The sequence below is a fragment of the Enterobacter sp. HSTU-ASh6 genome, assembly GCF_026319105.1.
Classification (GTDB): Bacteria; Pseudomonadota; Gammaproteobacteria; order Enterobacterales; family Enterobacteriaceae; genus Enterobacter; species Enterobacter sichuanensis.
The window spans coordinates 1-56,759 of the sequence record NZ_WSPD01000014.1 but is presented as its reverse complement, the minus strand read 5'-3'; the positions used below and the strand labels follow the sequence as shown (position 1 = coordinate 56,759).

54 protein-coding genes, 5 tRNA genes and 1 rRNA gene (1 of these 60 running past the window's edge) are annotated in these 56,759 nt (G+C 55.7%); 25 read left to right on the top strand and 35 right to left on the bottom strand.

What is annotated here, in order from left to right; genetic code table 11:
- The 3 genes in view from ulaC to ulaA are tightly spaced (at most 12 nt apart) and all read right to left on the bottom strand, a layout consistent with a single transcriptional unit that may run on beyond the window.
- A protein-coding gene (ulaC, locus tag GM298_RS16875; RefSeq protein WP_003856024.1) for a PTS ascorbate transporter subunit IIA crosses the window boundary here: on the bottom strand, positions 1–329 show its 5' portion. Its footprint begins 139 nt before the window's first position; only the first 329 of its 468 coding nucleotides appear in the window; it begins with the start codon at positions 327–329; its stop codon lies beyond the left edge, outside the window.
- A 9-nt stretch (positions 330–338) separates the two neighbouring features.
- Complete coding sequence (gene ulaB / locus GM298_RS16870; RefSeq protein ID WP_025758276.1) at positions 339–644, bottom strand: PTS ascorbate transporter subunit IIB; 306 nt, start codon at positions 642–644, stop codon at positions 339–341.
- A 12-nt stretch (positions 645–656) separates the two neighbouring features.
- Positions 657–2,057 (bottom strand): PTS ascorbate transporter subunit IIC, encoded by a 1,401-nt coding sequence (gene ulaA, locus GM298_RS16865; protein ID WP_025758275.1) that lies wholly within the window; start codon positions 2,055–2,057, stop codon positions 657–659.
- Between the two features lie 358 nt (positions 2,058–2,415).
- On the opposite strand from ulaA, the gene ulaG reads away from it, so the two are divergent.
- Positions 2,416–3,480 (top strand): L-ascorbate 6-phosphate lactonase, encoded by a 1,065-nt coding sequence (gene ulaG / locus GM298_RS16860; protein WP_047957597.1) that lies wholly within the window; start codon positions 2,416–2,418, stop codon positions 3,478–3,480.
- A gap of 110 nt (positions 3,481–3,590) precedes the next feature.
- A complete protein-coding gene (gene ulaR / locus GM298_RS16855) occupies positions 3,591–4,346 on the top strand; it encodes an HTH-type transcriptional regulator UlaR (RefSeq protein WP_045284422.1) in 756 nt (251 codons plus the stop codon).
- On the opposite strand, the gene yjfP is transcribed toward ulaR, so the two are convergent.
- On the bottom strand, positions 4,343–5,065 hold the full coding sequence (yjfP, locus tag GM298_RS16850) for an esterase (RefSeq protein ID WP_266154642.1): 723 nt from the start codon (positions 5,063–5,065) through the stop codon (positions 4,343–4,345). The genes ulaR and yjfP overlap by 4 nt on opposite strands.
- A 138-nt stretch (positions 5,066–5,203) precedes the next feature.
- Here yjfP and bsmA point away from each other — a divergent pair, with 138 nt between their 5' ends.
- The 3 genes from bsmA to GM298_RS16835 all read left to right on the top strand — a co-directional run bounded on the left by bsmA (position 5,204) and on the right by GM298_RS16835 (position 8,060).
- Positions 5,204–5,533 (top strand): biofilm peroxide resistance protein BsmA, encoded by a 330-nt coding sequence (gene bsmA / locus GM298_RS16845; protein WP_025758271.1) that lies wholly within the window; start codon positions 5,204–5,206, stop codon positions 5,531–5,533.
- A gap of 136 nt (positions 5,534–5,669) precedes the next feature.
- Positions 5,670–5,957 (top strand): DUF1471 family protease activator YjfN, encoded by a 288-nt coding sequence (gene yjfN, locus GM298_RS16840; protein ID WP_021240708.1) that lies wholly within the window; start codon positions 5,670–5,672, stop codon positions 5,955–5,957.
- A gap of 171 nt (positions 5,958–6,128) precedes the next feature.
- Positions 6,129–8,060 (top strand): methyl-accepting chemotaxis protein, encoded by a 1,932-nt coding sequence (locus GM298_RS16835; RefSeq protein ID WP_266154640.1) that lies wholly within the window; start codon positions 6,129–6,131, stop codon positions 8,058–8,060.
- On the opposite strand, the gene GM298_RS16830 is transcribed toward GM298_RS16835, so the two are convergent.
- Positions 8,057–9,679, bottom strand: a complete 1,623-nt coding sequence (locus GM298_RS16830) for an isovaleryl-CoA dehydrogenase (RefSeq protein ID WP_208282955.1) — start codon at positions 9,677–9,679, stop codon at positions 8,057–8,059. The genes GM298_RS16835 and GM298_RS16830 overlap by 4 nt on opposite strands.
- A 194-nt stretch (positions 9,680–9,873) precedes the next feature.
- Here GM298_RS16830 and GM298_RS16825 point away from each other — a divergent pair, with 194 nt between their 5' ends.
- Entirely contained in the window at positions 9,874–11,148 is a 1,275-nt protein-coding gene (locus GM298_RS16825; RefSeq protein ID WP_025758268.1) for an MFS transporter, read from the top strand.
- Between the two features lie 82 nt (positions 11,149–11,230).
- Here GM298_RS16825 and rlmB read toward each other — a convergent pair whose 3' ends face one another.
- From rlmB to nnr, 14 genes are all read right to left on the bottom strand, one after another.
- Positions 11,231–11,962 carry a 23S rRNA (guanosine(2251)-2'-O)-methyltransferase RlmB gene (gene rlmB, locus GM298_RS16820; protein WP_025758266.1) on the bottom strand — a complete coding sequence of 244 codons (732 nt, stop codon included), beginning with the start codon at positions 11,960–11,962 and terminating at the stop codon, positions 11,231–11,233.
- Between the two features lie 68 nt (positions 11,963–12,030).
- Positions 12,031–14,472, bottom strand: coding sequence for a ribonuclease R (rnr, locus tag GM298_RS16815; protein WP_045284416.1), 2,442 nt, complete (start codon positions 14,470–14,472; stop codon positions 12,031–12,033).
- Positions 14,473–14,510: 38 nt separating this feature from the next.
- Positions 14,511–14,936: a nitric oxide-sensing transcriptional repressor NsrR gene (gene nsrR, locus GM298_RS16810; protein ID WP_025758264.1), complete on the bottom strand. Its 426-nt coding sequence runs from the start codon at positions 14,934–14,936 to the stop codon at positions 14,511–14,513.
- A gap of 192 nt (positions 14,937–15,128) precedes the next feature.
- On the bottom strand, positions 15,129–16,427 hold the full coding sequence (locus tag GM298_RS16805) for an adenylosuccinate synthase (RefSeq protein WP_045284473.1): 1,299 nt from the start codon (positions 16,425–16,427) through the stop codon (positions 15,129–15,131).
- Between the two features lie 104 nt (positions 16,428–16,531).
- Positions 16,532–16,729, bottom strand: a complete 198-nt coding sequence (locus tag GM298_RS16800; protein WP_003855996.1) for a DUF2065 domain-containing protein — start codon at positions 16,727–16,729, stop codon at positions 16,532–16,534.
- Between the two features lie 71 nt (positions 16,730–16,800).
- Positions 16,801–17,805, bottom strand: a complete 1,005-nt coding sequence (hflC, locus tag GM298_RS16795; protein WP_025758262.1) for a protease modulator HflC — start codon at positions 17,803–17,805, stop codon at positions 16,801–16,803.
- A 2-nt stretch (positions 17,806–17,807) separates the two neighbouring features.
- On the bottom strand, positions 17,808–19,070 hold the full coding sequence (gene hflK / locus GM298_RS16790; protein ID WP_266154635.1) for an FtsH protease activity modulator HflK: 1,263 nt from the start codon (positions 19,068–19,070) through the stop codon (positions 17,808–17,810).
- 56 nt (positions 19,071–19,126) lie between these two features.
- Positions 19,127–20,407 carry a ribosome rescue GTPase HflX gene (gene hflX / locus GM298_RS16785; RefSeq protein WP_045284415.1) on the bottom strand — a complete coding sequence of 427 codons (1,281 nt, stop codon included), beginning with the start codon at positions 20,405–20,407 and terminating at the stop codon, positions 19,127–19,129.
- 74 nt (positions 20,408–20,481) lie between these two features.
- The gene (gene hfq, locus GM298_RS16780) at positions 20,482–20,793 is read right to left on the bottom strand and encodes an RNA chaperone Hfq (RefSeq protein WP_266154633.1); all 312 of its coding nucleotides are present in this window, start codon (positions 20,791–20,793) and stop codon (positions 20,482–20,484) included.
- A gap of 85 nt (positions 20,794–20,878) precedes the next feature.
- The gene (gene miaA, locus GM298_RS16775) at positions 20,879–21,829 is read right to left on the bottom strand and encodes a tRNA (adenosine(37)-N6)-dimethylallyltransferase MiaA (RefSeq protein ID WP_025758256.1); all 951 of its coding nucleotides are present in this window, start codon (positions 21,827–21,829) and stop codon (positions 20,879–20,881) included.
- Positions 21,822–23,666, bottom strand: coding sequence for a DNA mismatch repair endonuclease MutL (gene mutL / locus GM298_RS16770; protein ID WP_266154632.1), 1,845 nt, complete (start codon positions 23,664–23,666; stop codon positions 21,822–21,824). The genes miaA and mutL overlap by 8 nt, the downstream gene beginning before the upstream one ends.
- Before the next feature lie 9 nt (positions 23,667–23,675).
- Positions 23,676–25,010, bottom strand: a complete 1,335-nt coding sequence (amiB, locus tag GM298_RS16765) for an N-acetylmuramoyl-L-alanine amidase AmiB (RefSeq protein WP_266154631.1) — start codon at positions 25,008–25,010, stop codon at positions 23,676–23,678.
- 16 nt (positions 25,011–25,026) lie between these two features.
- Positions 25,027–25,488 carry a tRNA (adenosine(37)-N6)-threonylcarbamoyltransferase complex ATPase subunit type 1 TsaE gene (gene tsaE / locus GM298_RS16760; RefSeq protein ID WP_008502923.1) on the bottom strand — a complete coding sequence of 154 codons (462 nt, stop codon included), beginning with the start codon at positions 25,486–25,488 and terminating at the stop codon, positions 25,027–25,029.
- Positions 25,481–27,004, bottom strand: coding sequence for a bifunctional ADP-dependent NAD(P)H-hydrate dehydratase/NAD(P)H-hydrate epimerase (nnr, locus tag GM298_RS16755; protein ID WP_266154629.1), 1,524 nt, complete (start codon positions 27,002–27,004; stop codon positions 25,481–25,483). The genes tsaE and nnr overlap by 8 nt, the downstream gene beginning before the upstream one ends.
- Here nnr and queG point away from each other — a divergent pair.
- Positions 27,003–28,142 (top strand): tRNA epoxyqueuosine(34) reductase QueG, encoded by a 1,140-nt coding sequence (gene queG / locus GM298_RS16750; protein WP_045284410.1) that lies wholly within the window; start codon positions 27,003–27,005, stop codon positions 28,140–28,142. The genes nnr and queG overlap by 2 nt on opposite strands.
- A gap of 270 nt (positions 28,143–28,412) precedes the next feature.
- On the opposite strand, the gene GM298_RS16745 is transcribed toward queG, so the two are convergent.
- The 5 genes from GM298_RS16745 to orn form a co-directional block, all read right to left on the bottom strand.
- Positions 28,413–28,488, bottom strand: a tRNA-Gly gene (locus tag GM298_RS16745).
- A 36-nt stretch (positions 28,489–28,524) separates the two neighbouring features.
- Positions 28,525–28,600: transfer RNA gene (locus tag GM298_RS16740), tRNA-Gly, on the bottom strand.
- A 36-nt stretch (positions 28,601–28,636) separates the two neighbouring features.
- Positions 28,637–28,712, bottom strand: a tRNA-Gly gene (locus tag GM298_RS16735).
- 36 nt (positions 28,713–28,748) lie between these two features.
- Positions 28,749–28,824, bottom strand: a tRNA-Gly gene (locus tag GM298_RS16730).
- A 196-nt stretch (positions 28,825–29,020) separates the two neighbouring features.
- Complete coding sequence (gene orn / locus GM298_RS16725) at positions 29,021–29,566, bottom strand: oligoribonuclease (RefSeq protein WP_025758248.1); 546 nt, start codon at positions 29,564–29,566, stop codon at positions 29,021–29,023.
- 107 nt (positions 29,567–29,673) lie between these two features.
- Between orn and rsgA the strand changes: the two genes are divergently transcribed.
- From rsgA to mscM, 3 genes are all read left to right on the top strand, one after another.
- Positions 29,674–30,726, top strand: a complete 1,053-nt coding sequence (rsgA, locus tag GM298_RS16720) for a small ribosomal subunit biogenesis GTPase RsgA (protein ID WP_176472200.1) — start codon at positions 29,674–29,676, stop codon at positions 30,724–30,726.
- A gap of 98 nt (positions 30,727–30,824) precedes the next feature.
- Complete coding sequence (asd, locus tag GM298_RS16715) at positions 30,825–31,793, top strand: archaetidylserine decarboxylase (RefSeq protein ID WP_045286605.1); 969 nt, start codon at positions 30,825–30,827, stop codon at positions 31,791–31,793.
- Positions 31,794–31,812: 19 nt separating this feature from the next.
- On the top strand, positions 31,813–35,136 hold the full coding sequence (mscM, locus tag GM298_RS16710; RefSeq protein WP_025758244.1) for a miniconductance mechanosensitive channel MscM: 3,324 nt from the start codon (positions 31,813–31,815) through the stop codon (positions 35,134–35,136).
- A 44-nt stretch (positions 35,137–35,180) separates the two neighbouring features.
- On the opposite strand, the gene epmA is transcribed toward mscM, so the two are convergent.
- Positions 35,181–36,158, bottom strand: coding sequence for an elongation factor P--(R)-beta-lysine ligase (gene epmA / locus GM298_RS16705; RefSeq protein ID WP_025758243.1), 978 nt, complete (start codon positions 36,156–36,158; stop codon positions 35,181–35,183).
- Between the two features lie 310 nt (positions 36,159–36,468).
- Here epmA and frdA point away from each other — a divergent pair, with 310 nt between their 5' ends.
- Genes frdA through frdD form a run of 4 tightly spaced genes read left to right on the top strand, consistent with a single transcriptional unit; the run spans position 36,469 to position 39,762 of the window.
- Positions 36,469–38,259, top strand: coding sequence for a fumarate reductase (quinol) flavoprotein subunit (gene frdA / locus GM298_RS16700; protein WP_266154626.1), 1,791 nt, complete (start codon positions 36,469–36,471; stop codon positions 38,257–38,259).
- The gene (gene frdB, locus GM298_RS16695; protein WP_028016426.1) at positions 38,252–38,986 is read left to right on the top strand and encodes a fumarate reductase iron-sulfur protein; all 735 of its coding nucleotides are present in this window, start codon (positions 38,252–38,254) and stop codon (positions 38,984–38,986) included. Before frdA ends, frdB begins: the two co-directional genes overlap by 8 nt.
- 10 nt (positions 38,987–38,996) lie before the next feature.
- Positions 38,997–39,392 carry a fumarate reductase subunit FrdC gene (gene frdC / locus GM298_RS16690; protein ID WP_025758238.1) on the top strand — a complete coding sequence of 132 codons (396 nt, stop codon included), beginning with the start codon at positions 38,997–38,999 and terminating at the stop codon, positions 39,390–39,392.
- Between the two features lie 10 nt (positions 39,393–39,402).
- Positions 39,403–39,762, top strand: a complete 360-nt coding sequence (gene frdD, locus GM298_RS16685; RefSeq protein ID WP_000609653.1) for a fumarate reductase subunit FrdD — start codon at positions 39,403–39,405, stop codon at positions 39,760–39,762.
- A 29-nt stretch (positions 39,763–39,791) separates the two neighbouring features.
- Here the strand turns inward: frdD and ampR are convergent, their stop codons facing one another.
- Entirely contained in the window at positions 39,792–40,667 is an 876-nt protein-coding gene (gene ampR / locus GM298_RS16680; protein WP_025758237.1) for a LysR family transcriptional regulator AmpR, read from the bottom strand.
- A 132-nt stretch (positions 40,668–40,799) separates the two neighbouring features.
- On the opposite strand from ampR, the gene blaACT reads away from it, so the two are divergent.
- Positions 40,800–41,945: an ACT family cephalosporin-hydrolyzing class C beta-lactamase gene (gene blaACT / locus GM298_RS16675; RefSeq protein ID WP_266154622.1), complete on the top strand. Its 1,146-nt coding sequence runs from the start codon at positions 40,800–40,802 to the stop codon at positions 41,943–41,945.
- A 106-nt stretch (positions 41,946–42,051) separates the two neighbouring features.
- Positions 42,052–42,582, top strand: coding sequence for a lipocalin family protein (locus tag GM298_RS16670; protein ID WP_025758235.1), 531 nt, complete (start codon positions 42,052–42,054; stop codon positions 42,580–42,582).
- On the opposite strand, the gene sugE is transcribed toward GM298_RS16670, so the two are convergent.
- Entirely contained in the window at positions 42,579–42,896 is a 318-nt protein-coding gene (sugE, locus tag GM298_RS16665) for a quaternary ammonium compound efflux SMR transporter SugE (protein ID WP_006178944.1), read from the bottom strand. The two genes, GM298_RS16670 and sugE, sit on opposite strands and share 4 nt — an antisense overlap.
- Positions 42,897–43,157: 261 nt before the next feature.
- Here sugE and GM298_RS16660 point away from each other — a divergent pair, with 261 nt between their 5' ends.
- On the top strand, positions 43,158–43,757 hold the full coding sequence (locus GM298_RS16660) for a helix-turn-helix transcriptional regulator (RefSeq protein ID WP_095450406.1): 600 nt from the start codon (positions 43,158–43,160) through the stop codon (positions 43,755–43,757).
- Positions 43,758–43,794: 37 nt separating this feature from the next.
- On the opposite strand, the gene ecnB is transcribed toward GM298_RS16660, so the two are convergent.
- The 3 genes from ecnB to efp form a co-directional block, all read right to left on the bottom strand.
- On the bottom strand, positions 43,795–43,941 hold the full coding sequence (ecnB, locus tag GM298_RS16655; RefSeq protein ID WP_003025482.1) for a lipoprotein toxin entericidin B: 147 nt from the start codon (positions 43,939–43,941) through the stop codon (positions 43,795–43,797).
- A gap of 108 nt (positions 43,942–44,049) precedes the next feature.
- Positions 44,050–44,181, bottom strand: coding sequence for an entericidin A/B family lipoprotein (locus tag GM298_RS16650; protein ID WP_045286609.1), 132 nt, complete (start codon positions 44,179–44,181; stop codon positions 44,050–44,052).
- Between the two features lie 48 nt (positions 44,182–44,229).
- Positions 44,230–44,796, bottom strand: coding sequence for an elongation factor P (efp, locus tag GM298_RS16645; protein WP_025758229.1), 567 nt, complete (start codon positions 44,794–44,796; stop codon positions 44,230–44,232).
- A gap of 40 nt (positions 44,797–44,836) precedes the next feature.
- Here efp and epmB point away from each other — a divergent pair, with 40 nt between their 5' ends.
- Entirely contained in the window at positions 44,837–45,865 is a 1,029-nt protein-coding gene (epmB, locus tag GM298_RS16640) for an EF-P beta-lysylation protein EpmB (protein WP_025758227.1), read from the top strand.
- Positions 45,866–45,926: 61 nt separating this feature from the next.
- Here the strand turns inward: epmB and GM298_RS16635 are convergent, their stop codons facing one another.
- The 3 genes from GM298_RS16635 to GM298_RS16625 all read right to left on the bottom strand — a co-directional run bounded on the left by GM298_RS16635 (position 45,927) and on the right by GM298_RS16625 (position 48,383).
- Positions 45,927–46,280, bottom strand: a complete 354-nt coding sequence (locus GM298_RS16635; RefSeq protein WP_025758226.1) for a DUF4156 domain-containing protein — start codon at positions 46,278–46,280, stop codon at positions 45,927–45,929.
- A 134-nt stretch (positions 46,281–46,414) separates the two neighbouring features.
- Positions 46,415–48,058, bottom strand: coding sequence for a chaperonin GroEL (gene groL / locus GM298_RS16630; protein ID WP_025758225.1), 1,644 nt, complete (start codon positions 48,056–48,058; stop codon positions 46,415–46,417).
- A gap of 31 nt (positions 48,059–48,089) precedes the next feature.
- Complete coding sequence (locus tag GM298_RS16625) at positions 48,090–48,383, bottom strand: co-chaperone GroES (RefSeq protein ID WP_003855929.1); 294 nt, start codon at positions 48,381–48,383, stop codon at positions 48,090–48,092.
- A gap of 179 nt (positions 48,384–48,562) precedes the next feature.
- Between GM298_RS16625 and yjeH the strand changes: the two genes are divergently transcribed.
- The gene (gene yjeH, locus GM298_RS16620) at positions 48,563–49,783 is read left to right on the top strand and encodes an L-methionine/branched-chain amino acid transporter (protein WP_266154618.1); all 1,221 of its coding nucleotides are present in this window, start codon (positions 48,563–48,565) and stop codon (positions 49,781–49,783) included.
- Between the two features lie 36 nt (positions 49,784–49,819).
- On the opposite strand, the gene GM298_RS16615 is transcribed toward yjeH, so the two are convergent.
- Positions 49,820–50,284, bottom strand: a complete 465-nt coding sequence (locus GM298_RS16615) for an FxsA family protein (RefSeq protein WP_025758222.1) — start codon at positions 50,282–50,284, stop codon at positions 49,820–49,822.
- Between the two features lie 335 nt (positions 50,285–50,619).
- On the opposite strand from GM298_RS16615, the gene aspA reads away from it, so the two are divergent.
- From aspA to GM298_RS16585, 6 genes are all read left to right on the top strand, one after another.
- A complete protein-coding gene (aspA, locus tag GM298_RS16610) occupies positions 50,620–52,056 on the top strand; it encodes an aspartate ammonia-lyase (RefSeq protein WP_003855923.1) in 1,437 nt (478 codons plus the stop codon).
- A gap of 116 nt (positions 52,057–52,172) precedes the next feature.
- The gene (locus tag GM298_RS16605) at positions 52,173–53,474 is read left to right on the top strand and encodes an anaerobic C4-dicarboxylate transporter (protein ID WP_013095257.1); all 1,302 of its coding nucleotides are present in this window, start codon (positions 52,173–52,175) and stop codon (positions 53,472–53,474) included.
- 113 nt (positions 53,475–53,587) lie between these two features.
- Positions 53,588–53,911, top strand: a complete 324-nt coding sequence (gene cutA, locus GM298_RS16600; protein WP_025758221.1) for a divalent cation tolerance protein CutA — start codon at positions 53,588–53,590, stop codon at positions 53,909–53,911.
- The gene (locus GM298_RS16595; RefSeq protein ID WP_266154616.1) at positions 53,887–55,596 is read left to right on the top strand and encodes a protein-disulfide reductase DsbD; all 1,710 of its coding nucleotides are present in this window, start codon (positions 53,887–53,889) and stop codon (positions 55,594–55,596) included. The genes cutA and GM298_RS16595 overlap by 25 nt, the downstream gene beginning before the upstream one ends.
- Before the next feature lie 49 nt (positions 55,597–55,645).
- Positions 55,646–56,221, top strand: coding sequence for a transcriptional regulator (locus GM298_RS16590; RefSeq protein ID WP_025758219.1), 576 nt, complete (start codon positions 55,646–55,648; stop codon positions 56,219–56,221).
- 118 nt (positions 56,222–56,339) lie between these two features.
- Positions 56,340–56,415, top strand: a tRNA-Phe gene (locus GM298_RS16585).
- Positions 56,416–56,644: 229 nt separating this feature from the next.
- Here GM298_RS16585 and rrf read toward each other — a convergent pair.
- Positions 56,645–56,759, bottom strand: a 5S ribosomal RNA gene (gene rrf / locus GM298_RS16580).

Below are 56,759 nucleotides of genomic sequence, written 5' to 3'. Positions count from 1 at the left end.
GCATCCACGGCCGCCATGGTGATCAGAATGTCGACCGGGTCGTTATCTTCATGGTTAAACACCAGCGGCGTTTTCAGCGTCACCAGCGCGAAGCCGGTTTTCTTCACACCCTCTTCCGGACGGCCATGCGGCATGGCCAGGCCTGGCGCAATGACAAAGTAAGGGCCGTGCTGGGCCACGCCATCAAGAATGGCCTGGTAATAACGCGGCTCGACTACATCAGCCTTAACAAGTAAATCCACACTCAGCTTGACCGCTTCCTGCCAGGTGCTGGCCTCAGCCTGTAAAAGGATGGAGTTATTCTCCGCCAGCGAATCACGTAGTTTCATTGGGCGTCCTTACTTCACGTCTTGTGGGAAGTGTTCTTTGATCACGTCCAGCAGCTTGGGGCCGAAATCCGCTGGCGACAGCATGTTGCGGACGCCCACCACATATTTATTGCCTGACACACTAATTTCACCGGCGATATGGGTTGAGGCGATGATGATATCCGCGCCGTTCAGCTCGCTTTTGTATTCGCCCACTGCACAGCTGTTTACCGTGTGGTCAATATTGGACTGGGTTAAAAACTGGTCCACTTTCATCTTCATGATCATGGAGCTACCTTGCCCATTGCCACAGACAGCCAGAATACGTACGGTCATAATCGAAACTCCTTAATGAGCAGAAACTTCTGCTGTTTGTTTTTCCGCATCTTCTTCAGCGCGCAGCGCGCGACCCGCGAAGAACATATAAGCCAGTGCAATCAGGATGATGACGGCCATAAAGACCAGTCCGACGGAGGCGAAGCCCTGCATCATCGGTGGGGCCAGAATTGACCAGTCCGCCATGCCCATCCAGGCGCTCATACCGGTGAGCTTGACCGCCCACACGCATCCGAAGATTTCCACCATGCCCATCACCAGGCAGATCTTGAGCGCTGCGCGCCAGCCGCCAAAGTGGTTCGCAAAGACGCCGATGGTGGCGTTGGAGAAGAACATCGGGATAAAGCCAGGAATAATCAGAATGGACGAGCCGCAGCCCACCAGGATGCCCACCGCAATCAGCTGGCCGATGGTGCCCCACATAAAGCCCCAGACCACCGCGTTCGGCGCGAAGCTGTAGATAGCGGCGCAGTCGATGGCCAGCACCGCGCCGGGAATCAGGCGCTGGGAGATCCCGTTGAAGGCTTCCGAGAGCTCAGCAACGAACATACGGACGCCCTGAGTAATGATGAAAATCGCCACCGCGAAGGAGAAACCGGTCTGCAGGATATAGACCGTCCAGTGGGTTTTCCCCGCCATCGCCTGCACCACGTCAATACCGAAGGAGAGCAGAATGGCCCCGAAGAAAATGGTCATCACAATGGCGGTTGAAACGATGTTGTCGTGGAAGATATTCAGCCAGCCCGGCAGCTTAAGATCTTCAACGCTGTCCTCTTTTTTACCCAGGTACGGAGCAACTTTGTAAGCAATCCAGGAGGCAAACTGCTGCTGATGGCCGATGGAGAAGCCACAGCCGTCAGTGACGTCTTGCGTCGGCTTGTACATCATGTTGGAGGTGATCCCCCAATAGAGCGATACCAGCACGGCCGTGCAGATAATCGTGGTCCACATGGGGTAACCGAAGATAAAGAGAGACACCGCGATCAGCCCTGCCTGCTGGAACATGATGTGCCCCGTCAGCATGATGGTGCGAATACCGGTAATGCGGCGCAGCAGAACGTAAAGGATGTTCAGCGCCAGCGCGAGCAGAACCGCGTAACCCACCCAGCTGTAGGCATCCCCCATGCGATCGATGGTGGCCATCATTGAGGCGTAGGTATCAGAGATCGCGCCGTTGATACCATACACTTCCGACATTTTCGCCACGACCGGCTTAAAGGTGCTGGTCAGGATGCCAGACCCTGCCTGCAACAGCATGAAGCCGATAATGGTCTTAATCGTGCCTTTGATAATCACGCTCACGCTTTTACGCAGCAGGATATAACCCAGGCACGTCACAATCCCCAGCAGCAGCGGGGCGTTAGTCATTACCTGATTAAAGAAAACGGTAAAGACGTTGTAGAGGATCTCCATAACTCTCTCCAGCAATGAGAACACAAGGGGCAATCCCTGTGAGGTTGGTGTCATCACTCTATTAATCACAAATAATCACCACAAGATTGCATTTGATTATTTGTGACGTATCCCGCAAATTATTTCCATGCAGTTAGTGATGGCTTTTTCATTCGCATCGAAAAATCAAATTAACCCATATAATTCAATCGATTAATTTCTATCACGAACTCGTTTAACAAGGTGAAAGCGGCAAAACCGTGAAGTAGAACAGATAAAGTTCCGCATTTTCACCATTGCAAAGTGCGTAAAAGGATGCCAGCATTAATCACAACAAATCACCACATGATTACTTTTGATTAAAGCAGGAGTGAAAACGATGAGTAAAGTGAACACCATCACCCGTGAATCATGGATTCTGAGCACCTTCCCGGAATGGGGTAGCTGGCTGAATGAAGAGATCGAACAGGAAAACGTGGCTCCTGGTACCTTTGCAATGTGGTGGTTGGGTTGCACCGGCATCTGGCTGAAATCAGAGGGTGGCGCGAATATCTGTGTCGATTTCTGGTGCGGCACGGGCAAACAGAGCCACGGCAACCCGCTGATGAAAAAAGGGCATCAGATGCAGCGCATGGCGGGTGTCGAAAAACTACAGCCGAACCTGCGTACGACACCGTTTGTGCTTGATCCCTTTGCGATTCGCCAGATCGATGCCGTGCTCTCCACTCACGATCATAACGATCATATCGACGTCAACGTGGCGGCGGCTGTGATGCAAAACTGCCCTGACAACGTGCCGTTTATCGGGCCGCAGACCTGCGTGGATTTATGGGTCGGCTGGGGAGTGCCAAAAGAGCGTTGCATCGTGATGAAGCCAGGCGACGTGGTGAAAATCAAAGACATTGAAATCCATGCGCTGGATGCCTTTGACCGTACCGCATTGATTACCCTGCCAGCCGATCAAAAGGCCGCGGGCGTTTTGCCAGACGGTATGGATGAGCGTGCAGTCAACTATCTGTTTAAAACCCCTGGCGGTTCCCTCTACCACAGCGGTGACTCTCACTACTCTAATTACTATGCGAAGCACGGTAACGAACATCAGATTGATGTGGCGCTGGGCTCCTACGGCGAGAACCCGCGCGGTATTACTGACAAGATGACCAGCGCCGATATGCTGCGCATGGCGGAAGCACTGAACACCAAAGTGGTGATCCCGTTCCACCATGATATCTGGTCGAATTTCCAGGCCGATCCGCAGGAAATCCGCGTATTGTGGGAGATGAAGAAAGATCGCCTGAAGTATGGCTTTAAGCCGTTCATCTGGCAGGTCGGCGGCAAATTCACCTGGCCGCTGGACAAAGATAATCTCGAATATCACTACCCGCGTGGTTTCGATGATTGCTTCACCATTGAGCCTGACCTGCCATTCAAGTCCTTCCTCTGATTGTGCAGCCGCCTCGCCAGACAGGATGCCTGGCGAGGCCATATTTCTTTTAGTATTTTCAGGCTATTTCAAATATTATCTTTTCAAATCAATTCTTATCGGAATAGCTCATGACGGAAGCGCAACGGCATCAAATTCTCCTGGAACTCCTGGCGCAAACAGGGTTCGTCACCGTCGAGAAAGTGATCGAACGTTTAGGGATCTCCCCGGCAACGGCGCGGCGGGATATCAACAAGCTGGACGAAAGCGGCAAACTGAAAAAGGTCCGCAATGGGGCAGAGGCCATCAGCCAGCAGCGCCCTCGCTGGACCCCGATGAATATCCATCAGGCACAAAATCATGATGAAAAAGTGCGAATTGCCAGAGCCGCGTCACAGCTGGTGAATCCCGGCGAGAGTGTGGTCATCAACTGCGGCTCCACGGCGTTTCTGCTGGGTCGCGAAATGTGCGGCAAGCCGGTGCAAATCATCACTAACTACTTACCGCTCGCTAACTATCTGATCGATCAGGAGCACGAGAGCGTGGTGATCATGGGCGGCCAGTACAACAAGAGTCAGTCCATTACGCTCAGCCCGCAGGACAGCGAAAACAGTCTCTATGCCGGACACTGGATGTTTACCAGCGGCAAAGGCCTGACCGCGGATGGCCTGTATAAAACCGATATGTTGACCGCCATGGCGGAACAAAACATGCTCAACGTCGTGGGCAAGCTCGTGGTGCTGGTCGACAGCAGCAAAGTGGGCGAGCGCGCAGGGATGTTATTCAGCCGCGCCGAGCAGATCGACATGGTGATCACCGGCAAAGGCGCCAACCCGGAAATCCTCCAGAAGCTGGAGGATCAGGGCGTAAAAATCCTGCGCGTTTAAAGGTGCTGGTGGAAAAACGCTACCGTGGCGTCCAGCGCCGTTGGCGTGATGCGGTGGCGGACGCCCGCTTCCCACAGGCACGTCAGATTACCGTCCCGTCCTTCATGCTTTAACGCCTGCTGTAGACGGAAAGTGCCTTCGGGCGGTACCACATCATCCGCATCACCGTGCCACAGCAGCAGCGGGCGATCGGCCAGACGTGGCAATGCCCGGGTCACCTCCCACTCTGCCAGCTTCGCCGTCACTTCCGCGACATCCTGAGGGGGGAAAAGGGTCTTCGCCAGCGACGTAAAATAGCCCGAGCCCATCAGACAGGCGACGGACGTCACGTCAGGATGATGCGTCATAATCCCCAGCGCGGCCATCCCCCCCATCGACGCCCCGGCCACGGCCAGTCGATTGTCGGCCACCAGCCCGGCCGCATAAAGCGCATCACGCAACCCGGCAAACTCGGTCAAACTGCCGTGAAGAATGTGCCAGAACCGCCCAAGCCGCGCCTGTTCATCGCCCGTGAAGCGTGCGCCGTGGTCGGGAGCATCCGGCATCACTACCCGAAACCCCGCCTGCGCCAGCGCCACTGCAAAATAACTGTAAACCAGCTTTGATGACGTAAACCCGTGATAGAAAACGACAACCGGTAGGGGTTTATCACGTTTGCCCGCGGGCGTCGCGTGTAAAATCTCATGGTCGCCGAGGTGGCGTATTTCAATTTCAATCATTGTCGACCCTCTGCGAATGTATGATTCATAATGTTGAGAACTGGGTTACGCTTTCACGTCATTTTCATTCGAAATATACGTCCCAGCTAACACTTCGGGAACATTCCCCCGCAAACTCAATTCACAGACAACTACACTATGGCTATCAGGAAACGAGATATGGTTATGCGCAGGTTTGCTGCTTTATTGCTGGTGTTTCTGCTCAGTGGCTGTAGCGCGCTGCAGGGTACGCCGCAGCCCGCTCCACCGGTCGCCGATCATCCACAGGAGATTCGTCGTAATCAGACGGAAGGATTACAACGAATGGGCACCGTCTCCGCGCTGGTTCGCGGTTCTCCGGATGACGCAGAAGAGGCAATAAAAGCACAAGCCGTCGCCGCCAAAGCAGATTACTACGTCATCATTATGATCGACGAAACCATCATAACGGGACAGTGGTACTCACAGGCAATTTTGTACCGTAAATAATGGTTTTCCTTTGAACGACATTTACACTGCTTTGCGTCCATAGACATTTTCCTGTCCACAATAAACTCCACGACCGCGTCAATGGAAGGGAGTTTATTCGCGAAGGATTGCCCGGCGGATACCGGAGATATGTGAAATGGAGCTGACGATGAAACGAACTCTTGCTTTGACCTCTCTGTTGCTCTCAGCAGGCCTGGTGAGCACAACCGCGCAGTCGGCAGAATTCGCCAGTGCTGATTGTGTGACTGGCCTGAATGAAATTGGCCAGATCTCCGTGAATAATATCTCGGGGAGCCCGCAGGACGTTGAACGTGTCGTGGCATTAAAGGCCGATGAGCAGGGTGCTTCCTGGTATCGCATCATCCAGATGCAGGAAGATAACCATATTGACCACTGGCGGGTACAGGCCATTCTCTACGTATAATCCCTTCCTGATAAAAGCCACTTATTTTTAGTGGCTTTTCGTTTTTGCAAATTTTTTATCTCCGATAAAACCAATTAACAACAATAAAATAACATTTTGTTACACTAATTTAGTAAACGTAATCTCTGCTCTGCCGTTGAAGAACCATACCTTTTCAATAATGAGCAATTTATGATCACTGTTTTTCGCCGTGCAGGCCTGGGGGCGAAGCTATCGCTACTTACAGGCGTCAGTGTCGCCACGCTATTTCTGCTGTTCACTTTTCTGCTCAGCCAAAAAGCCAGCCAGCAGCTTGAAGCCCTTGCGGTAGAGGATCTGCATAATCAGTCCACCGGTATGGTCGACATGGTGCAGATGTTTAACACCAGCCTGAGTGAAGAAGTGGAGAGCTATACCCGGCTGTTTACCACCTTTTTACCGCAGCCTCTGAGCATTGATGCTTCTCAACCCCAGACGATTAATGGGCTCAGCGTTCCACTGCTGAAAGGGGGAGAAACCGGACTGCATGAAAACAACACCCTGTCGGACGATTTCCTGAACCGTACAGGCGCCATTTCCACGCTGTTTGTACGCAGCGGTAATGACTTTGTCCGCGTCGCCACGTCCCTGCGCAAAGAGAATGGCGATCGGGCGATGGGTACCGTTCTGGATGCCTCCAGTCCGGCCTTTGCCGCCGTTAACAAAGGTGAAGTCTACCGCGGCCTGGCCCTGTTATTTGGCAAGCGCTACATCACTCAGTACCAGCCGGTTAAAAATGCCGAAGGGCAGGTCATTGCGATTGTCTTTGTCGGGGTGGACATCTCTCACTCCTGGGGCGTCATGCGCGAGAAAATCCTGAACCGCCGCCTGGGCGAGAGCGGTCATTTCTTTGTGCTGGATCGCAGCAACGGCAAAACCCGCGGGCAATATCTGTTCCACACCACGGAAGAGGGGCAATTGCCCAGGTGGGACGTCGCGACGCAGCAACAGCTGCTGGGTGACAAACCTGGCACGCTGGAACGCACAAGCGACGATGGACGCACGCTGAAAATGGCGTACACCCCGCTGCCAGGCTGGAACTGGACTATCGTGGGTGAAGTGGATAAATCGGTGCTGCTCGCAAGCGTCAACGCCATGCGCGACCGTTTCCTGCTGGCTGGCGTGGTCTTATCCATTCTCTTTGCAGCCCTGTTCGTGGTGCTTATTCGCCGGATGCTGACCCGGCCGCTGCGCAACGTGATCCATCTTGCCCGGCAATATGCCGCGGGCGATCTCCGCTCCAGCCTGCCCGTGACGCGACAGGACGAGGTCGGGCAGTTGATCGATGCCATCAACGGCATCGGCGGCGGCCTGCAAAAAATTGTGCTGCAGGTTCGCGAAGCTGCAGGTGAGATCCATTTGGGCACCAACGCGCTGGCCTCCGATACCGGGGAGATTTCAGAGCAGATCAACAAGCAGGCGAGCAGCGTGGAAGAGACCTCCGCCAGCATGGAGCAACTGGCCGCGACCGTACAGCAAAATGCCGCCAACATGGAGCAAACGCAGCAGCTGGTGGGTGAAACCTCGCTCGCGGTCCATCAGGGGGGGGAAACCGTCGCCCACGCCGTGTCGACCATGGATGACATTCGCGAAGCGTCAAAACGCATTGAAGACATCACCCGCGTGATCGAGTCCATCGCTTTTCAGACCAATATTCTGGCGCTGAATGCGGCAGTGGAAGCGGCCCGCGCTGGCGAGCACGGTAAAGGGTTTGCGGTCGTCGCGCAGGAAGTTCGTGCCCTGGCGGGGCGTAGTGCGAATGCAGTGAAGGAGATTGAACAGCTGATTGGCGATACCCTCAGGAAAGTGAGCGAGGGTCACGCGCTGTCTGAACAGACGCGCCTGGCGATGGATGCCATCATCGTTCATATCGATAACATCAGCCAGCTGGTCACCGAGATTAACCATGCCTCACGCGAGCAATCCGCAGGCATAGGCCAGGTGAATCTCGCCATGACCCATATTGGCGAAGCGTCGCATATCAATGCCGATCGCATCTCACGCAGCGAACAAACCGCACAAACGCTGCGCGAGAAGGGCTCACATCTGACCGAACTGGTGAGTCTGTTCCAGCTTAAAAACTAGCCAACCCTACCCGTGGCGCGCAGCAGCAGGTCACTTTGTACCTGCTCGCTCATCAGCGTACCGCCGCGAGTATCCAGCATCATGCGGCACCACGCCTGCGCCACCGGGGGCGACGCGTGCCGCAGCATTTGGCTACCGGCGCCCAGTAAAAAGAGCTGTTGAGCAATCTCCCTGCCCTGTGCCTCCTGCGGCTTACGCAGTTTTTGCTGAAGCTGTCGCCAGCTGCGGTCGAAGTGTCTGTCCTGCCCTTTTACCTGCGCAAACTCATCGGCAAGCAGGTCGTGTATACCCGGCTGCTTCGCCAGCACCCGCAGCACGTCCAGACACATGATATTGCCTGACCCTTCCCAGATGCTGTTCACGGGCATCTCGCGGTACAGACGGGGAAGTTCACTCTCCTCGCAATATCCGACGCCCCCCAGCACCTCCATCGCTTCCGCCACAAACGGAATGCCCGCTTTACACACGCTAAATTTCGCCGCCGGGGTAAACAGCCGCGCCCAGGCAGCCTCCTGCGGATCGGCTCGTTTATCCCACGCCCGGGCCAGACGGAACAGCAGCGCCGTTTGCCCCTCCAGCATCAGCGCCATTCGGCTTAAGACCTCGCGCATTAATGGCTGGTCGATGAGGTTTTTGCCGAACGTCTGCCGCTGATGGGCGTGATACAGCGCCACCGAGAGCGCCCGACGCATCAGTCCGTGGCTCCCCAGCGCGCAGTCAAAGCGCGTCAGCCCGCCCATTTTCAGTATCTGCCGAACCCCTTCGCCCTCTTCCCCCAGTAGCCAGCCGGAGGCGTCGAGAAACTCTGCCTCGCTGCTGGCATTCGAGCGGTTGCCGAGCTTGTCCTTAAGGCGCTCCAGCCGCACGGCGTTGCGCTGTCCGTCAGGCAAAAAGCGCGGAACAAAAAAGCAGGATAGCCCGCCTTTTGCCTGCGCCAGCACCAGATGGGCATCGCTTTGCGGGACGGAGAAAAACCATTTATGCCCCACCAGCCGGTAGCTGCCGTCGCTACATTTCTCCGCTTTGGTGGTGTTGCTGAGCACGTCTGAGCCGCCCTGTTTTTCCGTCATCCCCATGCCGATCAGCAGCCCGCGTTTTTGCCCCGCCGGAGCGAGATGGGGATCGTAGCGATCGCTCAGTAATGGCGTCAGCCAGTGCCGGAAAGGTTCAGGTAGTGCCTGTTGCAGCAGCGGTGTGGCGGCAAACGTCATGGTGACGGGGCACAGCGTTCCGGCTTCCACCTGCGCATGCAGCACAAACCGCGCGGCCCTGGCGACAAAGGAGCCTTTACGCGCTTCCTCTTCCCATGCGAGGTTATGTACGCGGTTGGCACACAGTCCCTGCATCAGCAAGTGCCACGCCGGGTGAAAGCGGACGTCATCCAGCCGCTCCCCGGTGGGGTCATAGCGCAATAACTCCGGCGGATTCACGTTCGCCAGCCTGCCCAGCTCCAGCGATTCCGCAGTACCTAACTGCTGGCCGATGCTGGCGAGAAGCTCAATATCCCACTCAGCACCTTCGCGGGTCACCGCGTCACGCAGGGCACAATCAGAAAGGAAAAGGTTGCTGTTAGAGAGTGGTGAAGGTTGATTAAAAACGGTATGGGTCTGCCAGTGCATGCTGTTTCCCTCCTTCAGTGGCAATGAAGGTAAGTATGGACAGACCCCGATAACGCTGCATGGGAGTGCGGTCACACAGTAGCGATCCCGCTGATATCATTCGTGAAATAGCTCACAGAACATAAGAATAAACTATTTCACCACCTCTTCTTTGTTGAATAATTTATTCCCCCCCCCTTTCAGTGAGGAAAGTTATGCAACCGGATGCGCACAAGCGAGCATTAATTGCAGGCTCCATTGGTAATTTTATCGAGTGGTATGAGTTTGCGGTCTATGGTTTTCTCGCAACCGTCATTGCGAAGAATTTCTTCCAGCTTGAAGGCGAAGCGGGGTTGACCAGCCTGATCCTCACCTACGCCTCGTTTGCCATCGCTTTCTTCTTCCGTCCGCTGGGGGCGGTGGTGTTTGGTCGCATCGGCGACCGGATTGGCCGAAAGCCGACGCTGATTATTGTGCTGGTGTTGATGACGCTCGCCACCGCCGCCATCGGTATGGTCCCGGTCTATGCCAGCATTGGCATTGCCGCGCCGCTCATTATCACGCTCCTGCGCATCCTGCAGGGGTTGTTCGCGGGCGGTGAGTACGGCGGTGCGGTCTCACTGATGACCGAGTTCGCCCCGCGCGGCAAACGCGGCCTGTACGGCGCGTGGCAGTCCTTCACCGTGGCGCTGGGCTTGTTAGCGGGCGCAGGCATTGTGGCGCTGCTCTCCGCCCTCCTCACGCCGGAAGCCCTGCACGACTGGGGCTGGCGCATTCCATTCTTCCTGGCGTTGCCTATGGGTATCGTGGCGCTGTGGCTACGTGTCAGTATGGAAGAGACGCCAGGCTTTGTGCAGCAGCAGGGAAAACCGGTTGCCCCTCAGGCGGATACCGTCGCCACGCTGAAAGCCATCATGTTGGGAATTGGCCGGGTAATGGTGTGGTCCGCAGCGGGGTACACCTATCTGGTGATTATGCCGACCTATCTGCAGTCAGCCCTGCATACCGGGTTTAACCAGGCGCTGCTGATCGCGGTAATTTCGAATATAGGTTTTGCGCTGACGATTATTCCGTCAGGGATCCTGAGCGACAGAATTGGCCGCCGCACGGTGATGATTATCGCCACTGTTTTGCTGCTGATCCTCGCTCTGCCGCTGCTGAAAATTCTGCAGGCGGAGTCCAGCACCCTGGCGGTGAAGACAGTCGTGGTCCTGATTGCAGGCGGTCTGGTAGGCATGCTGGCAGGGCCGGGGCCGGCAATGCTCTCTGAGATGTTCCCGACGCGCGTGCGCTATACCGGGCTTGGGCTGGCTTACTCCCTGTCGAATGCAATTTTCTCGGGCTGTGCGGGGCTGATTATCACCGGCCTGATTAAAGAAACGGGCAACCTGAATATTCCGGCGTATTACGTGATGGCGACGGCGGTAGTGAGTATTGTCGCGCTGATGACGCTGAGGAAGGATGACCATTTGCGGTCGTTAGAGGAGTGAGGTTGTTTTGCCGGGTGGCGGCTTCGCCTTACCCGGCCTACAAAACCGTAGGCCCGGTAAGCGAAGCGCCACCAGGCGAAAATCAGCTACGCTGACGCACCGCTTCAAACAGACAGATGCCCGTTGCAACAGAAACGTTCAGGGAGGACACGCTGCCCGCCATCGGGATGCTGATCAGCTCGTCACAATGCTCACGGGTCAGACGACGCATACCTTCGCCTTCCGCCCCCATCACCAGCGCCAGACGGCCAGTCATTTTGCTCTGGTACAGGGTATGATCCGCTTCACCTGCAGTACCGACGATCCAGATGTTCTCTTCCTGCAGCATACGCATGGTGCGTGCCAGGTTGGTCACGCGGATAAGCGGAACGTTTTCCGCCGCGCCGCAGGCCACTTTCTTCGCCGTCGCGTTCAGTTGTGCAGAACGGTCTTTCGGCACGATCACCGCGTGCACACCCGCCGCATCCGCGCTGCGCAGACACGCGCCGAGGTTGTGCGGATCGGTTACGCCATCGAGGATCAGGAAGAACGGATTCTCCAGCTCAGCGATCAGATCCGGCAGATCGTTTTCCTGATACTGACGACCCGGCTTCACACGGGCGATGATCCCCTGGTGAACCGCGCCTTCGCTTTTCTCATCCAGGAACTGGCGGTTTGCCAGCTGGATCACCACACCCTGTGCTTCCAGGGCATGGATCAGCGGCATCAGACGTTTGTCCTCACGCCCTTTCAGAATAAAGACTTCCTGAAAACGCTCCGGCGCGCGCTCGAGAAGGGCCTGCACCGCGTGGATGCCGTAAATCATTTCACTCATTGATGGTTCTCATTATGACTGTTCTTTTCCCTCTCCCCTTCGGGGAGAGGGTCAGGGTGAGGGGAATTTTACTCCGCCTGCTTTTTCTTCGCTGCGCGCTTCGCTTTAGTGGCAGCCGCTATTTTCTGCGTCTTCGCGGAAGGCTTTTTCGCTGAGCGAGCTTCTTTCTTCGCCGCCTTCGGCTTCTGCTTTTTCTCGCCGCGGAACGCGCTGTCCGGCTCGAAGTTCACCTTCTTCCCGGCCTGACGGCGCTTGCCGCTCGCTTTACCGTTGCCGCCTTTTTTCGCCCTTTCACGCTCGGTTTTACCGACGTTACGCGGCGCGCGTTCGCTGGAGATCAGGCTGAAGTCGATCTTACGGTCGTCCATATTCACCGCCTCGACCTTCACTTCCACACGGTCGCCCAGACGATAGGTCTGACCGCCCGATTCGCCAATCAGACGCTGGCCGACCTGGTCAAAGCGGTAATAGTCGTTATCCAGGCTGGAGACGTGCACCAGACCGTCGATAAACAGCTCATCCAGACGAACGAAGAAGCCAAAGCCGGTCACGCTGGCAATCACGCCTTTGAAGATGTTACCCACCTGGTCCAGCATAAAGTCACACTTCAGCCAGTCCGCCACGTCACGCGTGGCTTCGTCGGCCCGACGCTCGGTCATGGAGCAGTGCTGACCCAGCTGCAGCATCTCTTCCATCGAATAGTGGTAGCCACCGGTTTCAGTGGTGTTTCCTTTATGGCCTTGCTCCTGCGCCAGCAGATACTTGATAGCACGGTGCAGAGAGAGGTCAGGATAACGACGGATCGGCGACGTAAAGTGGGCGTAAGACTGCAGCGCCAGGCCGAAGTGACCGCGGTTTTCCGGATCGTAAATCGCCTGCTTCATTGAGCGCAACAGCATCGTCTGCAGCATTTCTGCATCCGGACGGTCGCCAATGGACTCGAGCAGCTCAGCGTAATCACGCGGCTCAGGTTTGTTACCACCCGGCAGCTCCAGACCCAGTTCAGCCAGCACGGAGCGGAACGCGGTGATGGCTTCCGTCGACGGCTTATCGTGAATACGGAACAGCGCCGGCTCTTTGGCTTTTTCGACGAAACGTGCCGCCGAGATGTTCGCCAGAATCATACACTCTTCGATCAGCTTGTGCGCGTCGTTACGCTGGGTCTGTTCAATACGCTCAATACGACGTTCGGCGTTGAAGATAAACTTCGCCTCTTCGCTCTCAAAGGAGATCCCGCCGCGCTCCTCGCGCGCCTGATCCAGCGTTTTGTAGAGGTTATGCAGCTCTTCGATGTGTTTGACCAGTGGCGCATACTGTTCGCGCAGATCCTGGTCGCCCTGCAGCATATGCCAGACCTTGGTATAGGTCAGGCGCGCATGCGAGCTCATTACCGCTTCGTAGAACTTGTAGCCGGTTAAGCGCCCTTTGTTGGAGATGGTCATCTCACACACCATACAGAGGCGATCAACCTGCGGGTTCAGGGAGCACAGGCCGTTAGACAGAACCTCCGGCAGCATCGGCACAACCTGAGACGGGAAGTAGACCGAGGTACCACGGCTGCGCGCTTCGTTATCCAGCGGGGTATGCGGACGAACATAGTAGCTTACGTCGGCAATTGCCACCCACAGACGCCAGCCGCCGCCGCGCTTTTTCTCACAGTAGACGGCGTCATCGAAGTCGCGAGCGTCTTCACCGTCGATCGTGACCAGCGGCAGAGAGCGGAGATCCACGCGGCCCACTTTGGACTCTTCCGGGACTTCTTCACGCAGGCTCTCGATCTGCTCTTCAACCGCTTTCGGCCAGATATACGGAATTTCATGGGTACGCAGCGCCATATCAACGGCCATGGTAGTCCCCATGTTGTCACCGAGCACTTCGACGATTTTACCCACCGCTTTGGTACGACGGGTTGGGCGCTGGGTGAGTTCAACGACCACCACGAAGCCCATGCGTGCGCCCATCACCTCTTCAGGTGGGATCAGAATGTCGAAGCTCAAACGGCTGTCGTCCGGCACCACGAAGCCCACGCCCGCGTCGGTAAAATAGCGGCCAACAATCTGGCTGGTTTTTGGCACCAGAACGCGTACGACGCGCGCTTCGCGGCGACCTTTACGGTCGGCGCCCAGCGGCTGCGCCAGGATCTGATCGCCGTGGATGCACATTTTCATCTGTTCAGATGAGAGGTACAGATCGTCTTTACGCCCCTCAACGCGCAGGAAGCCGAAGCCATCGCGGTGACCAATGACGGTCCCTTTCAGCAGATCGAGGCGTTCCGGCAGCGCGTAGCACTGGCGGCGAGTAAAGACCAGTTGCCCGTCGCGCTCCATGGCGCGCAGGCGACGGCGAAGCGCTTCAGTTTGCTCTTCACCTTCAATGTTTAATTCAACGGCAAGTTCTTCACGGTTGGCGGGTTTTTCGCGTTTTGTTAAGTGTTCAATGATGAACTCGCGGCTGGGGATAGGATTCGCGTATTTTTCGGCTTCGCGTTCCTGGAAAGGATCGTGTGACATGTCGGTTCCTCCGTTGTCAGCTCCGGTGGAAATTTTCTTCATTCCACCAGCAATAATTTATAAAGCGGTTGATTCTCTTCAACCAAATCGGCCAGCGTGTAGTTGTCCAGTTCCTTGAGAAAACGTTGCACGGCCTGAGAAAGCGCCTGTTTCAGGCGGCAAGCGGGCGTAATGTGGCAGAACTCACTGCTGCAGTTCACCAGAGAGAGCGGTTCCAGTTCACGTACCACATCGCCAACACGAATGCTCTGTGCCGGTTTACCGAGACGGATCCCACCATTCTTCCCGCGGACGGCAGCAACGTATCCGGCACGACTAAGTTGATTGATTATTTTGACCATATGATTACGGGATACGCCGTAGACCTCTGTGACTTCAGAGATGCTGGTCATTTTCCCATCGGGTAACGACGCCATATAAATCAGCGCACGTAAGCCGTAATCGGTGAAACTTGTTAACTGCACATCAACCTCAGGAAAAAGGGAAATCGCGGACAAACCGCACAGATATTCATTAATGATGATAAACCAGCCAGATAGTTAGGGGCTAATTTATTTGACAGACGGGGCGAAAAAGCGGAGATCCAGGAGCGGTCGCCGGATGGCGCTACGCTTATCCGGCCTACGGGTCTCCCCGCAGGCCAGTATTCACGAAGATTATGCGTCGAACGGGTCGCGCAGGATCATCGTTTCAGTACGATCCGGGCCGGTAGAGATAATGTCAATCGGCACTTCGGTCAGTTCTTCAATGCGCTTGATGTAATTCAGCGCCGCCTGAGGCAGGCCGCTACGCTCTTTCACACCGAAGGTGGTCTCAGACCAGCCCGGCATGGTTTCGTAGATTGGCTCGATGCCTTCCCAGTCGTCAGCAGCCAGCGGAGTGGTGGTCACTTCGCGGCCATCTGGCATACGGTAGCCTACGCAGATTTTCACTTCTTTCAGGCCGTCCAGGACGTCCAGTTTGGTCAGGCAGAAGCCAGACAGGGAGTTGATCTGCACGGCACGACGCACTGCAACCGCATCCAGCCAGCCGGTACGACGACGACGACCGGTGGTCGCGCCAAACTCGTTACCCTGCTTGCACAGGAACTCGCCGGTTTCATCAAACAGTTCGGTCGGGAATGGACCCGCACCCACGCGAGTGGAGTACGCTTTGATGATGCCCAGTACGTAATCGACATAACGTGGACCCAGGCCAGAGCCGGTCGCCACGCCACCTGCGGTGGTGTTAGAGGAGGTAACGTACGGATAGGTACCGTGGTCGATGTCCAGCAGCGTACCCTGCGCACCTTCAAACATGACGAAATCGCCACGCTTGCGCGCCTGGTCCAGCAGATCGGACACATCAACAACCATACCGGTCAGAATGTCTGCAATCGCCATGACGTCATCCAGCACTTTCTGGTAGTCAACAGCGTCAGCTTTGTAGAAGTTCACCAGCTGGAAGTTGTGATATTCCATCACTTCTTTCAGTTTTTCAGCGAAGGTTGCTTTGTCGAAGAGGTCGCCTACGCGCAGACCGCGACGTGCCACTTTATCTTCATACGCCGGGCCGATACCACGACCGGTGGTACCGATCGCTTTCGCGCCGCGCGCTTTTTCACGCGCAACGTCCAGCGCCACGTGATAATCCAGGATCAGCGGGCAGGCTTCGGAGAGCAGCAGGCGCTCGCGAACAGGGATACCACGGTCTTCCAGACCTTTCATCTCTTTCATCAGCGCAGCTGGAGACAGCACAACGCCGTTACCGATGATGCTGGTGACGTTTTCGCGAAGAATGCCTGATGGAATAAGATGGAGGACGGTTTTTTCACCGTTGATTACGAGAGTATGGCCTGCGTTGTGACCGCCCTGGTAGCGTACAACATATTTAGCCCGTTCAGTCAGAAGATCAACAATCTTCCCTTTACCTTCGTCACCCCATTGGGTGCCCAGTACGACGACGTTGTTACCCATTTTTTTCAAAATCACCGTTTGCTTAAAAATGGATTCTACCATCGCTTTTTCAGATATACAGCACTTTTTGACCTCAGAATATCCCAAATCAGACCACTTTTTGATCAGCCAATCGTTTTCCTCAACATGTAGTAGATCACGATGCCAGCAACCACAAGACCGCCGCCAAAACGACGCAAAATATTATCGGGAAGTTGGCTCATCGTCGCGATCATGCGACGCCACGCGCGCGGATAAAGCATCGGGCCAAGGCCTTCCAGCACTAACACCAACGCGAGCGCGAGCCAAATGGTTGAATTCATTTTTATTCCTTATAAAAGAAAACCACCGCTCCATGGGAAGCGGTGGTTTGAATACTCAAACGAGTCTGAGTTTATCGCGTTGCGTTAGTCGGCGTCTTCATATAACGGAAGAAATCGCTGTCCGGGCTGAGCACCATCACATCCTGGTTGCTCTGGAAGCTATTCTCGTAAGCACGCAGGCTACGGATAAAGGCGTAGAAGTCTGGATCCTGGCTGAACGCATCGGCGAACAGCTTCGCGGCTTCCGCATCACCTTCACCGCGCAGAATACGGCCCTGACGCTCAGATTCCGCCAGCGTCTTGGTCACTTCATAGTCCGCTGCCGCACGCAGTTTCTCAGCCTCTTCCTGGCCCTGTGAACGGTGACGACGGGCGACCGCTTCACGCTCAGCGCGCATACGGTTGTAAATCGCCTCCGACACTTCCACAGGCAGGTTGATCTGCTTGATACGCACGTCGACCACTTCGATACCCAGCGCGGCCATACTGTTCGGGTTGATCACCGGCACTTTGCCGTTGGTTTCAGCCTGAACACGTTCTGCCGCTTTAGCGATCGCATCGTCCGCCGCTGGCGTTTCCACTTCGTCTTCCGTGCCCGCTGTACCGGAGTTCAGCGCATCACGCACTTCCAGGGTCAGACGACCGCGGGAGTCGGTCACGATATCCTTCACATCCAGACGACCAATCTCAGAACGCAGACGGTCAGAGAACTTACGTTTCAACAGCACTTCCGCCTGAGAAACGTCGCCGCCGCCTGTCGCCAGGAAGTAACGGCTGAAATCACTGATGCGCCATTTGATATAGGAATCAACGATCAGGTCTTTCTTCTCTTTCGTGACGAAACGGTCGGCCTGGTTATCCATGGTCTGAATACGCGCATCGAGCGTTTTCACCGACTGAATGAACGGCACCTTGAAGTGCAGGCCCGGCTCATAGATCACCGGACGTTTATCACTGTCACGGACGACGCTGCTGAACTGGAACTTAATCCCACGTTCACCCTCTTTCACGACGAAGATAGAGGTATAAAGCACGACCAGTACGATGATGATGATCGCAATAACTGACTTACGCATCCTTATTCCCCCTGACGCTGGTAGTCGTTACGCTGCGCGTTAGCACGGCGTTGGTCCATAATGTCACCATCGTTCGAAGAAGACGTGGTTGTTGCGCTTGTGCTACCGGATGACGCCGGTGGCAGACGCAGCAGGTTGTTGGCACCGTTGGTGTCAGCCTTCGCTGCCGGCGCTGAACCGCCCTTAAGCATCTGATCCAGTGGCAGCACCATCAGGTTTCCGCCTTTGTTGTCATTAACCAGCACTTTACGCGTGTGGCTAAGCACTTTTTCCATGGTCTCGATATAGAGACGCTCACGGGTAATTTCCGGAGCCGCCTTATATTCCGGCAGGATTTTCGCGAAGCGCGCCACTTCACCCTGGGCTTCCAGGATGGTCTGGGTCTTGTACGCACGCGCTTCTTCAAGAATACGCTGCGCCTGACCGTTAGCACGCGGCTGAACTTCGTTGGTGTACGCTTCCGCTTCACGGATGTACTGCTGTTCGTTTTCACGGGCGGCGATGGCGTCATCAAACGCGGCCTTCACCTCTTCCGGCGGACGAGCGGCCTGGAAGTTGACGTCCAGCAGAGTAATACCCATGTTGTACGGACGAATGGTCTCTTCCAGCTCACGCTGGGTATCGCTACGAATAACGGTACGACCTTCAGTCAGAATACGGTCCATGGTGTATTTACCGATCACCCCACGCAGGGCGCTATCGGTCGCCTGGCGCAGACTATCATCGGCGCTGGTCACGCTAAACAGATAACGTTCAGGATCGGTGACGCGGTACTGGACGTTCATCTCAACGCGCACCACGTTCTCATCAGACGTCAGCATCACACCAGACGCCGCCAGTTCACGGACCGATTCCACGTTAACCGCGGTCACGTCGTCAATGAAGGTCGGCTTCCAGTTCAGACCCGGCTCAACCAGATGGCTGAACTTACCAAAACGCGTAACCACGCCGCGTTCCGCTTCTTTAATGGTGTAGAACCCGGTAGCAGCCCAGATGATTACCACGGCAGCGGCAACAATACCCACTACGCGGCCACCCATTTGCGGGCGCGGCCCCTGGGTGGAATTCCCACCTGAGCCAGAACCTTTACCTCCGCCAAGACCACCAAGCTTCTTGCTTAGCTTGCGGAAGATATCATCCAGATCTGGCGGCCCCTGCTCGCGACCACCTTTGTTGCCATTTCCCCCAGAGTTGCCGCCTTGATTATTGCTGCTTCCCCACGGGTCGCGGTCCTGTCCGTTATTACCGGGCTGATTCCACGCCATGTATATGCTCCATATTTGTTATGCAAGGGCGAATTATTCAGGCATCCCCTTTCTGATCAGACGATATAGTCCGCCAGCGCAGGTTCTTGTTTACAGAGGCGACGCCAGTCAACGATCGGCATACGCACCTGCATCCCCACGCTGCCGTCATCCTCCATCCACTCTTTTTCTATCGCCTGAAGCTGATAAAACCGGCTGCGCAGCCTGCCTTCCTGTGGCGGCAATCGCAGCGTGTGCTGGGCTACCTCACCGGAAAGACGTTCTGTCAAAGCCTGGAAAAGCAGTGGCACACCAATACCGGACTGGGCAGAAAGCCAGACCCGAATCGGTTTGTTCTCTTCATCTCGGTCGATACGCGGCTCGAAATCCTCCAGCATATCGATCTTGTTCATCACCAACAGGGTTGGGATCTCGTGGGCGTCGATCTCTTCGAGCACCACGTTTACCGCGTCGATGTTCTCCTGCACGCGGACGTCTGCCGCGTCAATCACGTGCACCAGCAGAGTCGCCTGTCGCGTCTCCTGCAGGGTGGCTTTAAACGCCGCCACCAGGTCATGCGGCAGATGACGGATAAACCCAACGGTATCCGCCAGCACCGTCTCGCCGACGTCGGCTACGTCGATACGACGCAATGTGGGGTCCAGGGTCGCAAACAGCTGGTCTGCGGCATACACCTGGGCCTCGGTAATCTGGTTAAACAGGGTGGACTTACCGGCGTTGGTATACCCCACCAGCGACACCGTCGGGATGTCGGCTTTTGAGCGCGCGCGGCGCCCTTGCTCACGCTGTTTCTCAACGCGTTCCAGACGTGAGAGGATCTGGGTAATACGGCCACGCAGTAAACGACGGTCGGTTTCGAGCTGGGTCTCACCCGGACCGCGCAAACCAATCCCGCCTTTCTGTCTTTCAAGGTGGGTCCAGCCACGCACAAGCCGCGTCGCCAGATGGCGCAACTGCGCCAGCTCAACCTGCAGCTTACCTTCGTGGGTACGTGCACGCTGAGCAAAAATATCTAAAATCAACCCTGTACGATCGATAACACGGCATTCGCAAAGACGTTCCAGGTTACGTTCCTGAGCCGGAGACAACGCATGGTCAAACAGCACGACTGACGCGCCGGTTGCTTTTACGGCATCCGCAATTTCTACTGCTTTACCTTCACCAACAAAATACTTTGGGTGCGGCGCTTTACGGCTACCGGTAATCACCTGCAATGCTTCGACACCGGCGGAAGAGACCAGAGATTCAAACTCCTGGAGGTCTTCCATATCTTTGTCTTGCGTAAAATAGATGTGTACCAGCACCGCCTGCTCACCGGCATCATAACGGTCAAACAAGCGTAAAATCCTCAAAAAAGATCAGCGGGGAACGCAGGATCGCTGGCTCCCCGTGTGGATAACAGCGCGAAACCTTATTCGGTGTCTTCGCTGTCCTGCGCTGGCGCTGCAGAGCCCTGCGCGTTACTGCCATGATGGTAGTTACTGCCCGTGCCGCCGCCCGCGTTATTGCTGTGATGAGAGACCGGACGAGACGGAACAACAGTAGAGATAGCGTGCTTGTAGACCATCTGGCTGACCGTGTTTTTCAACAGGATCACGAACTGATCGAAAGACTCAATCTGACCTTGCAGCTTAATACCATTCACCAAATAAATAGAAACTGGAACACGTTCCCGACGCAATGCGTTCAGGAACGGATCTTGTAAAGATTGCCCCTTAGCCATTCTATCTTTTCCTTATATGCTTGTTTTGTACTTAGAACCTTGCGATTCTGAAAAATTGCGCACGATACGACTCAATTGTACACATTCAGTGAGCGATATCACCAACAACCTCAATCACTTCGTTTAACGCCTGTTGTGGTTTTTCACTGTCTAGCCAGTGAACCCCCTCCCAACCGCGCAACCAGGTGATCTGGCGCTTCGCTAACTGTCTCGTGGCGCAAACACCTCGATAAACCATTTCATCGTATGAAATCTCACCTTCAAGATACGACCACATCTGGCGGTATCCCACACAACGAATGGAAGGCATGTCCGTATGCAAATCTCCACGGGCAAATAACGCCCGCACTTCTGCTTCAAAATCTGAAGCTAACATCTGATGAAAACGCTGCTCAATTCGTTGATGGAGCAGTTCACGGCTCGCCGGGGCGATGGCGAACTGATGCACCTGATACGGCAGAGCGTCTCCTGACGTTTGCGTCAGTTCCGTTAAAGTTTTACCCGAAATGAAAAAAACTTCCAGTGCCCGGGAAAGCCTTTGCGGATCATTTGGATGGATTCGCGCTGCCGCTACCGGGTCAATCTCCGCCAGTTGCTGATGCAAAACGTCCCACCCCTGCTCTGCCGCCTGCTGCTCAATCTTTGCTCGTATTTCCGGGTCCGCTGATGGCAGAGGAGAGAGCCCCTCCAGCAACGCCTTGAAATAGAGCATGGTTCCGCCAACCAACAGCGGTATACGTCCCGCCGCGGTTATCTCGGCCATCTCGGCTAAGGCATCCCGGCGAAAATCCGCTGCGGAGTAGGCCTGAGCCGGATCGAGAATATCCAGCAAACGGTGCGGTGCCGCACGCAGCTCTTCTGCGTCAGGCTTCGCCGTGCCGATATCCATCCCCCGATAGATGAGGGCGGAGTCGACGCTAATCAACTCTACAGGCAAAACTTTACGCAACTCGATGGCGAGCGCCGTTTTGCCGGAGGCCGTTGGGCCCATTAAAAAAATTGCCTTAGGCAGGCTCGCCTTACTGACATCAATCATGTTTCAGGGCGTTCATCGCCGTTTGTAAATCAACAGGTTGTAATAACCCACCCGGCGGCGTTTTCACCAGATGCGGACAGAGGCGTTCAACCTCCGCCAGCACGCTAATGGCCTGTGCCATGCTCCACGGCGCGTGTTCACTGGCCAGATGGCGGGCGATCCACTGCGCGGTGTTAGCGGCATCAAACGATGTTTGCTGCGCCAGGTAGCCTATCAGTTCAGGAATCAAGTTTTGTAAATTTTGTTGGCGTAAGGGTAAAGGCACTGCACGAATTGTCACATGTTGTGGTTCGAGCACGATTTCAATCCCCATCTGCGCCAGTTGCGGCTCTGCACGCTGCAATACCCTTGTTTCTTCGGGGGATATTTTCAGGCGAACCGGGATCAATAACGGCTGCGCACAGGCCGCATTTTCGCCCGGCGTCAGCTGGACCTGTTTGAGCCAGCGTTCAGCGACCGGCAATGCCAGAAGCATCAATTTGCCGTCACGTTCAAGCAGTGCCATATCCGGCGCGATGATCGTCAGCACCCGGCCAAAACTCTGGCTATGGCCGTCCAGAGAAGGCTGAGGAGCCGGAAGGGATTCTTTACGCTCTACAGCCGGCGTTTCCAGCAGTTTGCGATACAACGCCCCCTGCTGCTTTTGATAGCCAGGCTGGGCATGCGGGTAGTTGGCCCCCGTCGGGCGCGGTGCAGTTCCTGCTGAGGAGAAACGCGGGGCTTCCGGTTCCCGTGCAACGGCAGGCTCCGCAAAATGGTTACGGCCCGCAGCAACACGATTTTCCGGGAACGGGCGCGGCGCAGGTTCTGCCTGTTCCAGCGGCAATGTCGGTTCTACCTGCTGCTGCAGCACGCTGAGCACGGCCTGATAGATAAAATCATGCACCAGTCGCGACTGGTGGAACCGCACTTCATGCTTGGCAGGATGCACGTTCACATCCACCTGATGCGGGTCAATCTCCAGATAAAGCACGAAAGCGGGCTGCTGATCGGCCCCGAGCTTGTCTTCGCAGGCCTGGCGAATGGCGTGATTGATGAGACGGTCGCGCATCATGCGGCCGTTCACGTAGCAATACTGGATCTCCGCAAACGCCGCGCTGCTGGCGTTCGGGTCAGCCACCCAACCGCGCAGCGCCAGATCGCCATGCTGCCACTCAATAGCCAGCGCTTGTTCCAGAAATGGTGTACCGCAGATTGCCCCCAGACGGCGCTCTTTCTGCCCCCCCTCTGCCACCGCGCGATACTGGCGCATCACCTTACCGTTATGGCTGAGGTTGATAGTGACATCGAAACGGGCCAGCGCGATACGCCGAATGATCTCGTCGATATGCCCGAACTCGGTTTTTTCGGTACGCATAAACTTGCGGCGGGCAGGCGTGTTGTAGAACAGATCTAATACTTCAAGCGTCGTACCGACAGGGTGCGCCGCGGGTTTGACCGTCACGTCCATATCGCGCCCTTCGGCGTATGCCTGCCAGGCCTCCTGCTGGTCCGCGGTGCGGGAAGTGAGCGTTAAACGCGAAACCGAGCTGATACTGGCCAGCGCTTCGCCGCGAAACCCGAGGCTGATAATCGCTTCCAGGTCATCCAGAGAGGCTATTTTACTGGTAGCGTGACGGGCCAGCGCCAGCGCCAGCTCGTCTTTTTTAATGCCGCAGCCGTTGTCACGAATGCGAATCAGCTTTGCGCCACCGCGTTCGATATCAATATCAATGCGGGTCGCGCCCGCATCGAGGCTGTTTTCCACCAGCTCCTTCACCACCGACGCAGGGCGCTCCACCACCTCACCGGCGGCGATTTGGTTCGCAAGCTGCGGCGGTAGAACCTGAATCGGCATGAATGCTCCTTAGTTTGTCGCGGTCATCTCACCCGGCAGCGCGGCACTTGCCGTCTGGGCAGCTCCGCCCTGCGGCGCGGACTGCAGCGGATGAGCCTCGAAGTATTTACGCAGACCGTTATAAATCGCTTCGGCAAGCTGTTGCTGATAGCTGTCGCTGCCCAGCAAGCGTTCTTCACTGTTATTGCTGATAAAGCCGGTTTCCACGAGGATCGAAGGAATATCCGGCGAACGCAGAACCCCGAGGCTTGCATGCTCCGGACGGCGCTTGTGCAATGCCCCGATGCCCTGCAACTGGTTCAGTACGTTAGTGGCAACATCATACCCGACGCGCTGGGAATGACCGAACTGTAAATCCAGCACGGCCTGGCTGAGATACGGGTCAGACTGGCTGTTAGCCAGCACATCCCCGGCACCGCCTAACAGTTCAGACTGTTTCTCGTGCTCTTCAAGCCAGTTGGCCATTTCACTGTTTGCCCGGCGGTTCGACAGTACCCATACCGATGCGCCCGTCGCGTTACGGTTTGGTGCGGCATCGGCGTGAATGGAGACCAGGAAATTGGCATTCTGCTTACGCGCCACGTCTGAGCGGCCCATCACTGAGATAAAATAGTCGCCGTCACGGGTGAGCACGCCTTTAAACATCGGGTCGTCGTTTAACAGCGCCCTGAGCTTGCGGGCAACCGCGATAGTGACATTTTTTTCCTGCGTACCACCCGGGCCAATCGCGCCAGGATCCTGACCGCCGTGCCCCGCATCAATGGCAATAATCACTTTGTCACCGCTGACCACGCGGCGTGCGCTGGCCGCAGGACGCGTAACAGTATTGCTGCTGGTGACGCTGGTTATGCGGTCGCTGTCTGTTTTGAAGGGATTACGCGCCGGTTCTGAAGGACGCGGGGTATACACCGGCGCTTCCACGCGTTTCGCGACAACCGGCAGCGGTGGAGGCGGCGGCACGTCTGCATTGATGGTAAACACCACCGTATAGTTCGCACCGTTTTGCTGCTTCACCGCCTTCGTTTTGCCCTTTTCGGTCAAATCGACCACCAGACGCAATGACTGACTATCTTTTGGCGTGCCCGAGCGAATACTTTTCACCAGATTGTTACCGCTGAACTGCAGCGGTAATCCCTGGATCACGCCGGTCTGTTTGATATCCAGCGCCACGCTGTGGCTGTCTGGCTGTGAAAATGCATATTCAGGATCGCCCATAAAGCTGAATGTGATCCGGGCCTGGCTTTCGCCGTTCGAGACCTGAATATCGGAGAGGTTTGCCGCCCCGGCCTGCGCGCACAGTAGTACCGTGGCAGCCAGCAACCAATTTTTAACGCGATTTATCATCCCGTCATCCCTACGCTTAACCGGCCAGACGCGCCAGTAAGGAACTGCCTGATGAGGAAACCGCACTGATGCGAGCCTCACGCCCTTGTGCCTGGTAATCTAAGTGAATTTCGACATCCGGGTCAGGCAGGACACCCGCACCTTGTTGCGGCCACTCCACCAGGCAGATGGCATCATTGGCAAAATAATCACGGATCCCCATAAATTCCAGCTCCTCAGGATCCGCAAGGCGGTATAAATCGAAGTGGTACACCATGAGATTTTCAAGGGTGTACGGCTCTACCAGCGTGTAGGTTGGGCTTTTCACATTCCCGTTATGCCCTAACGCCTGCAAGAAACCCCGGCTGAAGGTGGTTTTACCCGCCCCTAAATCACCATACAGATAAATGACGGTTGCCCCCTGACAGGCCTGCGCCACGCGCTTGCCGAGATCTAAAGTGGCTTGTTCATCAGGTAAAGGAATCGCTCGATTAGTCATTTTCTACGTCAATCACATCCGGGTTAACCACACGCCGCAGCGTGCAAAAGAGATCGGTGGCCAGCATACCGCGTGTACCGTAACGCGCAGCCAGTTTATCTGCCGCGGCACCGTGGGCCACGCAGCCCGCGCAGGCTGCATCATAAAGGGGAAGTTTCTGTCCAAGCAATGCGCCAATGATACCGGAAAGCACATCGCCCATGCCGCCGCTCGCCATGCCCGCGTTTCCGGCATCGATAATGCTCTGAGCCTCATCACTGGCGACAACGGTTCCTGCCCCTTTCAAAACGGCAACACCTCCGTAACGTTTTACCAGACGCTGAGCAGAAAGTAAGCGATCGCTTTCAATTTCTGCCACGCTGCAGTTAAGCAGGCGCGCGGCTTCGCCGGGGTGTGGCGTCAGAATGCGATTGTGACGCTTATCCGGATTGATTGCCAGAAGGTTCAGCGCGTCGGCATCCCACAGCATCGGTTTACGAAAATTCTCGACCTTTTGCAGGGCCTGTTTACCCCACGCCTGCTGTCCAAGACCGGGTCCAATGACGACCACATCCGCCCATTCCAGGCTTTCTTCAAGGGTCTGGAGCGTAAGCTCATGGACCATCAGCTCCGGTCGGGCGGTGATTATCGGCGCAATATTCTCAACGCGAGTGAGCACTCGCACTAAACCTGCACCGCTTCGTAATGCCGCTTCACCGGCCATGCGGATAGCGCCCGCCGTACCGTGATCGCCCCCCACTATCACCAGCTTGCCGTGATCGCCTTTATGGGACGTCGGGCGTCGGGGCGGAAGCCACGCAGCAAGGTGAGACGCATCAAAACGCGCGATGCGCATTTCCTGTCCTGCCAGCCAACTCTCCAGCCCCAGCGCATGGTGGTGCAACACGCCGACCACATCCCGTGCTTTGCCGGTCAGCAAACCCGGTTTCAGGGCAATGAAGGTCACCGTGTGCGCAGCCTGAATCACCGCCCCCGGCGTCGCTCCCGTTTGTGCGAGCAGACCCGACGGAATATCCAGCGCGACCACCGGCGCGGCGTGCCGGTTGGCGTGTGTAATGAGCGCAGCAATGTTTTCGCGAGGCGCGCTGCGCAGGCCGGTGCCCAGCAGACCATCAACAATCAGATCAACATCCTCTGGCCAGACGATATCCGGCGCATGAATCACGCCGCCTGCGTTCAGCCATGCCTCCCGCGCCGCGCTGGCCTCTTCCGGCAACGGTTTATCACTTTCGAGTGCCAGCAACGTCACGCGGATCCCCGCAGCCACTGCAAGACGGGCAACCACGTAACCGTCACCGCCGTTATTGCCGTGCCCGCACATTATCAGCCAGTGTGCAGCATGCGGGTACGCGCTGCGGGCAACGTTAAACGCCGCCTCGCCTGCCCGCTGCATCAGTTCATAAAGGGTGATACCGAGACTGTCAGCCGCCTCTTTTTCGGCATGCCGGAGCGCGTCCGCATGCCAGATGGAATGTGGTATACTTGCGGGGTTTTTCTTCACCGTATGGTCCGTCATGTCACAGCCCCTCGATCTCAATCAGTTAGCGCAAAAAATTAAACAGTGGGGTGCTGAGCTCGGCTTCCAGAAGGTAGGTATTACCGATACCGACCTCTCCGCCAGCGAGCCGAAACTGCAGGCCTGGCTGGATAAACAATACCACGGCGAAATGGAATGGATGGCGCGTCATGGCATGATGCGCGCCCGTCCACACGAGCTTTTGCCGGGCACGTTACGGGTCATCAGCGTGCGCATGAACTACCTGCCCGCCAACGCGGCGTTTGCGCGCACGCTCAAAAATCCCTCACTGGGTTACGTCAGCCGGTACGCCCTGGGGCGTGATTACCACAAGCTCTTGCGTAACCGCTTAAAAAAACTCGGGGAGACTATTCAGCAGCACTGTGTTTCGCTGAATTTTAGACCCTTTGTCGATTCTGCGCCCATTCTTGAGCGCCCGATCGCTGAAAAAGCCGGGCTTGGCTGGACAGGTAAGCACTCACTTATCCTTAGCCGCGACGCCGGTTCGTTCTTCTTCCTGGGAGAATTGCTGATTGATTTACCGCTGCCGGTAGACGGTCCGGTCGAGGAAGGCTGTGGGCGCTGCGTGGCCTGTATGACCATCTGCCCGACAGGTGCCATCGTCGAGCCCTACACCGTTGATGCACGCCGCTGTATCTCCTACCTCACCATCGAACTGGAAGGGGCGATCCCGGAAGAATTTCGACCGCTTATCGGGAACCGGATCTACGGCTGTGACGACTGCCAGCTCATTTGCCCGTGGAACCGCTATTCGCAGCTCACGGATGAAGAGGATTTCAGCCCGCGTAAGGCGCTGCATGCCCCGCAGCTCATTGAACTGTTTGCCTGGACCGAAGCCTGGTTCCTGAAAGTGACGGAAGGGTCGGCCATCCGCCGTATCGGCCATCTGCGCTGGCTGCGAAATGTTGCCGTGGCGCTGGGCAATGCCCCGTGGGATGAAGCGAATATCCGGGCGCTGGAAAGCCGTAGAGGTGAGCACCCACTTCTTGATGAACACATAGACTGGGCGATTGCGCAGCAAATTGAGAAGCGTAATGCCTGCGTGGTGGAGGTGCAGCTTCCTCAGAAACAGCGGCTGGTGAGGGTGATCGAAAAAGGGCTTACGCGGGATGCGTGATATATTCACAGCCTGTGAATAAAAATAAAAACTCAAGCGCCATCTGGGCTTGAGAAGAGATCAAGTGATCTCGATAACATTTTGAAATGAAAATTTATCCTTAAAATACAATGCATTAAAAAGATACTATTCACCCTGCTAACTTTTAGACCGGTTCCGCTAAAGCGCAGTTTCTGTGGATAACTCTGTTTACAAGAGTATTTCAGATGCAATAGAAAACGTCCTCAACGAGGTTATTCGCTGTGGATATTTTGGAGACGAAGAAGAATTTGGAGCGGGAAACGAGACTCGAACTCGCGACCCCGACCTTGGCAAGGTCGTGCTCTACCAACTGAGCTATTCCCGCTTGGGTGGTCCGTGCTGTGGAAGCACTTTCAAATTTTGGAGCGGGAAACGAGACTCGAACTCGCGACCCCGACCTTGGCAAGGTCGTGCTCTACCAACTGAGCTATTCCCGCTTGGGTGGTCCGTGCTGTGGAAGCACTTTCAAATTTTGGAGCGGGAAACGAGACTCGAACTCGCGACCCCGACCTTGGCAAGGTCGTGCTCTACCAACTGAGCTATTCCCGCTTGGGTGGTCCGTGCTGTGGAAGCACTTTCAAATTTTGGAGCGGGAAACGAGACTCGAACTCGCGACCCCGACCTTGGCAAGGTCGTGCTCTACCAACTGAGCTATTCCCGCAAATCTGTACTGCTTTTGTTGCTGTCGTAACGCGTAATTCTCTGTCGTTACGGGAGGCGCATTATACGAGAAATCCTTTTAGCTGCAACCCCCCTGAAAGCGATTTTTTTGAAATTCAGTTCAAATGCTTATTTAATCGGCAAGCTGAACAATTTAACGACAAACAGCCGGCCACGCAAGGCGCCGGTTCTCAAAATCACAGCTTAATAAAGTTTTCGCGATAGTAAGCAAGCTCCGCCACGGACTCGCGGATATCGTCCATCGCCTGGTGCGTCCCCTGCTTTTTAAAGCCATCGAGGATTTCAGGTTTCCAGCGACGCGCCAGCTCTTTCAGGGTGCTGACATCCAGATAACGGTAGTGGAAGTACGACTCCAGCTCCGGCATGTACTTAAACAGGAAACGGCGATCCTGGCCGATACTATTACCGCAGATAGGCGATTTACCTGCCGGTACCCACTGTTTCAGAAACGCCAGCGTCGCCAGCTCCGCCTCGCGGTCACCCAGGGTGCTCGCCTTCACGCGTTCTACCAGACCACTGCCGGTATGGGTACGCACGTTCCACTCATCCATCAACGCAAGCTGATCGTCTGACTGATGCACCGCAATGGTTGGCCCTTCCGCCAGGATATTGAGGTTGGCGTCGGTCACCAGGGTTGCTATCTCAATGATGCGATCGCGCTCGGGATCCAGCCCGGTCATTTCAAGGTCGATCCAAATCAGGTTGTTTTCATCCGCGCTCATGTTATTTTCCACCCTTCTCGCATAACCGGCAGTAGCAGGTTAACTAGTATTAATTAGAGTGTATCATAGAGGTTTTGCCCCTTACGGGCGACCAGGAGCCAGTGCGATTGAGTAAAAATAAACTCTCCAAAGGGCAGCAGCGTCGTGTGAATGCCAATCACCAGCGCCGTCTTAAAACCACTTCGGAGAAGGTCGATTACGACGACAACCTGTTTGGCGACCCGACGGAAGGCGTAGTCATCAGCCGTTTCGGTATGCACGCCGACGTGGAATCCGCCGATGGTGAGATCCACCGCTGCAACATCCGCCGGACCATTCGTTCTCTGGTGACCGGCGATCGCGTGGTCTGGCGGCCGGGTAAAGAGGCCGCGGAAGGCGTGACGGTAAAAGGTATTGTTGAAGCGGTTCACGAGCGCACGTCCGTATTAACCCGTCCCGATTTCTACGACGGGGTGAAACCAATTGCCGCCAACATTAACCAGATCGTTATCGTATCGGCGATTTTGCCTGAACTTTCGCTCAATATAATCGACCGTTACCTCGTCGCCTGCGAAACGCTGCAGGTTGAACCGATCATCGTGCTGAACAAAATCGATCTGCTGGACGACGAAGGCATGGCGTTCGTCAACGAACAGATGGATATCTATCGCAAGATTGGCTACCGCGTCCTGATGGTCTCCAGCTATACCAAAGATGGCCTGAAACCGCTGGAAGAGGCGCTTACCGATCGCATCAGCATCTTTGCGGGCCAGTCCGGCGTGGGCAAATCGAGCCTGCTGAACAACCTGCTTGGCCTCCAGCAAGAGATCCTCACCAACGATGTGTCAGACGTCTCGGGCCTGGGCCAGCACACCACCACCGCGTCGCGCCTTTATCACTTCCCGCACGGTGGCGATGTCATCGACTCCCCGGGCGTACGTGAGTTCGGCTTATGGCACCTTGAACCGGAACAAATCTTCAACGGATTTGTCGAATTCCATGATTATTTAGGTGCTTGCAAGTACCGCGACTGTAAACACGATAACGACCCGGGCTGCGCTATCCGTGAAGCGGTTGAGAACGGTGAAATCGCCCAGACTCGCTTCGAGAACTACCACCGTATTCTTGAGAGCATGGATCAGGTAAAAACGCGTAAAAACTTTTCTGATACTGATAACTGACAACTAAGCTAAGCATCGCTAAAATCGTCCCCCTTTTTTCAGGTTCCGGCGGTATAACGCCGGATCAGGAACGACAAAACAATGGCCTGGAGGCTACCTTGTTAAACGCATTTAAACTTTCGCTTCAATACATTCTGCCAAAACTGTGGCTCACTCGCCTGGCGGGCTGGGGCGCAAGCAAACGCGCAGGCTGGCTGACCAAACTGGTCATCGACCTTTTCGTGAAATATTACAAGGTTGATATGAAAGAGGCGCAGAAGCCGGATACCGCCAGCTACCGCACCTTTAACGAGTTTTTCGTGCGCCCGCTGCGTGACGATGTACGCCCGGTAAACACCGACCCTAACGTCCTGGTGATGCCAGCAGACGGCGTGATTAGCCAGCTGGGTGATATCGAAGACGACAAAATTCTGCAGGCGAAGGGCCATAATTACAGCCTGGAAGCGCTGCTGGCGGGTAACTACCTGATGGCGGATCTGTTCCGTAACGGTACGTTTGCCACCACCTACCTGTCACCGCGCGACTACCACCGCGTGCACATGCCGTGTAACGGTATCCTGCGTGAAATGATTTACGTCCCGGGCGACCTGTTCTCTGTAAACCACCTGACCGCGCAAAACGTCCCGAACCTGTTTGCCCGTAACGAGCGCGTCATCTGCCTGTTCGATACTGAATTTGGTCCGATGGCGCAGATTCTGGTGGGTGCGACCATTGTCGGCAGCATCGAAACCGTCTGGGCTGGCACCATTACGCCGCCACGTGAAGGCGTGATCAAACGCTGGACCTGGCCTGCCGGTGAAGAAGAAGGCTCCGTGGCACTGCTGAAAGGCCAGGAGATGGGCCGCTTTAAGCTGGGCTCAACCGTTATCAACCTGTTTGCGCCGGGTAAAGTGAAACTGGCTGAACAGCTCGAAAGCCTGTCGGTCACTAAACTGGGCCAGCCGCTGGCCATCTCTACTGAAACCTTCGTGACGCCGGATGCAGAGCCTGCACCGCTGCCAGAAGCAGAGATCAAGGCCGAACATGACGCCAGCCCGCTGGTTGACGACAAAAAAGACGAAGGCTAACAACAGAAGGATCGCTGACGTGCGCCCGATTATCGTTCTACTGATGGCCTGGTGCCTCAGCATGGGGGCGTACGCAGCGACAGCCCCCGACGCCAAACAGATAACCCAGGAGCTGGAGCAGGCAAAAGCGGCAAAACCCGCTCAGCCTGAGACCGTTGAGTCACTCCAGTCCGCACTGAACGCGCTTGAAGAGCGGAAAGGCTCTCTTGAGCGCGCTCAGCAGTATCAGCAGGTTATCGACAACTTCCCCAAACTCTCGCAGACGCTGCGCACGCAGCTCGCGAACTTGCGTGATGAACCGCGCGATGTACCCGCCGGCATGACCTCCGATGCCCTGAACCAGGAGATCCTGCAGGTCAGCAGCCAGCTTCTGGAGAAGAGCCGCCTTGCCCAGCAGGAACAGGAGAGAGCGCGTGAAATTGCCGACTCCCTCAGCCAGCTTCCGCAACAGCAAACCGACGCCCGCCGCCAGCTTAATGAAGTTGAACGTCGCATTGGTACGCAAAGCGGCAATACGCCACAAGCTCAGGCCCAAAATCTGGGCCTGCAGGCTGAATCGGCTCGTCTGAAGGCCCTTGTCGATGAGCTGGAGCTGGCGCAACTCTCCGCCAATAACCGTCAGGAGCTGTCGCGGATGCGCTCTGAGCTCGCTCAGAAGCAGAGCGAGCAACTGGACGCGTATCTACAGGCCCTGCGCAATCAGCTTAACAGCCAGCGCCAGCGTGAAGCGGAGCGCGCACTGGAGAGCACCGAACTGCTGGCGGAAAACAGCGATAATCTTCCTGCCGGCATCGTTCAACAGTTTAAGGTCAACCGCGAGCTTTCTGCCGCACTGAATCAACAGGCGCAGCGTATGGATCTGGTGGCTTCCCAACAGCGCCAGGCCACCAATCAAACGCTTCAGGTGCGCCAGGCGCTCAACACCCTGCGCGAGCAGTCTCAGTGGCTGGGGTCATCAAATCTGCTGGGCGAGGCGTTACGCGCCCAGGTCGCGCGCCTGCCGGAGATGCCGAAGCCGCAGCAGCTGGATACCGAGATGGCTCAGCTGCGCGTTCAGCGTCTGCATTTTGAAGATCTTCTCAATAAACAGCCGCAAATCCGCCAGATCCGTCAGGCTGATGGACAGCCGCTCACCAGCGAGCAAAACCGCATTCTGGAAGCCCAGCTGCGGACCCAGCGCGAGCTGCTGAACTCCCTGCTGCAGGGTGGGGATACGCTGATTCTGGAACTGACCAAGCTGAAAGTCTCCAACAGTCAGCTGGAAGATGCGCTGAAAGAGGTGAACGAGGCCACCCACCGTTATCTCTTCTGGACCTCTGACGTACGCCCGATGACCTTCTCGTGGCCCATTGAAGTTGTCCAGGATCTGCGCCGTCTGATCTCGCTGGATACCTTCAGCCAGCTTGGAAAAGCCAGCGTGATGATGCTCACCAGCAAAGAGACCATCTTCCCGCTGCTGGGCGCATTAATTCTGGTGGGCTTCAGCATTTACTCGCGCAGGCACTTTACCCGCTTCCTGGAGCGCTCCAGCGCCCGGGTAGGTAAGGTGACCCAGGATCACTTCTGGCTGACGTTGCGCACCGTGTTCTGGTCAATACTCGTCGCCTCACCGCTGCCGGTGCTGTGGATGACGCTCGGATACGGCCTGCGGGAAGCCTGGCCCTACCCGCTCGCGGTCGCGATTGGCGATGGCGTGACCGCCACCGTCCCTCTGCTGTGGGTGGTGATGATTTGCGCCACGTTTGCGCGGCCCAATGGTCTGTTCATCGCTCACTTTGGCTGGCCGCGTAACCGCGTGGCGCGCGCCATGCGCTACTACCTGATGAGCATTGGGCTGATTGTGCCGCTGATTATGGCGCTCATCATGTTCGATAATCTCAACGACCGGGAGTTCTCGGGCTCGCTGGGACGCCTCTGCTTTATGCTGATCTGCGGGGCGCTGGCCATTGTCACGCTCAGTCTGAAACGCGCCGGTATACCGCTTTATCTGGATAAAACCGGCAGCGGCGACAATATGTTCAACCGCATGCTGTGGAACCTGCTCCTTTGCGCGCCTCTGATTGCCATGCTGGCAGCGGCCGTGGGTTACCTGGCGACCTCGCAGGCGCTGCTGGCGCGACTGGAAACCTCGGTCGCCATCTGGTTCCTGCTGCTGGTGGTTTATCACGTGATCCGCCGTGGGATGCTGATCCAGCGCCGCCGCCTGGCATTTGACCGCGCCAAGCACCGCCGGGCAGAGATCCTCGCCCAGCGAGCGCGGGGTGAAGACGAGCCCAACCATGTCAACAGCACCGAAGGCACGATGGATGCGGACGAGGTTGAACTGGATCTGGATGCCATCAGCACCCAGTCTCTTCGTCTGGTGCGCTCCATCCTGATGCTGGTTGCCCTCCTGTCGGTGATCTTCCTGTGGTCGGAGATCCACTCCGCGTTTGGCTTCCTGGAGAACATCTCGCTGTGGGACGTGACCTCTACGGTGCAGGGCGTAGAGAGCCTGGAGCCCATTACCTTAGGGGCGGTGCTGATCGCCATTCTGGTGTTGATCATCACGACCCAGCTGGTACGTAACTTCCCGGCGCTGCTGGAGCTGGCGCTATTGCAGCATCTGGATTTAACCCCGGGCACGGGTTACGCCATTACCACCATCACGAAATACCTGATTCTGCTCTTTGGCGGGATGGTTGGGTTCTCGATGATAGGTATTGAGTGGTCTAAATTGCAATGGCTGGTCGCCGCGCTGACGTTTGGTCTTGGTTTTGGTATGCAGGAGATTTTCGCAAACTTTGTTTCCGGCCTGATCATCCTGTTTGAAAAACCGATTCGTATTGGCGATACGGTCACGATCCGTGACCTGACCGGTAGCGTAACGAAGATCAACACCCGCGCCACGACGATCAGCGACTGGGATCGGAAAGAGATCATCGTGCCAAACAAGGCGTTTATCACCGAGCAGTTTATCAACTGGTCGCTGTCAGATTCCGTCACGCGTGTGGTGCTGACCGTGCCGGCACCGTCGGATGCCAACAGTGAAGAAGTGACCCAGCTTCTTTACACCGCCGCTGAACGCTGCACCCTGGTGCTCGATAACCCGGCACCGGAAGTGTTCCTGGTCGATCTTCAGCAGGGGATCCAGATTTTCGAGCTGCGTATTTACGCCGCCGAAATGGGGCACCGCATGCCGCTGCGCCATGAGATCCACCAGCTGATTCTGGCAGGCTTCCGCGAACACGGTATTGATATGCCGTTCCCACCGTTCCAGATGCGACTGGAAAGCCTGGACGGGCGGAAAACGGGAAGAACCTTAACCTCTGCGGCGCGTAAACGCCCGGCGGGGAGTGTGTAAGATAAGCGGAGCAACCCTCTCCCATAGGAGAGGGTCAAATGCCGTCAGGCGCGATCGACGGTAAACGCAATCACATCGCCAAGCTGCTCCGCACCCAGCGCCAGCATTACCAGACGATCCACACCCAGCGCCACGCCGGAACAATCCGGCAGGCCTGCTTTTAACGCCTCCAGCAGGTGAGTATCGATGGGCTGCTGCGGCAGGCCGCGCGCGGCACGCTTGCGGTTATCCTGCTCGAAACGCTGCTGCTGCTCGCGTGCGTCAGTCAGTTCGTGGAAACCATTCGCCAGCTCAATGCCTTTGTAATAGACCTCAAAACGCTCTGCCACGCGGTGATCTTCGGTGCTGATCTGCGCCAGCGAGGCCTGGCTTGCCGGAAAGTGATAGACAAACGTTGGACGATCTTTGCCAATCTGAGGTTCAACGCCAAAGGTGAACAACAGCTGCAGCAGCGTGTCGCGATCTTCTTCGGTATCTGCCACGTTGCTCAGATCGAGCTTTGCCGCCACTTCGCGCAGCTGAGTTTTGTCCGCCGATAACGGATCGATTTCCAGATAACGCTGGAAAGCCTGCTGATAAGAGAGCGTTTCCGCCTCGGAACAGTCCAGCACCTGCTGCAGCAGATCGTCCACCTCGTTCATCAGGCGGTACATATCATAATGCGGGCGGTACCACTCCAGCATGGTGAATTCCGGATTGTGGTGGCGCCCCATCTCTTCATTACGGAAGCTGCGGCACAGCTGATACACCGGACCACATCCCGCCGCCAGCAGGCGCTTCATGTGATACTCCGGGCTGGTCATCAGATACAAATTCATGCCCTGAGAGTGGCCAGGACCAACAAAACGGGTTTCAAACGGGACCAGATGAATATCCGTTACCGTTGCCTGACTCATGCACGGCGTTTCCACCTCAAGGACTCCACGGTCGGCAAAGAAACGGCGGATCTCCGTCATAATTGCAGCGCGTTTTAGCAGATTAGGGATGGATGCGCTCGGCTGCCAGGTGGCCGTTTCGCTCATGGGTATTTCTCCGATTTCAGACAAGGGCACGAAGTCTACTCGTTAGCAGGGACAGAGACAAATTTTGCGCAGTAAAAAAGCGGATTTCATATACGTGAGCAATTGCGTGACGCAATTCATCAATCTCCGTGATAAATCACCGAAGAGAACAGCAAAAAAATCGAACACGTCAAATTTCCCTGACATCTACACGGTTATACTGTTTTACCCATAAAGGAGCAGTGGAAACGCTTTCGCAATCGTCCATTTGGACAGGTGAACTACCTTTAGTTTGTCGCCTTGCGAAATAACAAAAATCTGGAGGAATGTCGTGCAAACTTTTCAGGCCGATCTTGCCGTAATAGGCGCTGGCGGGGCTGGATTACGTGCTGCGATTGCTGCAGCGCAGGCTAATCCCAACGCTAAAATCGCATTGATTTCTAAAGTCTACCCTATGCGCAGCCACACGGTGGCCGCAGAAGGAGGGTCCGCCGCCGTTGCGCAGGATCATGACAGCTTTGAATACCATTTCCACGACACGGTTGCAGGGGGCGACTGGCTTTGCGAACAGGATGTCGTTGACTACTTTGTCCACCACTGTCCAACGGAGATGACCCAGCTTGAGCAGTGGGGATGTCCGTGGAGCCGCCGTCCGGACGGCAGCGTCAACGTTCGCCGCTTCGGCGGTATGAAAATAGAACGCACCTGGTTCGCCGCCGATAAAACCGGCTTCCACATGTTGCACACCCTGTTCCAGACCTCTCTTCAGTTCCCACAAATTCAGCGCTTTGACGAACATTTCGTCCTCGACATTCTGGTCGACGACGGCCATGCGCGCGGCCTGGTAGCGATGAACATGATGGAAGGCACGCTCGTCCAGATCCGCGCCAATGCGGTGGTGATGGCGACGGGCGGTGCGGGACGCGTCTACCGTTACAATACCAATGGCGGCATCGTCACCGGTGACGGCATGGGCATGGCGCTCAGCCACGGCGTACCGCTGCGCGATATGGAGTTTGTGCAGTATCACCCTACTGGCCTGCCCGGCTCCGGCATTCTGATGACGGAAGGCTGCCGTGGTGAAGGCGGTATTCTGGTCAACAAAAACGGCTACCGCTATCTGCAGGATTACGGTATGGGTCCGGAAACACCCCTCGGTGAGCCGAAGAACAAATACATGGAGCTCGGTCCACGTGACAAAGTCTCCCAGGCCTTCTGGCACGAGTGGCGTAAAGGCAACACCATCTCCACGCCGCGCGGCGATGTGGTCCATCTTGACCTGCGCCACCTCGGCGAGAAGAAACTGCTGGAACGTCTGCCGTTCATCTGTGAGCTGGCGAAAGCTTACGTGGGTGTCGACCCGGTGAAAGAGCCGATTCCGGTCCGCCCAACGGCGCACTACACCATGGGCGGGATCGAAACCGATCAGCAGTGCGAAACCCGCATCAAAGGTCTGTTCGCCGTGGGCGAGTGTTCCTCTGTGGGTCTGCACGGCGCCAACCGCCTTGGCTCTAACTCGCTGGCGGAGCTGGTCGTCTTTGGCCGCATGGCGGGTGAGCGCGCGATGGAGCGAGCGGCTACCGCAGCCGAAGCCAACAGTGCCGCGCTGGACGCGCAGGTCGCCGACGTTGAAAAACGGCTGAAAGACCTGGTGAACCAGGAGGGTAACGAAAACTGGTCTAAAATTCGTGATGAAATGGGTCTGTCGATGGAAGAGGGCTGCGGTATCTACCGTACCCCTGAGCTGATGCAAAAAACCGTCGATAAGCTGGCGGAACTGCAGGAGCGCTTCAAACGCGTTCGCATCACCGATACCTCCAGCGTCTTCAACACCGACCTGCTCTATACCATCGAGTTGGGTCACGGCCTGAACGTGGCGGAATGTATGGCGCACTCTGCGCTGGCGCGTAAAGAGTCACGCGGGGCACACCAGCGTCTCGATGAAGGCTGTACCGAACGTGACGACGTCAATTTCCTGAAACACACGCTCGCCTGGCGCAATGCAGATGGCACCACACGTCTGGACTACAGCGACGTGAAAATCACCACGCTGCCACCGGCAAAACGCGTGTACGGTGCAGAAGCAGAAGCCGCCGAGAAGAAGGAGAAGGCGAATGGCTGAGATGCAAAAACTGAAAGTTGAAGTGGTGCGCTACAACCCGGAGGTGGACACCGCGCCGCATAGCGCTTTCTACGAAGTGCCTTATGACGAGCAAACCTCCCTGCTGGATGCGCTCGGCTATATCAAAGATAACCTGGCACCGGACCTGAGCTACCGCTGGTCCTGCCGCATGGCAATCTGCGGCTCCTGCGGCATGATGGTCAACAAAGTGCCGAAGCTGGCGTGTAAGACCTTCCTGCGTGACTATACCAAAGGCATCAAGGTGGAAGCGCTGGGCAATTTCCCGATTGAGCGCGATCTGGTGGTCGATATGACCCACTTTATCGAAAGTCTGGAAGCCATCAAGCCGTACATTATTGGCAATCCGCGCACGCCGGATCAGGGTCCCAACACCCAGACGCCGGCCCAGATGGCGAAATACCATCAGTTCTCCGGCTGCATCAACTGCGGTCTGTGCTACGCCGCCTGTCCACAGTTTGGCCTGAATCCTGAGTTCATTGGCCCGGCCGCCATTACCCTGGCGCACCGCTATAACGAAGACAGCCGTGACCACGGTAAAAAAGAACGTATGGCGCAGCTTAACAGCCAGAACGGTGTCTGGAGCTGTACATTTGTGGGTTATTGCTCCGAAGTCTGTCCGAAGCATGTCGACCCGGCCGCCGCCATTCAGCAGGGTAAAGTGGAAAGCTCGAAAGACTTTCTTATCGCTACCCTGAAACCACGCTAAGGAGTGCATGATGACGACTAAACGCAAAGCCTATGTGCGGCCAGTGCCGTCCACCTGGTGGAAAAATCTGCCGTTTTATCGCTTCTACATGCTGCGTGAAGGCACGGCAGTACCGGCGGTCTGGTTCAGCCTGGAGCTGATGTATGGGGTATTTGCCCTCAAGCATGGCCCGGAAGCCTGGGCGAATTTTGTTGGCTTCCTGCAAAACCCAATCATTGTCGTGCTGAACCTGATTGTGCTCGCGGCTGCGCTGCTTCATACCAAAACCTGGTTTGAACTGGCGCCAAAAGCGGCGAATATCATCATTAAAGACGAGAAAATGGGGCCAGAACCCGTCATTAAAGGGCTCTGGGCAGTGACAGTTCTCGTCACTGTGGTCATTCTGTTTGTCGCACTGTTCTGGTAAGGAGACTACTGTGATCAATCCAAATCCAAAACGTTCTGACGAGCCGGTTTTCTGGGGTCTGTTTGGCGCAGGCGGCATGTGGAGTGCCATCATCGCTCCTGTCATCATCCTGCTGGTGGGCATTATGCTGCCACTGGGGCTGTTTCCGGGCGATGCGCTGAGCTACGAACGCGTCCTGGCGTTCGCAAGCAGCTTTATCGGTCGCGTGTTCATCTTCCTGATGATCGTCCTGCCGCTGTGGTGTGGACTGCACCGTATTCATCATGCGATGCATGACCTGAAAATCCATGTCCCGAGCGGCAAATGGGTGTTCTACGGTCTGGCGACCATCCTGACCGTGGTGACGCTGATTGCCGTGGTCACGATCTGACTCCTCTGGCCCGCCGTCCGGCGGGCCTGTTATTTCTGCATTTTCCCCACCAGCCACTGGGTAAACTCACACATTGCCGGGGTTTCGGCTCGTGACTGCAGCCTCGTGAGCCAGTAACTGCCGAGGTCAATCTGCGTCGTAAAAGGTTGCACAATGCGCTCGCTGTTCAGCAGATGGGTAAACATATTAACGGGGGCAATAGCAATACCGGTGCCTGCCTGCGCGGCTTCCAGCATGGTCACAGACGAATCAAATACCATCACGCGGTGCGTTGGTGAAGGAGCGTTTTCTCCTGCCGCCTGCATCCATGCGCTCCACTCATCGCGCCGGTAAGAGCGCAGCAGGGTAAACTTCAGGATATCGGCCGGGGTCTGCAACGCGGCAGCGATGTCAGGCGTGCAGAGCGGCGCCAGCGGCGCAGAACAAAGAAACGTCGCTTCCGTACCGTGCCACGCTCCCCCGCCATAACGGATGGTGTAATCAAGCCCTTCGGCTGCCGGATCGACGCGATTGTTGTGAGTCGAAAGTTGAAGATCAATATGTGGATAGCAGCGGCGAAAATCATCCAGCTGCGACAATAACATTCCGGTGGCAAACGTCCCCACCACGCCAATTTTCAGCTTCTCCTGCGCCCGATGGCTGGCAAAACGATCCAGCATACCGGCGATACGGTCGAACGAATCATTCAGTACCGGCAGCAGGTTCTCGCCTTCTGTGGTCAACATCAGCCCGCGCGACACGCGGACAAACAGCTGGCAGTTCAGGTGCTGCTCCAGCGCCTTCACATGCTGGCTGATCGCGGAATGGGTGACATTCAGTTCGATAGCGGCATGCGTAAAACTAAGGTGTCTGGCGGCAGCTTCGAACGCCCGAAGCGAATTGAGGGGAAGATAGCTGCGTGTCATGGTCTCGTCCGTTAGAAAAATTAACAGCTAATGCTAAATTTAACCGTTTGTCAGCCACAGTCAAATCCAACAGACTACAGTGGTCTGACGGGCCCGGACACTCCCTCGAACTGCGATTATGGAAGATAACTGATGATGAAAAAATCCCTAAGTTGTGCCCTGCTGCTCAGCGTTGCCTGCTCTGCCTTCGCCGCCCCCATGTCAGAAAAACAGCTGGCTAAAGTGGTGGAGCGTGCCGTTACGCCGCTGATGAACGCGCAGGCCATTCCGGGTATGGCGGTGGCGGTAATTTATCAGGGTCAGCCGCACTACTTTACCTTTGGTAAAGCGGATGTCGCGGCGAATAAACCTGTTACGCCTCTAACCTTGTTCGAGCTGGGCTCTATAAGTAAAACCTTCACCGGCGTATTGGGTGGCGATGCGATTGCTCGCGGTGAAATCTCACTGGGCGATCCAGTGAAAAGGTACTGGCCTGAACTGACAGGAAAACAGTGGCAGGGCATTCGCATGCTGGATCTGGCAACCTATACCGCAGGGGGGTTGCCGTTACAGGTACCGGATGACGTCACTGACAACGCCTCTCTGCTGCGCTTTTATCAAAACTGGCAGCCGCAGTGGAAGCCGGGCACCACGCGTCTTTATGCCAACGCCAGCATCGGTCTTTTTGGTGCTCTCGCGGTTAAACCTTCCGGCATGAGTTTTGAAGAGGCCATGACGAAGCGGGTCTTTAAGCCGCTCAGGCTCGACCATACGTGGATTAACGTACCAAAAGCGGAAGAGGCGCATTACGCCTGGGGATACCGTGACGGTAAAGCGGTACACGTTTCTCCAGGGATGCTGGACGCTGAAGCCTATGGCATAAAAACCAACGTGAAAGATATGGCGAGCTGGGTGATGGCAAACATGGCCCCCGATGCCCTTCAGGATAGCTCTCTCAAACAAGGGATAGCCCTGGCACAGTCCCGCTACTGGCGCGTGGGTGCCATGTATCAGGGGTTAGGCTGGGAAATGCTGAACTGGCCGGTCGATGCCAAAACCGTGATCGGGGGCAGCGACAATAAGGTGGCGCTGGCGCCGTTGCCTGCCAGAGAAGTCAATCCCCCGGTACCGCCGGTTAAGGCCTCTTGGGTACACAAAACGGGTTCAACCGGTGGGTTTGGGAGCTACGTGGCATTTATTCCTGAAAAACAGCTCGGCATTGTGATGCTGGCGAATAAAAGCTATCCGAATCCGGCACGCGTTGAGACGGCATACCGTATCCTCGACGCGCTGCAGTAAAACAGTGCCGGGTGGCGACTTCGCCGCCCGGTGAAACACACCGCACAATCCGCCGCATTTTTCCTGCTGTCATCTACACTTAACAAAAAACAGTAAGGAAACTCCTATGCGCATTCTGCCTGTTATCGCCGCGGTGACAGCCGCGTTTTTAGTGGTTGCCTGCAGTTCCCCTACCCCACCTCCTGGCGTAACCGTCGTCACGCCTTTTGATGCACAACGCTTCCTCGGAACATGGTATGAAATCGCGCGTCTCGACCATCGGTTTGAGCAGGGCTTAGAGAAGGTTACGGCGCATTACAGCCCGCTGGATGATGGCGGTATTCAGGTGATCAACCGTGGCTATAATCCCGACAGGGAGATGTGGCAACAGTCGGTTGGGAAAGCGTACTTCACCGGCGATCCGCGAAGAGCCGCGCTCAAAGTCTCGTTCTTTGGCCCCTTCTATGGCGGGTATAACGTGATCGCCCTCGACAGAGAGTATCGCCATGCCCTGGTCTGCGGGCCGGATCGCAACTACCTGTGGATACTCTCCCGCACGCCAACGCTTTCATCGGAGATGAAACAGCAGATGCTGGACGTCGCGACCCGGCAAGGGTTTGATGTGTCAAAACTCATCTGGGTAAAACAACCCCATTAATGGGTGCTGAGTTTCAGCCCAATGATCCCGGCAACAATCAGCGCGAGGCTGGCAATGCGTGCCAGACTCGCTGACTCACCGAGCAGCAGGATCCCCGTGATGGCAGCGCCCACCGCACCAATGCCCGTCCAGACGGCATACGCGGTCCCCACAGGCAGCGATCGCATCGCCCAGGACAACAATACAATACTCACTATCATCGCGGTCACGGTAATGACGCTGGGCGTCAGGCGGGTAAAGCCGTGAGTGTATTTGAGGCCAATCGCCCACACCACTTCGAGCAGACCGGCAATGAAAAGAATGATCCAGGACATTTCAGGCTCCTTAACTTAATGCAAGTTGGGGCCGTCCCCGGTGAAAGAAACGCTTACGGGTCGTCCCGTAAGGCAGAGATTACGCCCCCTATTGTGGTTAGCGAGAGATTTTTTTTCAATCCCTTTTTGCTGAACACGTTAAGGCAAGAAATAGCCGCAGTAAGGCGCGTAGTTCCGGCATTTAGCACTCATCCGACTTCTCTATGATGATATGCTTTCTGATGGCAGGAAGCCAAACCACTAGCCGACTGCGAATAAAATATGTTCAAAATTCTTTTGATTGACCGTTGTCACTTCACCCGCGCGGGGTTTGAAGCATGGCTCAATCATTCCGGTTTGTTCCCGGGACACTATGTTGTGACCGGCCTGAATAATCTTTTCCTGGCCAGGGAGCATATTCTGCAATGGAAACCCACGCTGGTTATCGCTGACCTGTTCGGCTTCAGGCAGGAGATTCACCATGTTCAGCAGCTCTCTTCTTTGCTTAATGCCAGTGAACGGTTACCGTTTATTTTGCTGCAATCGGGCGAGGACAGCGGCATGACAGACTGGCTCGGGCAGTTCCCGGTATGGTCGTCGTTGCTGAAAAACGCCAGTCTTGAAGAAGTGGCTACGGCCATCAACGATGCATTAATCTCGCGCGCAAGCGCCGACAGACCAACGATGGCGGCTCCCTTGCTGACCCGACAGGAAGAGAAAGTACTGACGTTATGGATGGATGGCGCCAGCAATCAGAAGATTGCCGCTCACCTGAGTATCAACGGCAAAACGGTCTATACCTATAAACGCAATATTCGTATGAAGTTGCATATGGATACGCGTTTTTCACCGTTTTTATCCCTGCAGGAATCGGAAAGCTGACGGTACGAAACCCGTGTGGTCCCGTACCGTTTATGCATTACTGCTGAGCTTTTGTTGCCGCACCAGAGATTGCGCTACCACCTTCAGAAATATCCTGACCGACGCCGCGCGTGGTATTACAGGCTGTTAATACTGAAGAAAGTACCAGGACTGAAAAGATCGCTGCAATTGTCTTCTTAACCATAATATCTTCCTTTTATAGCCAAAGTTGTTTTGTGTATAGCAACTTAAGAATAGACAAGATCCCGCCACTTGACGGAAAAGGAAGCATTTTTAGGAAAATTAGACGAACTTAGCTGGCGGCGTGCGAAATGATATGGCCGAGATCCTGGATGTCTTGTCCCATGCCACGCGTGGTGTTGCAGCCGGAAAGCAATACAGCGGAGAGCGCTAACAGAAGCAGAATTTTAACGGTACGTTTCATCATCCCTGCCTGCAAAAAACAGGCGCAGCGGGCGCTGCACCCTTATGATTACTTCACGCGTGATACGTATTCGCCGGAGCGGGTATCCACTTTGATCACTTCGCCAGTCTGTACGAACAGAGGAACCTTAACCACAGCGCCGGTAGACAGCGTGGCTGGTTTACCGCCGGTACCTGCGGTGTCACCTTTCAGGCCTGGATCGGTTTCAACGATTTCCAGCTCAACAAAGTTAGGTGGAGTCACTGCGATAGGCTGGCCGTTCCACAGGGTAACGATGCACTCAGCCTGATCCAGCAGCCATTTGGCATTGTCGCCAATGGCTTTCGCGTCAGCAGACAGCTGCTCGAAGGTTTCGTTGTTCATGAAGTGCCAGAACTCACCGTCGTTGTACAGGTAAGTCAGGTTCATATCAACAACATCAGCGCCTTCTGCGGAGTCAGTAGACTTGAAGGTTTTCTCAACACGGGTACCGGTCAGCAGGCGGCGCAGCTTAACGCGTGCGAATGCCTGGCCTTTACCTGGTTTAACGAATTCGCTGGCTTCAACCGCGTACGGTTCGCCGTCCATCATGATTTTAAGACCAGCACGAAAATCGTTGCTATAGTACGTTGCCATAAGGCCCTCTAAATTTGTTAACTGGTAGCTAAGCCACAAAATGGCGCATATTGTAACCCTAAACACCCCGTCCAGAGAAGATTGGTTATCGCAACTTGCCGATGTAATCACCAGTCCTGATGAATTGCTGCGTCTTTTAGACCTCGATCAGCACCCAGAGTTGCTTGCAGGCCGGGAGGCTAAGCGCCTCTTTGCCCTGCGCGTTCCCCGCGCGTTTGTTGCCAGAATGGAGAAAGGCAACCCAGACGATCCTTTGTTAAAACAGACGCTTACTTCTCAGGATGAGTTCATTACCGCGCCGGGCTACAGTACCGATCCGCTGGAAGAACAGAACAGCGTAGTGCCAGGTTTATTGCACAAGTACCTCAACCGCGCCCTGCTGCTGGTAAAAGGCGGCTGTGCGGTAAATTGTCGTTATTGCTTCCGTCGGCACTTCCCGTATGCCGAAAACCAGGGCAATAAACGCAACTGGCAGGTCGCGCTGGACTATATCACCGCCCATCCGGAGCTGGATGAGATTATTTTTTCCGGTGGCGACCCGCTGATGGCGAAAGATCATGAGCTGGACTGGCTACTGACTCAGCTTGAAGCCATCCCGCACATTAAGCGTCTGCGCATTCACAGCCGTTTACCGATTGTCATTCCGGCACGTGTCACTGACGCTCTGGTGGCGCGACTGGAGCAGTCCCGGTTGCAGGTGCTGCTGGTAAATCATATTAACCACGCCAATGAAATTGACGATGCATTTCGCGCGGCGATGTCGCGTCTGCGTAAGGCGGGGGTAACGCTGTTGAACCAGAGCGTTCTGCTGCGTGGCGTGAATGATAGCGCCCGCGTACTGGCTGACCTGAGCAATGCCCTGTTTGATGCAGGCGTGTTGCCCTATTACCTGCACGTGCTTGATCGCGTTCAGGGCGCAGCCCATTTCATGGTGACGGATGAAGAGGCCCGGCAGATCGTGCGTGAACTGCTAACGCTGGTGTCAGGCTATATGGTGCCGAAGCTGGCACGTGAGATTGGCGGTGAGCCGAGCAAGACGCCGCTGGATTTGCAGCTAAGGCAGAGCTAAAAAGGCAGGTGGCGCTACGCTTACCTGCCCTACAGGTGCTAAGGGTGAGAGTAGAAGGCGATCAGTTCGGGCACTTGTAGACCTGGCCACTCATCTGGCTGGCCGTGGGCACGAAGCTGGACAGCATTCCCTGCGTTGGGCTGCTCACGCCGTAAATCACGTTACCGCCCATTGCCGCAGCCTGGTTACGCAGGGCATTCGCCGCACCGCGCATTGAACCGCCCTCTTCGCCATGCTGGCCTGACATCCAGTTACTTTGCTCACCGGTTGCCGTGCCTAACAGCTGGCATTCGTTGCCCGGCTTATCTTCTACAAAGCGAACACCCTGGCCCGCTGCCGACAGCTCATTGCTGGAACTACAACCTGCCAGCAGCAACGCTGCCCCTACGATCCCTGCACAGACTTTTACGCGCATGTTATTCCTCGTTTTCAATAAGCTGGACAGTAGTTGTCCGTGTGTAAATCTTATACCTAAAAGATGACCAAAAGAAAAACCCCCGAGCATTTCTGCCCGGGGGTTTTTCACATTCTAAGCGGTAAAGCGCACGATTACATCATGCCGCCCATACCGCCCATGCCGCCCATACCTGCAGCACCTAAATCTGGTGCATCGCCTTTAGGCAGGTCGGTCACCATGCACTCGGTAGTGATCATCAGGCCCGCTACAGATGCCGCGTACTGCAGAGCAGAACGGGTCACTTTAGTTGGGTCCAGGATACCGAAGTCAATCATGTTGCCGTATTCTTCAGTGGCTGCGTTGTAACCGTAGTTACCTTCGCCCGCTTTCACTTTGTTCGCCACGACGGATGGCTCTTCACCGGCGTTGGACACGATCTGACGCAGAGGAGCTTCCATTGCGCGCAGCGCAACTTTGATACCCACGTTCTGATCTTCGTTCTGCGCAGTCAGGCCAGCCAGTTTCGCGGCAACGCGCACCAGCGCAACACCACCACCCGCAACAACGCCTTCTTCTACCGCAGCACGGGTCGCGTGCAGGGCATCGTCAACGCGCGCTTTCTTCTCTTTCATTTCAACTTCGGTCGCAGCACCTACTTTGATTACCGCAACACCGCCTGCCAGTTTCGCTACGCGCTCCTGCAGTTTTTCACGGTCGTAATCGGAAGTCGCTTCTTCGATCTGCTTACGGATCTGACCCACACGGCCCTGAATAGCGGCTTCTTCACCCACGCCATCGATGATGGTGGTGGTGTCTTTGTTGATCACAACGCGTTTTGCCTGGCCCAGGTCTTCCAGGGTCGCTTTTTCCAGCTCCATACCGATCTCTTCAGAGATCACGGTACCGCCGGTCAGGGTAGCGATATCCTGCAGCATCGCTTTACGGCGATCGCCGAAGCCAGGTGCTTTAACCGCAGCCACTTTCACGATGCCGCGCATGGTGTTGACCACCAGCGTTGCCAGCGCTTCGCCTTCAACATCTTCAGCGATGATAACCAGCGGTTTGCCTGCTTTTGCAACGGCTTCCAGCACTGGCAGCATTTCGCGGATGTTGGAGATTTTCTTGTCAGCCAGCAGGATGAACGGGCTTTCCAGCTCAACAGCGCCAGTTTCTGGCTTGTTGATGAAGTATGGAGACAGGTAACCGCGGTCGAACTGCATACCTTCAACCACGTCCAGTTCGTCTTCCAGACCGGTACCGTCTTCAACGGTGATAACGCCTTCTTTACCGACTTTGTCCATCGCTTCTGCGATCAGTTTACCCACGGTTTCGTCGGAGTTAGCGGAGATGGTACCTACCTGAGCAATGGCTTTAGAGTCAGAGCACGGTACGGACAGTGCTTTCAGTTCTTCAACAGCAGCAGCGACAGCTTTGTCGATACCACGTTTCAAATCCATTGGGTTCATGCCTGCCGCAACGGCTTTCAGACCTTCGGTGATGATCGCCTGCGCCAGTACGGTCGCGGTGGTGGTACCGTCGCCTGCAGCGTCGTTCGCTTTAGAGGCAACTTCTTTCACCATCTGCGCACCCATGTTTTCGAACTTGTCTTCCAGCTCGATTTCACGTGCAACAGACACACCATCTTTAGTGATGGTTGGCGCGCCGAAGGATTTATCCAGCACTACGTTGCGGCCTTTCGGGCCCAGGGTCACTTTAACTGCATCTGCCAGTACGTTTACGCCGCGGAGCATTTTTACACGAGCGTCGTTACCGAATTTTACGTCTTTAGCTGCCATGTTCTTATTTCCTCAAATTCTCGTGCGTAAATTACGCTTCAACAATTGCCAGAATGTCGCTCTCGGACATGATCAACACTTCTTCATTGTCGATCTTCTCGGATTTCACGCCGTAGCCATCGTTGAAAATTACGATGTCACCAACTTTAACGTCCAGTGGCTGCACAGTTCCGTTTTCCAGGATGCGGCCCTTACCGACAGCGATGATTTCGCCACGCGTTGATTTGGCTGCTGCAGAACCGGTCAGAACGATACCGCCAGCAGACTTGGTTTCAACTTCTTTACGTTTGACGATCACACGATCATGTAACGGACGAATACTCATTGATAGCTCTCCTTTGAGAAAGTCATTATCAGTTATGGATGACGCCGGCCCGCATGCGGTTTTCCGACTAGTGCCCTGAGAGATGGGGATAGCTTTTTACCCCTTCAAGGGGGAGTTGAAAAAAAAATTTGCGAAAGTGTTACCATCGCCTCTCTTTTGGTATTGGCTGGGCGATGTCAATGAGTGGACTCAAGCAGGAACTGGGGCTGGCGCAAGGCGTTGGCCTGCTCTCAACCTCCTTGTTAGGAACGGGCGTGTTCGCCGTACCCGCACTGGCGGCACTGGTAGCCGGCAATAACAGTCTGTGGGCGTGGCCCGTTCTGATTGTGCTGGTTTTCCCGATTGCCATTGTGTTTGCCATCCTGGGGCGGCATTTCCCCAGCGCGGGCGGCGTGGCGCATTTTGTCGGGCTGGCCTTTGGCCCGCGACTGGAGCGTGTGACCGGCTGGCTGTTTCTCTCCGTCATTCCAGTTGGGCTGCCTGCGGCGTTGCATATTGCGACCGGCTTTGGCCAGGCGCTGTTTGGCTGGCATGACGAGCAACTGCTGCTGGCCGAACTGGGTACGCTGGCTATCGTCTGGTGGGTGGGTTCGCGCGGAGCCAGCTCCAGCGCCAACCTGCAGACACTGGTTGCGGTGCTGATTGTCGCGCTCGTTGCCGCTATCTGGTGGGCGGGCGATATCACCGTAAAAGAGATCCCCTTCCCGGCCGTGACAGACATCGACCACTCACAGCTTTTTGCCGCGCTCTCCGTCATGTTCTGGTGCTTTGTCGGTCTGGAAGCCTTTGCCCATCTGGCGTCGGAATTTAAGCAGCCTGAACGTGATTTTCCCCGCGCGCTGATGATAGGCCTGCTGCTGGCAGGCACGGTCTACTGGGCTTGTACCGTGCTGGTGTTGCACTTCAACGCTTTCGGAGCGGATCTCGCCGCCGCGGCATCACTGCCGGGTATCGTGGTTGAACTGTTTGGCGTGAAGGCGCTCTGGATCGCCTGCGTTATTGGCTATCTGGCCTGTTTTGCCAGCCTGAATATTTACATCCAGAGCTTTGCCCGTCTGGTGTGGTCACAGGCGCGAGAGAAACCCCGGAGCCGCCTTGCGCGTCTGTCTAAACGTCAGTTTCCCTTGAATGCCCTGAATGCCGTGCTGGGCTGCTGCGTGGTGAGTACGCTGTGCATTTACGCACTGAAGATCAATCTGGACGCGCTCATCGTCTACGCCAACGGTATTTTCATCATGATCTATCTGCTGTGCATGCTGGCGGGTTGCCGTCTGCTGAGCGGTCGCTATAAAGCCCTGGCCGCGGTGGGAGGTATGCTTTGCCTGCTGTTACTGGCGATGGTGGGGTGGAAAAGTCTGTACGCCATTATCATGCTGGCGGGGCTGTGGCTGGCGCTTTAACAGGCCCGGTAAGCGAAGCGCCACCGGGCAACAAAATCACCGATCGTCTTTGTGATCTAAACGGTCGTGTTGTTCATCCTTACGCTGATACTCCCCTTCAAAGGTATCCCCTGGCCCGGTACTAAAACCACCGCCCGGCATACGGCTAAAGCGCAGATGCGGCAGCAGCTTCATGGTCAGGTGCTTTTGCACCGGCGGCAGTAGCAGCAGAAGGCCGAGGAAGTCGGTGAAGAACCCCGGCAGGATCAGCAGCAGACCGGCAATAATCAGCGATACGCTTTTGATCATCTCTGCTGCCGGGCTTTCGCCTGCGGCCATCTTCTGCTGCATTATCAGGAAATTTTTGAAGCCCTGGTTACGCACCAGCGACATGCCGATGACGGAGGTGAAAATCACCAGAATCAGGGTCAGCAGGACGCCCAGCACATGGGCGACCTGGATGAAAATGGAAATCTCAATGTAAACATAGAGAAAGAAAGCGATAAACGGTATCCAGCGCACTGGCATCTCCTGTGTGGCAGGGGCCATCAAGCCCCTGTCTGAATGTGTTCGCGACGCGCGTTCGTATGAGATGGTGACGGTTAGCGAAAATTCAATCAGTTTGCACGGATATTTTTTTTGGAAATATTAAAGCGGTGACTCATTTCACAGATTAATAATTATCATGGAATCGGGTCGATAATAAGTGATCCAGATTACGGCAATTCGCTATCATCAGCATATGATCTCGGGCATCTGGCTGATTGAGGGAATAATCGTCGGCCAGAAAATATTCAAAACCACATAAATACTGTGTGTTTAGTACAATCCATCGGCAGCTTGAAAAGAAGGTTCACATGTTAAACAACATTCGTATCGAAGAAGACTTGTTGGGTACCAGGGAAGTTCCAGCGGATGCCTACTACGGTGTCCACACTCTGAGAGCGATTGAAAACTTCTACATCAGCAACAGCAAAATCAGCGACATCCCTGAGTTTGTCCGTGGCATGGTGATGGTGAAGAAAGCCGCAGCACTGGCCAACAAAGAGCTGCAAACCATTCCTAAAAGCGCGGCAAATGCGATTATCGCGGCCTGCGATGAAGTGCTGAACAACGGCAAATGCATGGACCAGTTCCCGGTTGACGTCTATCAGGGCGGCGCGGGTACCTCCGTCAACATGAATACCAACGAAGTACTGGCAAACATTGGCCTGGAGCTGATGGGTCACCAGAAAGGTGAATACCAGTACCTGAACCCGAACGACCACGTGAACAAATGCCAGTCCACCAACGACGCCTACCCTACCGGCTTCCGTATCGCGGTGTATGCCTCTGTGGTGAAACTGGTGGACGCGATCAACCAGCTGGGCGATGGCTTCCAGCGCAAAGCGGTTGAGTTCCAGGATATCCTGAAAATGGGTCGTACCCAGCTGCAGGACGCGGTGCCAATGACCCTCGGTCAGGAGTTCCACGCGTTTAACGTGCTGCTGAATGAAGAAACGAAAAACCTGCTGCGCACCTCCGAACTGCTGCTGGAAGTGAACCTGGGCGCCACCGCCATCGGTACACGTCTGAACACCCCGGACGGCTATCAGCAGCTGGCGGTACAGAAGCTGGCGGAAGTTTCTAACCTGCCAGTTGTGCCTGCAGAAGACCTGATTGAAGCCACCTCAGACTGCGGCGCCTACGTCATGGTACACAGCGCCCTGAAACGTCTGGCGGTGAAACTGTCCAAAATTTGTAATGACCTGCGCCTGCTCTCTTCCGGCCCGCGCGCTGGCCTGAACGAAATCAACCTGCCAGAACTGCAGGCGGGTTCCTCCATCATGCCGGCCAAAGTAAACCCGGTAGTGCCAGAAGTGGTGAACCAGGTGTGCTTCAAAGTCATCGGTAACGATACGACCGTGACCATGGCCTCCGAAGCGGGTCAGCTGCAGCTGAACGTAATGGAGCCAGTGATTGGTCAGGCGATGTTCGAATCCATCCACATCCTGACTAACGCCTGCTACAACCTGCTGGAAAAATGCATTAACGGCATCACAGCGAATAAAGAAGTCTGTGAAGGTTATGTCTATAACTCCATCGGGATCGTCACTTACCTCAACCCGTTCATCGGTCACCACAACGGCGACATCGTCGGTAAGATTTGCGCCGAAACCGGTAAGAGCGTGCGTGAAGTGGTGCTGGAGCGCGGGCTGTTGACCGAAGCCGAGCTGGACGATATCTTCTCGGCCCAGAACCTGATGCACCCGGCATATAAAGCGAAACGATATACCGATGAAAGCGAACAGTAACCGTTCAGGCTAAGCTTCCGAAAGGCACGTCACTTGTGACGTGCCTTTTTTCTTTTTAGGCGTTACCAAAATACAACAATTCAATATCAACTTGTTAATAAGCAAGGCAGGTCCTTATGTTTGGAGCAGAACTCGTCATCGTCCTGTTGGCGATTTATTTGGGAGCAAGACTCGGGGGTATCGGCATCGGTTTTGCCGGCGGTCTCGGGGTGCTCGTTCTTACCCTTATCTTTCAGATTAAACCCGGCGCTATCCCGTTTGACGTTATCGAAATCATCATGGCCGTTATTGCCGCTATCGCCGCCATGCAGGTGGCTGGCGGCATGGACTATCTGGTCAGTCTGGCGGAGCGTATGCTGCGCCGTCATCCAAAATACATTACCTTCCTTGCTCCGCTGGTGACCTGGTTTATGACCATTCTCGCCGGTACTGGCCACACCGCCTTCTCCACGCTGCCGGTGATTACCGAAGTGGCAAAAGAGCAGGGTATTCGTCCTTCTCGCCCACTCTCTATTGCGGTGGTGGCGTCCCAGATTGCGATAACCGCCTCGCCTATCTCCGCGGCGGTGGTGTTCTTTGCCGGTATCCTGGAACCTATGGGCGTGAGCTACCTGACACTGCTGGCGATCTGTATTCCGGTAACGCTGATTGCGGTGATGATCACCGCCGTGCTGTGTAACTTCCTTGGCGCTGAACTGAAAGACGATCCGGTTTATCAGGAACGCCTTGCCAAGGGTGAAGTGAGCCTGCGCGGCAGCCAGGTCTTCAAGTTGAAGCCACACGCAAAACGTTCTGTGGTGTTGTTCCTGATCGGTATCGTCGCCGTCATGTTCTACGCGACCGCCATCAGTGACACCGTAGGTCTGATCCAGAACCCGGTCCTGCCGCGTAACGAAGCGATCGTTGTATTCATGCTGACCATCGCCACGCTGATTAGCATCACCTGTAAAATTGATACCAGCGAAGTGCTGAACGCCAGCACCTTCAAATCCGGTATGAGCGCCTGTGTGTGCGTGCTGGGTGTAGCCTGGCTGGGTGATACCTTCGTGAAAGCGCACATCAGTGATATCCAGACCGTCGCCGGCGACCTGCTGCACAACTATCCGTGGCTGCTGGCGGTCGTGCTGTTCTTTGCTGCCACTCTGCTTTACTCTCAGGCGGCGACCACCAAAGCGCTGATGCCTGCGGCACTGATGCTGGGCGTAACGCCGTTAACCGCCATCGCCTCGTTTGCTGCCGTCTCTGCCCTGTTCGTGCTGCCAACCTACCCAACCCTGCTGGCGGCGGTAGAGATGGATGACACCGGCTCTACCCGTATCGGTAAGTACGTGTTTAACCATGCATTCCTGATCCCGGGTGTGGTCGCGATTACGCTGTGTGTCATCCTCGGCTTTATCATCGGGGGCGTGGTGCTGTAAACCGTTGCGGGTTGTAAAAATAGTTAAAATTGGGCCGCTCTGCGGCCCGTTTCATTAATGACCCGTTGTCTTGCGTGATATAGTGAAGCCTTTCGTGATGAGGAGGTCGACTTATGAACACGCCTGATGCTGTTGTCGTACTGTGTACCGCCCCTGATGAAGCTTCCGCCCAGGATCTCGCCGCCAAAGTGCTGGCCGAAAAACTGGCCGCCTGCGTAACGCTCCTTCCCGGTGCCACTTCCCTTTACTACTGGGAGGGCAAACTGGAGCAGGAGTACGAAGTCCAGATGTTGCTCAAAACCAATCAGGCGAATCAGCAGGCACTGCTCGACTGCCTCAAATCTCATCATCCTTACCAAACTCCGGAGCTGCTGGTATTGCCCGTGCTCCACGGTGATAACGACTATCTCTCATGGCTCAACGCTTCCTTACGCTGATCCTGCTGCTGTGCAGCACATCAGTCTTTGCCGGGTTGTTTGACGCGCCCGGCCGTTCGAACTTCATTCCGGCCGATCAGGCGTTTGTTTTTGATTTTCAACAAAACCAGCACGACCTGACCCTCACCTGGCAGGTGAAAGAGGGCTATTATCTCTACCGCAAGCAGGTAAGCATTAATCCTGCCCAGGCAAACGTAGGGGTTTTACAACTGCCTGCTGGCGAGTGGCACAAGGACGAGTTTTACGGCAAGAGTGAGATCTACCGCCAGCGCTTAAGCGTGCCTGTTACCGTGAATCAGGCGGATAAAGGCGCGACCCTGACGGTGACCTATCAGGGCTGTGCGGATGCCGGATTCTGCTATCCGCCAGAAACGAAGATCGTTCCGCTCAGCGAAGTGAAAGCTGCTGCCGCCTTTTCCCCTCCCCCCTCTGGGGAGAGGGCTAGGGTGAGGGGAGAAGGCGAAGCCGCGTCAGACCTTCCATTCTCAGCGCTTTGGGCCTTACTGATTGGCATTGGCATTGCCTTTACTCCGTGCGTACTGCCGATGTATCCGCTTATCTCCGGCATCGTGCTGGGGGGTAAGCAACGCCTTTCCACCGCACGCGCCCTGCTGTTGGCCTTTATTTATGTGCAGGGGATGGCGTTAACCTATACCGCCCTTGGCCTTGTGGTTGCCGCTGCGGGGTTACAGTTCCAGGCCGCCCTTCAGCACCCTTACGTGCTGATTGGCTTGTCGGTTGTCTTCATCCTGCTGGCATTGTCGATGTTCGGCCTGTTTACCCTGCAGCTGCCGTCGGCGCTGCAAACCCGTTTAACGTTGATGAGTAACCGTCAGCAAGGGGGATCGGCAGGTGGCGTGTTTGTCATGGGGGCCATCGCCGGATTAATTTGCTCTCCCTGTACCACCGCCCCGCTGAGCGCCATCCTGCTCTATATCGCCCAGAGCGGTAATATGTGGCTTGGGGGCGGGACACTTTATCTCTATGCGCTGGGCATGGGTCTGCCGCTGATGCTGGTGACAGTATTTGGCAACCGCCTGCTGCCAAAGAGCGGCCCGTGGATGGATACGGTGAAAACTGCGTTTGGCTTTGTCATCCTCGCGCTGCCGGTTTTCCTTCTCGAACGCATCATCGGTGACGTCTGGGGTATGCGCCTGTGGGCGATGCTCGGCGTAACCTTCTTTGCCTGGGCGTTTATCGTCAGCCTGGGGGCGAAAAAAGCGTGGATGCGCCTGGTGCAAATTCTTCTGCTCGCCGCCGCGCTGGTGAGCGTACGCCCGCTGCAGGACTGGGCGTTTGGTTCGCCCGTGGGTCAGATGCAGGCGCATCTGAACTTCACCCAGATTAAGAACGTGGAAGAACTCAACAGCGCTCTGGCGGAGGCGAAAGGTAAACCGGTGATGCTCGATCTCTATGCAGACTGGTGTGTCGCCTGCAAAGAATTTGAAAAATACACCTTTAGCGATCCACAGGTGCAACGCGGGCTGAATGAGACGCTGCTGCTCCAGGCAAACGTCACCGCCAACAGTGCGCAGGACAAGGCGCTGTTGAAACACCTTAACGTTCTTGGTCTGCCCACCATTTTGTTCTTCAATGAACAGGGGGAAGAGCAGCCAGAACAGCGTGTCACCGGGTTTATGGATGCAACGGCATTCAGCGCGCATTTGCGCAATCGCCAACCGTAAACAACACTTTAGACGGGACAAACCGTTGGGAATAGCGGAGGAGAAAACCGTGCAACGCGAAGACGTACTGGGACAAGCCCTGCAATTACTTGAGATTCAAGGGATCGCCAGCACCACGCTTGAGATGGTAGCCGACCGTATCGATTACCCCGTGGATGAACTTAAGCGCTTCTGGCCGGATAAAGAGGCGCTGCTTTATGATGCCCTGCGCTATCTCAGCCAGCAGGTTGATGTCTGGCGCAGGCAGCTGATGCTGAATGAAGAGCTGACCGCGGAACAAAAGTTGCTGGCGCGCTATACGGCCCTGACCGAATGCGTCAGCAACAACCGCTATCCGGGTTGTCTGTTCATCGCCGCCTGTACCTATTTCCCCGATCCTGGTCACCCTATCCATCAGTTGGCGGATCAGCAAAAGCGGGCAGCGCATGACTTCACTCACGAGCTGCTGACCCGTCTGGAAGTGGATGACCCGGCAATGGTAGCTAAACAGATGGAGCTGGTGCTGGAAGGCTGCCTGAGCCGTATGCTGGTGAACCGTAGCCAGGCCGATGTGGATACGGCCCACCGCCTGGCGGAAGATATTCTGCGCTTTGCCCAGTGCCGAATGGGTGGGGCGTTGACGTAAGCGTAGTTTAGCTTTTTGCTGCAGAAGCCAGCACATTGCCGTAAAGTTAAGCAGTTGAACCGTTTTTCCCGAAATAGTGTTGACGCCCGGTCGCGATTACGGTTTAATGCGCTCCGTTGCCCGGATAGCTCAGTCGGTAGAGCAGGGGATTGAAAATCCCCGTGTCCTTGGTTCGATTCCGAGTCCGGGCACCACTATTTAAAGAACCCAGCCTATGGCTGGGTTTTTGCTTTTCTGCGTTTATAAATCCCTTCTTTAGTATTCTTGTTTCTCTTTGCCGTGCGATCCATATCCGGTAGCGCTGCGCTTACCGGGCCGACAGGTTTCCTCGGCCGGATAAGGCGAAGCCGTCATCCGGCGTGTTTTCTAACGCCCAAAGCAAAAAACCCCGCACCTTACGGTACGGGGTTCTTCTAAATTGATGCCTGGCAGTTCCCTACTCTCACATGGGGAGACCCCACACTACCATCGGCGCTACGGCGTTTCACTTCTGAGTTCGGCATGGGGTCAGGTGGGACCACCGCGCTAAAGCCGCCAG

Coding starts and splice junctions, on each gene's coding strand:
- ulaB (WP_025758276.1), bottom strand. CDS start 644: ATGACCGTACGTATTCTGGCTGTCTGTGGCAATGGGCAAGGTAGCTCC.
- ulaA (WP_025758275.1), bottom strand. CDS start 2,057: ATGGAGATCCTCTACAACGTCTTTACCGTTTTCTTTAATCAGGTAATG.
- ulaG (WP_047957597.1), top strand. CDS start 2,416: ATGAGTAAAGTGAACACCATCACCCGTGAATCATGGATTCTGAGCACC.
- ulaR (WP_045284422.1), top strand. CDS start 3,591: ATGACGGAAGCGCAACGGCATCAAATTCTCCTGGAACTCCTGGCGCAA.
- yjfP (WP_266154642.1), bottom strand. CDS start 5,065: ATGATTGAAATTGAAATACGCCACCTCGGCGACCATGAGATTTTACAC.
- bsmA (WP_025758271.1), top strand. CDS start 5,204: ATGGCTATCAGGAAACGAGATATGGTTATGCGCAGGTTTGCTGCTTTA.
- yjfN (WP_021240708.1), top strand. CDS start 5,670: ATGGAGCTGACGATGAAACGAACTCTTGCTTTGACCTCTCTGTTGCTC.
- GM298_RS16835 (WP_266154640.1), top strand. CDS start 6,129: ATGATCACTGTTTTTCGCCGTGCAGGCCTGGGGGCGAAGCTATCGCTA.
- GM298_RS16830 (WP_208282955.1), bottom strand. CDS start 9,679: ATGCACTGGCAGACCCATACCGTTTTTAATCAACCTTCACCACTCTCT.
- GM298_RS16825 (WP_025758268.1), top strand. CDS start 9,874: ATGCAACCGGATGCGCACAAGCGAGCATTAATTGCAGGCTCCATTGGT.
- rlmB (WP_025758266.1), bottom strand. CDS start 11,962: ATGAGTGAAATGATTTACGGCATCCACGCGGTGCAGGCCCTTCTCGAG.
- rnr (WP_045284416.1), bottom strand. CDS start 14,472: ATGTCACACGATCCTTTCCAGGAACGCGAAGCCGAAAAATACGCGAAT.
- GM298_RS16805 (WP_045284473.1), bottom strand. CDS start 16,427: ATGGGTAACAACGTCGTCGTACTGGGCACCCAATGGGGTGACGAAGGT.
- GM298_RS16800 (WP_003855996.1), bottom strand. CDS start 16,729: ATGAATTCAACCATTTGGCTCGCGCTCGCGTTGGTGTTAGTGCTGGAA.
- hflC (WP_025758262.1), bottom strand. CDS start 17,805: ATGCGTAAGTCAGTTATTGCGATCATCATCATCGTACTGGTCGTGCTT.
- hflK (WP_266154635.1), bottom strand. CDS start 19,070: ATGGCGTGGAATCAGCCCGGTAATAACGGACAGGACCGCGACCCGTGG.
- hfq (WP_266154633.1), bottom strand. CDS start 20,793: ATGGCTAAGGGGCAATCTTTACAAGATCCGTTCCTGAACGCATTGCGT.
- miaA (WP_025758256.1), bottom strand. CDS start 21,829: ATGATTGATGTCAGTAAGGCGAGCCTGCCTAAGGCAATTTTTTTAATG.
- mutL (WP_266154632.1), bottom strand. CDS start 23,666: ATGCCGATTCAGGTTCTACCGCCGCAGCTTGCGAACCAAATCGCCGCC.
- amiB (WP_266154631.1), bottom strand. CDS start 25,010: ATGATAAATCGCGTTAAAAATTGGTTGCTGGCTGCCACGGTACTACTG.
- tsaE (WP_008502923.1), bottom strand. CDS start 25,488: ATGACTAATCGAGCGATTCCTTTACCTGATGAACAAGCCACTTTAGAT.
- queG (WP_045284410.1), top strand. CDS start 27,003: ATGTCACAGCCCCTCGATCTCAATCAGTTAGCGCAAAAAATTAAACAG.
- nnr (WP_266154629.1), bottom strand. CDS start 27,004: ATGACGGACCATACGGTGAAGAAAAACCCCGCAAGTATACCACATTCC.
- orn (WP_025758248.1), bottom strand. CDS start 29,566: ATGAGCGCGGATGAAAACAACCTGATTTGGATCGACCTTGAAATGACC.
- epmA (WP_025758243.1), bottom strand. CDS start 36,158: ATGAGCGAAACGGCCACCTGGCAGCCGAGCGCATCCATCCCTAATCTG.
- frdB (WP_028016426.1), top strand. CDS start 38,252: ATGGCTGAGATGCAAAAACTGAAAGTTGAAGTGGTGCGCTACAACCCG.
- frdC (WP_025758238.1), top strand. CDS start 38,997: ATGACGACTAAACGCAAAGCCTATGTGCGGCCAGTGCCGTCCACCTGG.
- ampR (WP_025758237.1), bottom strand. CDS start 40,667: ATGACACGCAGCTATCTTCCCCTCAATTCGCTTCGGGCGTTCGAAGCT.
- blaACT (WP_266154622.1), top strand. CDS start 40,800: ATGATGAAAAAATCCCTAAGTTGTGCCCTGCTGCTCAGCGTTGCCTGC.
- GM298_RS16670 (WP_025758235.1), top strand. CDS start 42,052: ATGCGCATTCTGCCTGTTATCGCCGCGGTGACAGCCGCGTTTTTAGTG.
- sugE (WP_006178944.1), bottom strand. CDS start 42,896: ATGTCCTGGATCATTCTTTTCATTGCCGGTCTGCTCGAAGTGGTGTGG.
- GM298_RS16660 (WP_095450406.1), top strand. CDS start 43,158: ATGTTCAAAATTCTTTTGATTGACCGTTGTCACTTCACCCGCGCGGGG.
- ecnB (WP_003025482.1), bottom strand. CDS start 43,941: ATGGTTAAGAAGACAATTGCAGCGATCTTTTCAGTCCTGGTACTTTCT.
- GM298_RS16650 (WP_045286609.1), bottom strand. CDS start 44,181: ATGAAACGTACCGTTAAAATTCTGCTTCTGTTAGCGCTCTCCGCTGTA.
- efp (WP_025758229.1), bottom strand. CDS start 44,796: ATGGCAACGTACTATAGCAACGATTTTCGTGCTGGTCTTAAAATCATG.
- epmB (WP_025758227.1), top strand. CDS start 44,837: ATGGCGCATATTGTAACCCTAAACACCCCGTCCAGAGAAGATTGGTTA.
- GM298_RS16635 (WP_025758226.1), bottom strand. CDS start 46,280: ATGCGCGTAAAAGTCTGTGCAGGGATCGTAGGGGCAGCGTTGCTGCTG.
- groL (WP_025758225.1), bottom strand. CDS start 48,058: ATGGCAGCTAAAGACGTAAAATTCGGTAACGACGCTCGTGTAAAAATG.
- GM298_RS16625 (WP_003855929.1), bottom strand. CDS start 48,383: ATGAGTATTCGTCCGTTACATGATCGTGTGATCGTCAAACGTAAAGAA.
- yjeH (WP_266154618.1), top strand. CDS start 48,563: ATGAGTGGACTCAAGCAGGAACTGGGGCTGGCGCAAGGCGTTGGCCTG.
- aspA (WP_003855923.1), top strand. CDS start 50,620: ATGTTAAACAACATTCGTATCGAAGAAGACTTGTTGGGTACCAGGGAA.
- GM298_RS16605 (WP_013095257.1), top strand. CDS start 52,173: ATGTTTGGAGCAGAACTCGTCATCGTCCTGTTGGCGATTTATTTGGGA.
- cutA (WP_025758221.1), top strand. CDS start 53,588: ATGAACACGCCTGATGCTGTTGTCGTACTGTGTACCGCCCCTGATGAA.
- GM298_RS16595 (WP_266154616.1), top strand. CDS start 53,887: ATGGCTCAACGCTTCCTTACGCTGATCCTGCTGCTGTGCAGCACATCA.